This is a genomic window from Paenibacillus sp. Marseille-Q9583 (assembly GCF_976954365.1).
Genome location: NZ_CDRJTB010000022.1, coordinates 1 through 57,671, shown reverse-complemented (window position 1 = coordinate 57,671; position 57,671 = coordinate 1). Strand labels below are relative to the sequence as shown.

Here is a 57,671-nt window from a genome sequence, read left to right as displayed (position 1 = left end):
TTACCGAAAGCAAAAGCCCCTCCGCCGTTTTGGCGGAAGGGGCCAGTCGTACATGCTATTTGGTATTTTTAATAATATTAGGTTTATTTATTCAACATTATCTTTAGATGTTCTATTTCTCTCTTATAAAAATCAATGGTCTTACCCTCTGTGACTTACCAGGCCCTTTCTAGTAACTCAATTATTTCGTGATGCTTTTCAATAGACTTATCATATTCCCCTTTTATTATATATATATGAGAAATGGCTTCAAATGCATCTGTATACTTTGGACTTGGCTGTAGTTCGTAACCTTTGGAATAGTATTCTATGGCTTCGTCGTACCTGCAAAGTTTAGCCATACAGTCTCCTCTGGAGGACCATGCAAGCCAATCCTCAGGATACAAATCAGTCATTTGCTCCCAGAGAGCCAGCGCTTGAGAAAGGTTGCCTTCTTCCTTGCAAATCAGCCCTCCATATTTTTGATATAAATGACCAGGATGGATTTGGTTCAATTGTTCCAGAATTTCTTTTGCTTCAATACATCTGCCATCTGCGATTAAGTAGTTCATGAGCCATACATAAGCCTGCCAGTAATCCGGGTGATTCGGCACGAAATTCTTATAATACTCAATGAGTTTATGGTGATTTGAAAAGTTCCAATCAAAAATGATTCCATTCTCCGCATCTCGCAAAGCATTATGATTACTTTTGCTGTCCGGAGCTAGTAGCAGTGCTTCCTTGGCATAATGGGAAGCCAATTCACGGTGCTCATCTGAACGATGAATGTGTAACTGAGCTAGCAGGGTGAAACATGAGGACTTTTTTTGCACATCATTTAGTTTTCCTTTTAAAAATTGTTCAGCATAGTTAAAGTCGTCTTCAGATATAAAATGTTCAGTACTAATCATATTTCCAATTCGTTCTAAATGGGTATCATCGGTTAATGCAAATAATTCATCAATTGTAACACCAAAAATCACGGATAAATCAGGGAGAATTTGAATATCAGGCATGGTTACATTGTTTTCCCACTTAGATACTGCTTGGGATGACAGATTCAGTTTTGCTGCTAGTTCTTCCTGAGTCATTTCTTTTTGTAAACGAAGTGTTTTTATTTTTTTTCCTATCTCAACATTCATTTGGATAACCTCCAATTTGTATCATTTCGACTAGTCATTTGCAGTATAACTTTTTGTATAAAATATCCACAATGACCGCTTGGTTAAGCGGATTAACCTATCAGTTACATTAGTAGTCTATGCTTCATTGTTTTGGCTTAAAAAATATCGATATAGCGTCAAGATTACACTTGCACCTTACGTAACGTAATGTTTTACAATTGAGCTACCGGTATATAGCTAGCGCCAAAGAGGGGAGAGGGTTCATGAAGAGAAATTGGAAGGTCGGGGAACTTGCCAAGCTGACAGGGCTTACCATTCGAACTTTACGATTTTATGATCAAATCGGGTTGTTTTCTCCGTCAGGACAAACGGAATCCGGCCACAGGTTGTACAATGAATCGGACTTGTCACGATTACAGCAGATATTATCACTTAAGGAGCTGGGGTTATCGCTCGAGGAGATTAAAACAGCCTTAACTAGCGGACAAATCAGTCCGTTTGAGATCGTTGACCTGCAGATTAACCAAATCAAAGAACAGATCAAACTGCAGCAAAAACTATTGGAGCAGCTTAGACATGTATCCAAGCTTATGCAGGGTAAGTCGGAATTAACGGTTGAGGATTTTACAAACCTTCTGCAAGCGATGAAGATGGATTTTGAGAAACCGGTCATTGAAAGGCAAACGAGTTGGGAGCGACATTTGGATCTGCTGGGAGACTTTCTTACCGAGGAAAGCGGAATTCCGAACCATAAGGAGGAAAATCAATGAATGAACGATTCGTCAAACATGGAACCTTCGTCGTCGAACGGACCTATGCCGCTTCACCGGAGCGGGTTTATCGCGCATGGGCTGATCCGATTGCCAAAGCCAAATGGTTCTCGAAGCCGGAAATCTTCGATTTCCAGGTTGGTGGACGTGAGTACAGCAGCGGCGGGCCACCGGAAGGTCCAATTTTCACCTTCGATGCAAGCTACCAGGAGCTTGTTCCAGAGCAGCGTATTGTCTATACGTATACCCTTGATTCAGGTGAAACACGTATCTCCGTATCAGTCACAACAGTCGAGCTTATCAAAGTGGATGGTGGTACAAAGCTGATCTTCACGGAGCAAGGCGCGTTCTTTGACGGACATGATACACCCGAAATACGTGAACACGGTACAAACGTCATGTTGGACACACTGGGTAAGGTAGTAGAAGTTGAGGTAGAATCATGACTATAGGTGAAAATGAACTTATTGCTACGCGCGTGTACGATGTCTCGCGGGAACTCGTGTTTCGAGCCTGGACAACTCCCGACTTGTTAGCTCGATGGTGGGGGCCGCAAGGCTTTACGAATACGGTTCATGAGTGCGATATGAGACCCGGAGGTGCGTGGTGGTTCACCATGCACGGACCAGATGGTGTGGATTATCCTAACCATAATGTCTTTGTTGAAATTGTACCCTCGGAGCGGATTGTGCTTGATCACCTATCTGGCCACCAATTTCGGATAACGGCTACCTTCGAAAGCATCGAGGGCCGCACTAGGGTAACCTTCCGTCAGCTTTTCAAGAATCAAGAGGAGTTTGAAGAAGCTAAGCCAATCTGCATAGAAGCTAATGAACAAAACCTTGACCGACTTGGCAAGGTGCTGGAGGAACTTTCTTAATAGTTTTGCAAAGGAATCTCAGCTTTGAACTGCCAATTATAGAATAACTCAAAAATTATCGCCGTTCATGTTCCCTGTTGGGATTCGGACGGCGATTTTTCATAAGCCAATCAACCAATGCGGTAAGCTTATTTTCCATTACTAGGTGATTATGATGTGTTGGCAGAGATCCATGCGGCGAGTATTAATCCTATCGATTTCAAGGTGCGGGATGGCAAAACTCGTATGTTGTTGACAGAACCTTCGCAGAATATATATCCATACATGAGGACGATATAGCCTTAAAGCCTCAAGACCTTTCCTTTGAGGAAGCGGCATCAATCCCATTAGTCGGGCTTACATCCTATCAAGCATTACATGATATATTACAGCTATCGGCAGGGCAAAAGGTATTGATTCAAGCTGGTTCGGGCGGCGTTGGGACCTTTGCTATCCAGATTGCCAAAGCGATGGGAGTTTATGTGGCTACAACTACTAGCAATGCTGGAGCTAATCTGGTCAAATCTCTTGGAGCCGATCAAATAATCAATTATAAAACAGAACAATTTGATAAGGTCTTACAAAATTATGATGGCGTATTCGATACCATTGGCGGAGAGACATTAGAGAAATCTTTTAGAATAGTCAAACCAGGCGGACAAGTTGTATCGGTTTCTGGGCTGCCCAATGCACGCTTTGGAGAAGAATATGGGTCTGGCTTTATAAAAACGAGCCTTTTTCGATGGGTTACCCGTAAGCTAACAAATTTAGAAAAGCAATATAATGTCAAATACAGCTTCTTGTTCATGAAATCTAGCGGCAGACAACAGGAGATCATTTCGGAGCTTATAGAAGCAGGGAAAATAAAGCCTGTAATTGATCAAAGATTCTCTTTCGAAGAAGCTCAGAAGGCGATGGAGTATTCTGAATTGGGCAGGGCAAAAGGAAAGATCGTATTAAAGATAAAGTGACAGGGAATTTAACCCAACTCATAGAATATAACTACTTGTGTCAAGAAAGGAGAATTTCTATGTGTTTTCACTGTTATAGGAAGATAAGAATCCGCCACCTCCCTGAAACCAACCTGTTAAAGTAAGATATTACACAAATCATATGGGGTGTATCGGATGAAGATTAATAATAATTATTTGAAGGAACAATTAAAACATATTTACTGGCTTAATGGGGGGCCTTGTGCTGGGAAGACTACCATGACCAAGAAATTTGTAGAGGAGCTAGGCTTTCAAACATTGGGGGATGATGTCTTAAAATACAGACCATTCACTAGTCCTGTTGAATACCCTGCCCTTCAATTTCCTAATCCTGATTTGGATTGGAATAAGTGGTTCAATAAACCGGTAGATGAGCACTGCCAGTGGCTATTTCAAATCGTCGAAGAGATGATGGACTTCTTTATTATTGACTTGTTGAAAATGCCTAATGATAAACCAATTATAATAGATTTAGGAATAATGCCTGAGCGTATACTACCGTTTATCCCGGAAGAGAGAATGATTTGTTTTTATACGTCCGACGAAGAGATAGAAAGATTATATTACTTCAGAGAAGATCATAAGATGATTTTAGATTGTATTAACGCCTACACGATAAATCCAGAAGAAACGATTAAACACGGTAACAAATCTATGGTTAAGTTCTCCAATGAGATTAAGAAAGCTTGTACTAAAATGGGGATCAAAACCGTTGAAAGAATACCAAGTATGAGCGTGGAAGAACAATTTAGGTTAGTTAGAGAACATTTTGGATTGTAGAGATGACCAAAAGGCAGATCTATTACAAAGACCCCTTCCTTGTTTAGGAGGGGGTTGTCTTTATATATTGGTGTATTGGTGTAAATTTTAATATAAGTGCAACCCATCCTAGGAATTCTCTACTATATAGATAAGAGTGTTTAAAAGGAGAAAAACGAATGGAAGACCAAGGAATAATCCACCTATACTTACAGCGTTCACAGCAAGCAATTTTAGAGACTAAAAATAAATATGGGGCTTACTGCAGAGTGATTGCAAGAAACATTATTTCAAATTTCTCGGATATTGAAGAATGTGAGAACGATACATACTTAGCAGCATGGAATGCAATACCGCCTAATCTGCCTAGGAATTTTTCGGTATTTTTAGGGAGGATCACCCGTAATATTGCGCTTGATAAGTATGGTTATAATACAGCGAAAAAGCGTAATCGTGAGTTTGAAGTCATTCTAACGGAACTAGAAGAATGTCTAGCTTCGCCTGATACTGTAGAAACAGAGTATGAAGAAGGTGAGATCGCAAACTTAATAAATCAATTTTTATATGGCATAGATGAGCAAGCGAGAAACATATTTATTGGAAGGTACTGGTATTCCTATTCAATAGATGAGCTTTCTATGAGATTTAATATGAGTAGTAGCAAAGTGAAATCTATCTTATTTAGGACAAGAAATAAACTTCGAGTTCATCTAGACAAAGAGGGGGTTAATCTATGAAAAAAGAAGATTTATTTAAGGAGATCGGACTCATTGATGAAAACTTAATTGCAGCGGCTGGGCACAATGGAACAGAGAAAAGGAAAAAAAGAATTTCTAAAAAGTGGGTTATTTTGGTTGCCTGTCTTGCCCTATATAGTTCAACCGCTTCAGCTTTATTAGCAACAGAATATTATAAAAATCAAAACTCAGAGCCGTACATACGCTATTTAAACGCTGAAGACATGGAGTTGGAGCCAGCTACTCAATATGATGCAGAAAAATTTCTACATGCTTTAAAAAGTGATAATAATGAATATGTATATATTGCTATAAATAGGCTGGTAGAAAGTTTTAATGATCCAACGTTGAGAGTAGAAGCTTTAAAAGAACTTCAGCCATTTTTAAAAAATGAGAATCAAAAAATCGCCGATGCGGCTGCTTTTGCCGTAGATATTCTCTCGAAAAGTTATCGGAGCCCATATATTGTTAAGTTAGCGGACGGAAGTATGATATTTACGTTGTTCAACAATTATTCGGATTATGGAAGTCAAAATGTCATTTGGAGAATCAAAGACAATGTGCTTAGTGAGTATTTAAGGTTTTCTACACCTTCTATGTATGTAAAAAAAATCATTCCTTCACCTAATCAGAAGTTAATTGCGATCGTTACATGCTCAAATAAAAGTGATTTCGTTCAAATTAGCAATATTGAAGAGGGAATGACTAGTCCAGAGTTAATAGAATCTGCAAGAGTCAAATATGGTGCACAAAAAGAATTAGATACATGGATTCGCACCGATCATGAGAATTATAGCTATGCTGATAACCTGGTGTGGAAAGATAATGATACTTTAGCATTTGAGGGTTCGCTTGCCTACCAGAATACTGAGATTATTGAGAATGTTATTGTGAAATATCAGTTTAGTAAAAAGATAATGGAAGTAAAAGAGCTTAATAAATCTAATTGAGAGCATGGTCCGGCGGCTCCTGTTATAGTTTTCACCCTACTCATGATACGGTTCACTGTATCATAAGTAGGGGTATTTTTGCGTTGGAATTTCTTGAAATAAGAGTGATTAATTATAAAAAAACTTCAAATATTCAGATGGAACATGAAGTCATTTTTGAATAAACAAGGTCATTTGCAAGAGAGATTTCGTTTCAACTCCTCTACTATAATGAATCCATCCAGATTAAGTAGAGTGAGGTTCGAACTTATGACAAACCCTGCAACGAAAGCTGTAACCAAGCCGTTCAATACGCAGTCAAGGGGCCGCATTGACCGGCTGCTGCGCAATATCGTGAAATACCGGGTGCTGCTGCTCATGCTGCTGCCCACCTCCATTATCTTCTTCATCAACTGCTACATCCCAATGTTCGGATTATTCATTGCGTTCAAGAACATCAACTACGTGGATGGTATTATGGGCAGTCCATGGGCGGGGCTAGACAACTTCCGCTTCCTATTCGCTACCTCCGATGCCTTGCGGGTGACCATCAACACCGTTGCCTACAACGTGGTCTTCATTATCTCAGGGCTCATTCTCTCCGTCTCCCTGGCGATTGCGATCAATGAGGTCAACAGCAAGCTGTCGTCCCGTTTCTTCCAGACCGTTATGATTATGCCGAATTTTCTGTCCATGGTGGTCGTCAGCTTCATCGTCTATGCCTTCCTGCACCCGGAGTATGGCTTCCTGGTCAAGCATATTCTGCCGATGTTTGGCTACTCCTCAGTCAATGCTTACATGCACCCCAATGCATGGCCCTATATTCTGTGGGTGACCAAAATGTGGCATTCCATCGGTATAGGGAGCGTCATCTATCTCGCCGCCATCACGGGCATCAGTGAGGAGCTGTACGAGGCTGCTGTCATGGACGGCGCCAGTAAGTGGCAGCAGATCACCCGGATTACCCTGCCGTTGCTCACGCCGATCATGGTCATTCTTACCATTCTCAACCTGGGCGGCATTTTTCGCTCGGATTTCGGGCTGTTCTACCACGTTACACTCGACTCCGGTGCGCTGCGTTCGACAACGGATGTCATCGACACCTATGTGTACCGGGGCTTGATCCAGCTCAATGACCTAGGCATGTCCTCAGCGGCGAACTTCTATCAATCTGTCATCGGCTTCTTCCTTGTCATCGGAGCGAACAGTCTGGCCCGTAAGCTGAACCGCGATACGGCACTTTTCTAGAACGGAGGATCATAATGAATACTGCATCCCATATCAGTTCTTACTCCAAGGGGCCCAAGACCGCCCAGATTATTCTTCACCTGTTCTTCATTGCTTTCAGCCTGGCCTGCATCCTGCCCATTGTGCTGATTGTGGCCATTTCCTTAACCAATGAGAAAACGTTAACTCTACAGGGGTATAAATTCTGGCCCGACAAGGTTGATTTATCCGCTTACCAGTATTTGTTCAACCATTCGGAGACTCTGATTAAAGCTTATGGAATCAGTCTGAGCGTTACGCTGATCGGAACCCTTCTGGCCGTACTGCTGATTGCACTATATGCATACCCCCTTTACCGGAAGGACTTTCCCTTTAAAAAGGTGTTTAACTTCTATCTTCTGATTACGATGCTATTCTCGGGAGGGCTTGTTCCGTTCTACCTGCTATACGTTAACTATCTGAATCTGAAGGACTCGCTGATCGCGCTCATTCTTCCCGGCCTGTCTAACGCATTCTATATTTTTATTACGCGAACCTTCTTCCAACAGACGGTGCCGGAAGAGATGATAGAATCCGGTAAATTGGATGGGGCATCAGAATGGAGGATTTTCTTCCAGCTTGTGCTTCCGATCTCGCTGCCCGTGCTCGCTACCATCGGTCTGTTCACCACGCTGATGTATTGGAATGACTGGTTCAATTCGATGCTCTTTATTAATGACACTGACAAGTACTCTCTGCAGTACGTCATGATTCAAATGATCCGTCAGGCGGAGTTCTTCAAGAACCAGTTGGCGGGAAGCGGTGTGGCCCTGCTTGTACACGAGTCGGTTCCGACCGAAAGCTTGCGGATGGCCATGGTCGTTGTATCGATAGGTCCCATTCTGTTTATCTATCCGTTTTTTCAGAAGTATTTCACCAAAGGCCTTACAATAGGGGCGATCAAAGGTTAAGCTGTCTAACTCTGGCTAAAATGCCGGTTAGAATATATGATCTGAATTATCATTGAGGAGGTTCAAACAAATGAGAACAAAAAGAGGCTCAGGCGCGGTGCTTGCTGCTCTAACCGCCGTTATACTGGGCATTACCGGGTGCAGCGGAGGGAATTCCAACGCTTCCGATTCGTCCGAGGCAGAGACTAGTGCCACAGCTACAGCAGCCGGAGGCGCGGGGAGCGGAAATCTCGATATTTCGACTTACCGGAAGTTAACCGTTTACACGGTCGGGAATTTTCCACAGAATGATACCAAAGCGGTTGTGGAGGAGATCAATAAATATCTTAAGCTAAAGATCAACGCCGAAATTGACTTCCAGGGGCTTCCTTGGTCCTCCTGGGCCGAAAAGATGGCTCTGGCGTATCAATCCGGGGAACAGGTCGATTTAACGTTTGCCCCTAACTGGGCCGATTTCGCCAACAACGTTGCCAAGGGCGCGTTCCTACCGCTTGACGATTTGTTGAACAAATACGGGCAAGGAATCAAGGAGACGTTGGATCCCCGTTTTCTTGACGGCGGAACGGTGGACGGTAAAATCTATGCCATTCCAACCAATAAGGAAATCGGCGAGAGCCACACCATTATGTTCCGTAAAGACCTCGTGGATAAATATGGATTTGATGTAGACTCGATTCAGACTCTGGAGGATCTGGAGCCATGGCTTCAGACGATCAAGGAGAAGGAGCCTGCTATTGCGCCAATCTGGCTCTCCGGAAGCGGTTCAGACACACTTGGCTATTTCGACAAAACCAGGGAGAGCACCAAAGAAAACTTCCGTTACGAGCTGGTTGCAGGCGCTCCCGCCGGCATCGTCCTGGATACCAAGACCGATAAGATGATTATCAGCTCAATGGAATCCGACACTGCAATCTACCGGATGAAGCTCTACAGTGATTGGTTCAGCAAAGGCTTTATCAATAAGGATGCCGCAACGACCAAGACCAGTACTGAAGATGCTTTCAAAGCGGGCAAGACCTGGATGAAATTCGGCTCAGATAAACCGGACTCCGACAAGGAAGATTCCATCGCCACCGGAATTGAGCTGGTGAAGCTGAAGGGCAATGATCCCGAGATCAGCACAGCCAGCGTCAGCAACTCCATGATGGCCATTGGACGCACCTCCGTTGATCCGGAGCGGACGATGATGCTGCTGAACCTGCTGCATACAGACCCGCATCTGGTTAATCTGATTGATTTCGGTGTGGAAGGCCGGCAATACGTCAAGGTGGACGGCAAGGAGAACTTCATCAAGCTGCCGGACGGCGTGGCGACCCGGGCCGATACCGGCTGGGCGCCGGGGATTGAATGGATGTTTGGCAACCAGACCTTGACATACCTGTGGGAAGGCGAAAGCGCTGACAAGTGGGAGAAGTTCAAGGCTTACAACGATAAGGCCCATAAGGTGAAGTCTTTCGGCTTTAACTTCAATACGGACTCTGTCAAAACGCAGGTATCTGTCGTTAGCAACATCATCAAGGAATTCCGTCCGCTGCTTGAAACGGGTAGCCTGAGTGTAGACAAAGTGCTGACAGAATACAATAATAAGTTGAAAGCCAACGGAATCGAAGATATCCGCGCCGAGGTTCAGAAGCAATACGATGCCTGGAGGGCAAAACAATCCTAAATAAATAGGCTGAGGGGAAGGACGGCTAACGTCCTTCCCTTTCCTGCAGCCGAGGCGCAAATGTACCTAAGGGGTGGGAATGTGAAATTATCCTTGCGATTCAAAGTAAGTGCCCTAGTCTTGCTGTTGGTTACTCCGCTGTTTTTCTTTCTCTATTACACCAATATCTATGCAACCAACATCGTCCGGGAGAAAGTCGCAAAATCCGCTTCCGATACACTGACCCTTCACTTAGGTACGCTCGACGAGTTGCTGGAGCAGACCAGCCATTATCTACTGCGTACCGCCAATGAGAACATGCTGCTGGAGCTCTATTCGGACAGTGGTCCGGATAGTGTCAATTACTATCTGTCCATCCGTAAGCTAATGGACCAGTGGTACAGCGATGTCAGCTATTACACGATTATCCGTAGCGTGTTCGTATACCATCAGGACCGGGATGAGTTATTCCTCAGTAGCCAAAAAGAAAATTATCAGGAGAAAGAGATGATTTCCACTGGACTGTCCTCGCGCTTGAATGCTTCCAGTCTTCCAGCTTCCCTGAAGTGGGAGACCGTCAACATCGGAGGAGAGCCGGTGTTATTTAAGGTGCTGCCGGACAAGAGCGGGCGGCTCCTGATGGGTGTTCTGATCAGCATTGACGCTTTGGCACAGCCCCTGACCCAACTGGAGTCTACAGGAGGTAGCGAGCAGATCGGCATGATTAGCAATGACGGTAAGCTGTTATGGGGCCAATTCGCTGGGGAGGATCTCACACATATCCGTAGACAGCTCAACAATCCTGCCCATCCCGTGGATGCATCGATTCGTCTCAGCAACGGCAATAATTATCTGCTGATTGACAAGCCTTCGCAATACTCCAATCTGAATGTCTTTATTCTATTGGACGAGAAATCTATTCTGGATGAGCTGCCGATCTTCCAGAGGATCATCAAGACCATTCCCATTGCCATTATTATCATTATGGCTATCCTTCTGGCTCTGCTCAGTCGGCTTGTGTTCAAGCCGATCCAGCATTTAACCAGCGGGATGCGTATTCTGGGGAAGGGGCATCTGGAGCACCGGCTGAAGGAAGGCAACAGCAGGGAGTTCCAGATCATCACCCGGCAATTCAACCAGATGGCCGAGCAGATTGGCAATCTCAAGATTGATGTGTATGAAGAGCAAATGAAGGTGCAGCAAGCGGAGCTCAAGCATCTTCAGGCGCAGATCAACCCGCATTTTTTCATGAATTCCTTGAATATCGTCTTTCATCTGGTGGAGCTGCAGAAGTATTCGCTGATCAAAAAAATGATAAGCCATCTGGTCTCCCATTTCAGATTCATTATGAATACCAATGGCAGCTGGATTCCGCTCCTTAGCGAGCTAAAACATATTCAAAACTACATTGAAATTCAGATGGTCATGTATCCGGACAAGCTGTCCTATCAAGTCCATCTGCCGAAGGAGCTTGAATCCAACCTCATTCCGCCGCTGCTGATTCAGCCATTCGTCGAGAACGCGATCAAGCATGGATTCGTCAACAACGCCAAGCCATTCGAGGTCGTGATCACGGTCCGGGAAGAAGCCGGGGAGAACAGCGAAGCCTGTATTGCCATTCAGGTCCGGGATTCCGGGCCGGGCTTCACCGCACTTCAATTGGAGATGCTCAATCTTGGTTTGTATGAGCAGAAGCCTACAGACCACCATCTGGGAATATGGAATGTATACAGACGCATGCTGATGTTTTACAACAACCGGGCAAGGCTTACCTTCCATAATACTCCTGACGGGGGGGCGGTGGTGGAGATAAGACTACCCGCTCAAAGGGAGCTGTGAAGTTCATATGTACAGAGTTCTAATCGTTGATGACCAATATTTCGCCTTGCTAGGTCTGAAGCAGGGCGTGAATTGGAGCGCGCTGCAGGTAGAGGAGGTCCGGCTGGCGGAGAATGTGGATCAGGCGGTTGCCTGCCTGAAGCAGCAAGCCATAGATTTGCTTATCTGCGATATTGAGATGCCCGGAAGAAGTGGGCTGGAGCTGCTCGCCTGGGTGAAGCAGTATTCTCCCGGCACGCTGACAATTATGCTGACTTGCCATGCCGATTTCGAGTATGCACAGCGCGCTCTTTACCATGGAGCATTCCATTATTTGCTCAAGCCGGTGGACTATGAGGAATTAATGAAGATATCTCATGAGGCGCTCTCAGAAATCAGCAAGCACAGGGAGCAGCAGCAATTCGAGGCGCTCATCCGGGAGTACCGGCGAAAGTGGGAGCATCAGCTTCCCCTGCTGGTAGAGAGGTTCTGGCAGGATATTCTCAGCCAGCGGGCCGCGCCCGTTCTGGAATCGCTCACTATTCCGGCGAATACCTACAATCTGGATCTGCAGCCAGGTGACCGCTACTTTCTCGCTCTGCTCGGCCTGGAGCAATGGAAGGAGAATCTGAGCGCACGGGATGAGACCATCATGGAGTATGCGCTACGAAATCTGGCGGAAGAACTGCTGCTGAGCGGGCTGGGAGGGGCTGTGCTGCAAGATCAGGTAGGCTATAACCTGGCAATTGTCTATGTGAGGGGCGACATGAATGCGGTTCGACACACACTGGAGCAGAACTGCCAGACCTTCTTGAACACCTGCGAGCAGCTCCTGCATTGCTCTTTGTCTGTCTATATCAGTCCGGGCGTATTGCTGCACGAGATGATCAGCGCCTACACTTACGTCACTGAACGGGAACAGCGGAATCTGAAGCGTTCCCGCCAGGTGTTCGGCCCGAATGATCCGGCTTATGATCAACCGCTTGACGCCATACCTCTGGCCGCTCCAATGCATATCTTCGGGGAGTGGGCGACCATCCTGGAACTGGGCGAGCTGGAGGAGCTGGAGCGCCGCGTGAAGCTGTGGTTCGTGAGTATCGGTGCAGACCGCTGGACCCGTGAGCTGCACCTGCAGCTTATCCACGGCATTCTTTTCATTCTGCATACTGTACTGGCCAAAAAAGGCTTATCCGCCCACGCCTCTTCCGAGCTGAAATCGCTGATGGACAAGGAGAATTACCCGAAGCATTCCTCCACTTTGCAGAACTGGGCAATAGATTGCCTCAAAGCCGCAATGCAGTTATTGCAGAAAAGCCATAATATGTCCTCGGCCGTGGTCACCAAGATCAGACAATATATCCGCTCTCGGCTGAGTGAAGAGATTACTCGTGATGAATTGGCCGCCTATGTTTATCTGAACCCGGCTTATCTGTCCCGGCTGTTCAAGAAAGAGACTGGACTGTCGATCTCGGATGTCATTATTCAGGAACGTCTGCAGAAGGCCAAGCAATTACTGGAGGAAACCGAGCTTAAGATTACCGACATTGCCGAGCAGGTGGGATACACCAGTCTGGGCAGCTTCTCCAACCTGTTCAAGCGGGTAGTCGGCGTAACGCCGCAGCAATACCGCGCCCGTAAAAAAAAATAAAAACTCCTGCTTGCATTTTTGTGCCCGGTTGCACTTGGCATTGAGAGCCTTAATCGAGATCGCCATGGGCAACCTGATTAAGGGTTGATGAAATTCTTATCTATGGATGCCTAACCAAGAGCATTTAACCCCTATGGTGAAACACACCGCAAGTAGCAGAAATTTGACAGTATGTAAGGGGTTGACCCAAAAATGGATTTTCTACAAGTAGAGATAGACTATTTCATGCTCAAAACCATAAAAGTTAAACAGGGCAGCGATTCTCACGTGATTGAGAATCGCTGCTCTAATTTTTTGGTCATTATTAACTTATTTAAATAAGTATTTATGGGCGAGTGAAAGTCAACCGACGTCGTGCGTCGCTTATTATTTACCGTGAAACAGAAGATGCTGGAAGTTCCGGTTATTCTTTAGGTTTCTAGCCGTGGAGTCTGTTTGGTGACTAGAAATCACTGCAACGGTTAGAACGCCGAGTTGAAATATTCAAGCGGAACCGTATACGTCTTCTGACACTTCTTACAGCCAATTTGCAATTATACAGGTAAGGGTAAATAAGTTCCAAGTGACGCGTGTTGTAAATGCCAAAAGACGCAAGTGAAATTGCAAGTGGGGCATTACCAAGGATAGGCATTAGAATCACAGCCCTTTTCAATCTTTTACGGTAATTCTAAGTCAAGATAGGGATCAGCATAAGTGGATATTCGTCCATATTTATGAGCCAAAGCAGGTAAAAAAAGGCTTTTTGGCGGATTAATTTCATTACTGTTCAGCTTCGGCTGGGCGCGGATTATTTATTGGCGTTCGCCCAAACACTCTTTCCGCGAATGCATATGATGATTGTGCCTACTCATTGAAAGGAGTGATCACATATGGGATTTTTTCCAACGCCGGGAAGCGGCCAATTCCCAGGGTTTCCAGGTGGACCAGGAGGACCAGGAGGACCGGGTGGACCAGGTGGACCAGGTGGATTTCCTGGGACTCCGGGATCTCCAGGAGCTGCACCGGGAGGTGTTCAAGCGCCGACGGCACCTCCACCGCAATTCGTACCGCAAATGTCGGCCACTGCATTTGCCATCGATCCCGGTGCGATCAGAGGCTGTTTGTTCCGCAACACATACATTTGGCTGAACAACGGCGAGCAATTCTGGTTCTTCCCGGTATTCGTCGGGCGTAATTCTGTTGCAGGGTTCAGATGGTTCGGTCTCTTCTGGGGGTACTTCGGTATTGATTTGAATCGGATTCGCTCGTTCACCTGCTTCTAAGGCAGACAGCGAAAGAGAACAGTCTGGGGGCTGTTCTCTTTGGGGGTCTTTTATGGATTTATATCCTGGTATTTGTCGATATACATACTCCCGTCCAATTGGAGCTCTGCGTAAAATACTTGATCTAAAGAATGAATGTTGGCTTTCTTTAATTGTTGGTTGAGCCAGACAACGGAGACATCTATTTTATTAAGATTCTTTTCTATGATTTTACCATCAACGATAAGCTCAGTTGGGATATTGTGAATAGGTGCAACGTTTACTTTTATATCTTTTTTTGTTGCAGGCAGCAGTTCTTCTTTTATCAACACGCTAAGTTTACCGTCAGGTTCCAGAATTGCAAATTCAACTTCTTCGGGTGAGAAGACATCCTTATTCCGAAGCAACATGCTTAAATCGTCGATGTTGAGGTGCTGCTTAGCTAATGCCTCTTCCAGAATCTTGCCTTGTTTGACGAGAATCGTAGGTTGGCCGTCGAGAATCTCACGTGCTTTGACAGAGCGCAGTCCGATCAATGCAACGCTGAACGCCAAGAGCGACCATAAGACCAAGCTAGATATTCCTTGCAGCAGCGTGATTTGTCTGTTGACGATAATTTCCGCAGTAGTGGAGCCGAAGGTGATCCCTGTTACATAATTGAAAAACGTTAGATGTCCGACTTGTTTTTTACCGAGAAGACGCGTCAATACGAGTAGAGCAACGAAAGACGTTGCCGTACGAAATAGAATTTCTCCATATGTCATATGCTGAGCCCCTTGTTACATAACAGATAGTCTTAAAGTGACCCCCATTTTCCTCGCTTATACTTGATAAGTGAAAGAAATCGAATGAACATGAACGGCTGGACGAACGTTTAGATAGGACATACCGTTGTATTTTTAGTTAGAAACTGACAAAAAAGTATCCTGACTTTATAATTGTTTTATATATCCAAGTAGGGTCGCTGATCAGGAGGACGGAATGCAATTTCAACCAATGTATTATGACGGGAAATTATTTCTACCGAAGATTGAATTAAATATGACATTGAACCAATCGGTTGCTATTATAACGGACTTGAAGCGAAAGCAGCTTTTAATGAATCAATTAGTGGACCATTCTCAATATTATTTATTTCGGGCTGGGCAAAGCGAGTATATGCGTTTAACGGTGGAAGAGCTAATTACTTTTCTTATCCAAGTAACGGAGAGGAATGAGCGTGTCGCTTTGTTAATGGATTATTTTGTTCTAAAAGAAGAACGGAAGGTGAGGATCAAGGATCTAAGCTCATCGAAAAGGATGTATGTGACCTTACTGCGTGTTTTTTTTGCGCATCAGCCTACACTTGTACTGGAGGAACCCTATTTTTACTTGGAAGAGCAGGATCGTCGTCAATTCAAACGGATTCTGGATGATCTTTCGCAAGAAAAGCAGATATTAATTTTAACTTCGAATTTAGAGGATGCCCTTATTTCCTGTGATACCATTTATCGCTTGAACGAGTCCGGATTTCATCCATTGGATATTCGGGACTTCGAAGAGGATAAGCAGGAATTACGGAAACAAGACGAGACGAATATAACCTTGCAGAAGATCTCAACCAAAAGAAATGACAAAGTGATTTTATTTAATCCGCCTGAAATCGATTTTATAGAAAGTGTAGAGGGTTCGATCCTTGTTCATGTGGATGGTGAAAATTATGATTGTGCTTTGACTTTGACCGAACTCGAGCAAAGATTGTTAAATTTCGGTTTTTTTAGGTGTCATCGGTCCTACATCGTTAATCTGCAAAAAGTAAGAGAGATTATTACATGGACGAAGAATAGCTACAGCTTGCGGTTAAATACAGGTAAAGATGCTGTGGTTCCGTTATCCCGTTCAAAATTGTCTGAATTAAAAGCACTTCTGAACATTTAATTTCCTGGGTAATGTCGAGCCAATCAAGCACTCTGTGGTACTATTCAGGCGAAAATAGCTACATTTCGGCGGGTTTTGATGGCTGGAAGCATGCAATCTTTATATGCTTAAGGCATCAACGCTAAGGAAGTGGTGTTAATGGATGTTATCCAAGTAGAACGTGTCCGTAAGAGATTTGGAAATAAAGATGCGTTGGCAGATGTGTCTTTTTCGATTCCGAAAGGGGAAATTTTTGGTTTCCTCGGTCCGAGCGGTTCAGGAAAAACGACATTAATCAAGATTTTAACTGCGCAGTTAAATCCAACAAGTGGACAGGCAAGTGTATTTAACCAGCCAGCAGAGATGATGCAGCAGTCTGTACAGAAGATGCGCTTCGGCATTTTGACAGATAACAGCGGTCTATATGAGAGATTATCGATTGAGGAAAATTTGGAGCTGTATCGTAAGTTATATGATCTTCCCAGATCTGCGGTCGATAAGGTGCTGCAGTTTGTAAACTTAAGCGGAGAGCGCAAAAAGAAAGTCAATCTCTTATCGAAAGGGATGCGTCAGCGTGTCATGTTGGCCTGCGCGATTATCCATGAGCCCGAATTATTATTTCTAGATGAACCAACTTCGGCTTTAGATCCGGTAAACTCAACACATATTTATAAAGGCTTACGCTACTTAAATGACAAAGGGACAACGATTTTTTTAACTACGCATGATATGGCTGAGGCAGAATTAATGTGTAACCGTGTAGCGATTCTGTATCAGGGACAAATCCAAACCATCGGTTCGCCGAGGGAACTTAAACGACAGCACCGGGAAAACGTAGTTTGTGTTGAATTAATCAATGGGGAAGCTTACGAGCTCCCGATCGATGAGGGAACGGCTGATCAAATCGCGGATTGGATGAGACGCGGGTTAATTGACCGGTTAGAAACGAAAGAGCCAAGTCTAGGCGATATTTTTATTAAAATGACAGGAAGTGAGTTACTATGAGTATCTCATTAAAACGTGCCCGGGCGATATTTGTGAAGGATTACAAAGAGTTTTCACGTAACTACGCGCTGTCCATTATGCTGATTTTTCCTATTATTATCGCTCTGATTTTCAAGAGGGCAGGTGCGTCTTTACCTGGAGCCAGCGGTTTTCTTTTTAATAGTTCGTTTGTATTGCTAACATGTTTCGCACAAGCCTGCTTGATTGCGGAAGAGAAGGAGCGTAACACTTTACGGTCATTAATGATGACACCGGCTACGACCATGGATGTACTAATCGGTAAAAGCAGTTTGGTCTTTGTCATGTCTGCTGTTGTTCTCGCTATTTCTACATTATTATTTGGCTATGTGCCAGCTAATATATGGGCGTTTGTGGTCGTGGTTATTCTTTCGATTATTCTTTACACAGCAGCCGGGACGATCTGCGGCTTATTCTCCAAGACGTTGCTTGAAGCCTCATTATCTATACTGCCTGTGGCTTTCATATTTATGGGGGCACCGTGGGGTGCGCTACTAGAGAAGGATTATCCGGTCTTCAAAGTGCTTGATTACATGCCAAGCAGTCAGCTTGTGCATTTGCTGGGTATAAGCAATACAGGCTATACGACGGGCGATGTATTGAAACCTCTCCTCATTAATTTTGCATGGACGTTTGTGCTAACAGTAGTGTCTGTCATTTTGTATCAGCGGCGGTTGAAGGACGAGTAAGGGAGCCCAAATGGGACTATAGCCAGCCTTCGATGGGTCTTTGGTAGGGTCGAAACAAGCGGCCGACTGAGACTATACGACGATTATTCACCAATTGAGGCTGTGATGTTGTCATGACGGGGCCTGCCGGGTAATAAAGATGATTAGAACTTTCAAATTTGGCTGAATTTGGATTGGGAGCCGAGGAAAGGGAGGGAAAGATCATGGCGGCACAGACAGTATCAGGCATCAGCTCCGTACAGACCATTGCGGCCTACGGCGGTACACAGAGTGATGTCAGTTCCCTGGAGAAACAGCGGAATCGGCTGATGATGGAACTGGATAAAGTGAATGCGGCACAAGGGAGTGAGCTGCAGACGCCTTATCGCCGGGAGCAGCTGCAGCGGCAAATCCGGCTGCTGGAGTCCCAACTCGTACAGAAAAGCGGGAGTAGCGCCGCCGTAAATTTTGTACCGGCTTCTCCGCTTCAAGATCATCTCCCCCTCTCGCGGATGGAGTGGAAGGGAGGCCTCAAGGGCATCGGTCTGACCGATCCCCGAACGGCGACGGTGAACTCGGAGGGCCATTTCGACGCGTTAATTTAGGCAAGAGAGCGAAGGTGCGAAAAGCGTCCGGTGATGAACCGGCTTTTCGCACCTCTTTTTTGAATGCGCGGTGAACCGTATCTTAAGTATCGGCAAGTTTCTCCTAGGTACCCAGCAAAACTGTGCATGAGATGTCGGATGGATGCCGACGACAATTGCTATATTGTTAGTGAAGGGAGGTCATTCGAATGGATTTGCTTGCAAATCTGAACGGGGCTCTACAATACATTGATGAGAATCTTGCTGATGATATAGACCTGAAGGAAGCGGCTAGGTTGGCTTGTTGTTCCGAATATCATTTTTCTAGAATGTTCTCATTCCTTGCAGGCATCACGCTATCAGAATACATCCGTCGGAGACGCCTGACATCTGCGGCATTTGAGCTTCAAGCTGGAGAATTAAGAGTTATGGATGTGGCGGTGAAATACGGATATAGCTCAGCAGACGCATTTTCTAGAGCTTTCCAAGGCTTGCACGGTATTCCGCCCTCTTCGGTAAAGTTGCATGGCTCCTCATTAAAAGCCTATCCGCGCTTGACCTTTCAATTAACCATTCAAGGGGGAAGTGTAATGAACTATCGTATCATTGAAAAAGAGTCATTCTGTATCGTAGGCATTACGAGAAGGGTGCCTATCCAATTTAATGGCGTAAATCTGGAAATCGCATCTATGTGGAAAAGCTTAACTAGCGATGACATCGACCAGCTCAAAAAGCTCTCAAATGTCGAACCTCAGGGACTGATTCAAGCATCGATAAATTTTTCTGAAGAGAGAATGGAAGAAAAGGGAGAGCTTGACCATTATGTTGGCGTTGCTACAACCAAGGAATGCCCCGAAAATTTAACGAAACTAGATGTTCCTGCAGCAACATGGGCTGTATTCGAAGCCGTTGGACCATTTCCCGATACATTGCAAAATGTCTGGGGACGCATCTATTCTGAATGGTTCCCTACCGCTAATTATGAGTTGGCAAGAGGACCGGAGATTTTATGGAATGAGAGTAAGGATATATCTTTACGCACCTTCAGAAGTGAGATTTGGATACCGGTTTTGAAAAAATAATAAAAGGTGATTACTATTGTACTTCTGATTTGTCTGGCCATCCCATAGAAGGATGGCTTTTTTTTGTTGTGGGGGATGGTTTGTAAAGTTGAGATTGACCCTTATTTTTACATATGAGAGAATAATGGAAATTTTAAGATGAAAGGAAAATAATGTATGAGCAATCATTTCCGATTCATTCCTATTAGTCAACTAGCAGATAAATTTCCGGAAGGATCTTGGTGGGCGAAGTTTTACCAGGATTTCAGTGACGAGCAGCTAGCCGCTTATTATAAAGGGGATTTGACGCTGCCTTCTCTTAATCTGGATTGGGAGCAGGCTTTCCCGCAACAAAAAGAGGTAATCATCATTTTTATCGATGGGAATTTTACTGTAGACAATCTCTATAATAAAGAAACAGATGGTGCCATAGGGCTTATGGTAACCGGTAATTTGAATGCGAAAAATATAGCTGTAGGCGGTCAGGAAATCTATGTTTCGGGCAATCTGAGGGTTGAGGAAATATTGTGCGGCACCTACAATCATGGGGAAACAATTGTTATAGGTGATCTTAGCGCTGCGGTTTTAGTTCAGGATGACGAGTACAGCATCAAAGTAGACGGGCAGAAATCTATTGCATGCTTAGTAAATGTATGGGAGGGAGACGGCGTATTTCAGGAGCTTCCGGTGGACATTCATGAGGTGTTGATTGATGAAGTTTTTCTGGATATGGATGAGGAGTACACTGAATTTTCCTTTTGTACGCTGGTAAATGTTATTGTAGAAGGGCGTTCCGCATTGAAAAAAGTAAATGAACCCCTCACTAGAAAGAAACCTGTTCATTTATATTTTACCCATAACACGATCAATGAGGAAAATATATTGAAATTGACTCAGTGTATTTTAATGACGGATGACAAACCATCTTTTGATTTTCAGGAGCAAGGCGTATTTTTCAAAGTTCAACTGGAGCATATTGATGCAGACGGGGATGAGCGGGATCTCAGCGTTTATATGAAAGATGACCGGCATCACTATTATATTTGGCTGGAGCAAGATCATTCCATCGGTTTGTTGAGGAGAACTATAGATGAGGGGTCTGAGTGGGAGCACATTACAGAAGAGTCTCAGGAACAGCTAGCGGAGATTAGCGATTGCTGGACTATGCTGCTGACCTGTATTAATATGGCTGAGCTTTATTTACGAAACATTGAGGTGCGGTATGTGCAAGACATTTTGCAACACGCTGTAATTCAGGAATTATATTCGGAAGAAGAGGAGGATGACGGGTTCTGGGACGGCTCAAAATATTACAGCTTCCGTAAAGCGCATACGGACGAGGACGGAGACTACCTGCATGCTCGGATTGAAATCAAGACTCCAGATGAGGCGTATTATTTTTATACAGTGGATCATGGAACTTATGTTTCCCGGCATTATCAGCCGCCCAATCAATATGGCAAGCAGGACATGTCTTTTTTGGACCTTAGGCGCTGGGAGGCATCAGAGCAGTATTTTACAAGATTTAAGCAATTTATTGATCAGATGATAGAGTCTGGTGTGGGTAGTTAGATCTTGACATGCTTTAGAGGGAAGGATGATAGAAATGCCAAATGATAACCAAGCTTCTCCTTCAGCTGGTTCTGTTATAGAAGTTGGTAGTTATCCTATCAACCTGACAGGTCCACGCAGTCACACTATTGTCCTTAAGCCCGGTGTAGGCAGCTTATCCATGGGTCCGTCGCAATTGGGGAAGAAGGCAGACCTTCATGTCGAGTCTGATGCGAATATCGATTGGACCGTATTCGATGTCTTTGCCACACCGGCTGGCTCTCCCTGGCCGCGATTTCTGCATTATACAGGCAGTGATTCAGGCTTCTTTGACTGGGCACAGAAACGTCCCATTGAAGAGATGACATGGACTCCGATCCTGTCTGAAGACACGGTGGCGGACGCCAGCCAGTCCAATTTGCATGGCTTGCATGTTGAGTTGGCCCCATCTGGGAGGTCTCTTAGCCTAATGCTTCCGAAGCAGCCTTTCCGCCTGAGTGTGTCCGGTGATCTATCACGCTTCTCGGCCACAGGCGATATGCCATCTTCACTGACACTAGCGCCGCGCACCGGCCGACGCAAGAATGATCCTCCTTTCTTGCTGCCCTACATGGGTGAGTTGCACAAGGTAACGATCCTGACGCTACAGAACACACCACTGGGACAACCCATCTCGCTGGAGTGTCTAAACCGGTTCCCAAACCTAACCTCACTGAGTTTGTGGGGAAACTTCTGCGACCTGGACTTATTGGCTCATCATGCCCAGTTAACGAATCTGGAGCTGCGCTTCATGCCTGATCTGGGGGACTTGCCGACCTTGAACGTATGGCCGTTGCTTGACAGATTTATCGCTTACAATGTGGGAGAGATCGCTGGTAAGCGTCTAAAACAGCAAATGAAAACACGCGCAGAAACCCGCCCTTGGACCGACCATGCTTCAGTGAGTCAATTACGAAAGCCTGAGTGGTGGACGACTGAGTTTGGGCGCCCGTTCTCGTCCTGGCCTAAACGTCTGGCTAAGCTGGCTAATGAAGCTTACAACGTTGCACGGGTAACCTTGTCCGAGGCCTGTAGCTTTGCTGAAGCCCAGGCTGCCATAACCACATTCACCATGCGCTTCAACAACGTCAGAGGCATCGAAACCACCGAACGAGAAGATCTTAGTGAAGCGGTATGGCAACTCAGCCAGTCTGATCACCTGATTGGCCAGCCAATAGAAGAGGAGATGGCTCAATGCTGGTTCGATGCAGCGCGTGATTACTGAATGAAATGAAAGTTCAGTCTAAATCTAAAAGGAATCGGGAGGTTCGAGGCGCTGCTGGAAATCGCGTTGCACATTTACAAAAGAAATATTCCGGCTTTACAGGCTGCAATTGCTGCAGGCTCCTACACCATCATTTTCTGACAAGTAATTAGAGTAGTCCTGCTACATTCGTCTGATATAGCTAAACTGATTAATGCTGGGACCCGGATATCGGGTTTCAGTTTTTTTTTTTTGAATGGAGGTAAGAATCCATTATGCAAATTTCGCCTGGGGCCTTCATTTTAGGCCTCATATAAGGCTCTGTCTACAGGTTTGATTCATCGGTTTCTATTAATTTTCCTCCGAAATATAAAAACAGATTGCTTATGAGAATTTTGTGAGTGAGCTTTGATAGGATGATATTTGATGCTTTGTAAGAATCATTGGAAGTACCTGGTAGTAGTAGATCGTAAAAGGCTTACATACAAGCTAAGCTCAAAAAGGAGGAAATTAAAGTAATGAATCGGAGAAGTAGAACTCATTTTGCAGGGAAATTGTTCGTATGGTGCATGGTAATCTTGATGATTGCTACAACTCTATTTGCCTATCCTGCGCTTGCAGCCAAGGGATGGAGTCAATATGGTAAGGCTGGATCAGAAGAAGGCACGAACCCGGGTGAGTTTGGGTACCCCGTCGGTGTGGCAACCGATAGCCTAGGTAATGTTTATGTCGCCGATTACGATAATAATCGCATCCAGAAGCTCGACATATCCACAGGTCTATGGGTGGAGTGGGGGAAAGGTGGCGGAGCAGCAGGCAGTGCCCTTGGAGAGTTTAATAGTCCAACAGGCATTGCTGTAGACAACAGCGGGAACATCTATGTTGCCGATAAATTAAACCATCGGATCCAGAAGTGGGACGCCGTCACAGGAAAATGGAAGAAGTGGGGAAAAGAGTACAATGGTAAATATGTTATAGATAATGGGTGGGGAACTGCACCCGGTGAGTTTCGCATTCCATCTGATGTGGCTGTAGACCAGGACGGAAATGTTTATGTGGCAGATACGACAAATCAGCGCCTCCAAATGCTTGATGCAGCAACTGGGAAATGGATCATTTTTGGGAAAAATGGACAACGGACAGGAAGCCAGCTCGGAGAGTTTAATCAGCCAACCGGTGTGGCAGTGGACAGCAAAGGCAATGTATATGTGGCGGATCGTGATAACCATCGTATTCAGAAGGTAAAGATCGAAAAAAATAGAGTGGAGGATAATGGTGGGAATGTAACGTATGATTATACAACTAAATGGAGCGAGTGGAAGAAGGAAGGCGGCGGTCCAGGAAGTAATTTGGGTGAGTTTGATGAGCCCAACGGTGTTGAGGCAGATAACCAAGGCAATGTATATGTAGCGGATAGCAATAACCATCGCATTCAGAAGCTAAATATAGCATCGAATAAATGGACGAAGTGGGGAAAAGAATACGACGGTCCAGATCTCCCTAATAATGGTTATGGAAGCGAACTCGGAGAGTTTGATTATCCAACAGGTGTGGCGATCGATCGTATGGGAAATGTGTATGTAGCTGATTTCGGAAATCATCGCATCCAGAAATTGGCCAAATATTTGCCGCTCTCAGCTGGTCAATCTCATTCCGTGGCTTTAAAAACAGATGGTACTGTATGGACTTGGGGGGGCAATCAGACTGGTCAGCTTGGATTGGGAGATGCAGGGCTTGAAACCCATCGCAAGACTCCTACGCAAGTAAAGAAAGAGGACGGGACTAATCTGGTAGCATTGCAGGTCGCAGCAGGAGGTTCTCACACTGTGGCATTAGATCCTGATGAACGTGTATGGACCTGGGGAAGTGATAACAACGGCCAATTGGGGGATGGTACTTCTGGATCAAGTCGAAATAAACCCTACATGGTAGATAGTATTACTGATGTAATAGCTATTGCAGCAGGCACATCTCATACTGCAGCTCTAAAGAGAGACGGTACTGTATGGACGTGGGGATGGAATGGAGAGGGTCAATTAGGGCTTATAAACACAGATCCCCAAGTTACCCACCCTAAGCAGGTCATGCTTGCAGATGGAACAACCCCGTTGATCGCCAAATCCATATTCGCGGGATATGACCAAACATTAGCAATCGATATGGATGGTACACTTTGGATGTGGGGTTCACAAGGTGATAATAAGAATAAATTTATACCAGAGAAAGTAAAGCACAGCGATGATTCAGACTTTAAAGCCCTATCTGCTTCAGCAGGTTCTAGATTTACGGTTGCTCTAGATAATGAAGGCAAGGTATGGACATGGGGATACAATAGTACTGAAGGAGCATTGGGAAATGGCAAAAGCGACAATGTTTCAGAACCTTACCCTCTCCAAGTAAGCGGACTTACGAATGTTATGGCGATTGATGCAGGCTCTATGCATACATTGGCTTTAAAGGAAGATGGTACTGTCTGGGCATGGGGATTCAATAAATATGGTCAGATAGGTAATCTGAGCAATGTTAATAGTCCAATTCCCGTATTCGTGCGTAATCAAGACGGGAACATCTTTCATGAAGCTATGGCTATTGCCGCGGGAGGTAATTATGCTGATCATTCTCTAGCAATGAAGGATGACGGTACAATCGTTGCCTGGGGTAATAATGGTGTTGGACAACTAGGAAATGGTAAGAACGTTAATAAAAATTATGCAGAAGATGTTCCAGGTCTTACCTTCACCGTAACCTTTGATTCGCAAAACGGAAGTGAAGTAACACCTCTATCCGATATTGCAAGGGATGCAAAGCTCATAGCACCAGATGCTCCAACAAGATCAGGTTATACATTTGCTGGTTGGTATAAGGACACTGAGTATAATAATCCTTGGGATTTCGAGGCTGATACTGTAACTGCAAATCTGATTCTTTATGCCAAATGGACAGAGAACCAAACCTATACAATTGCACCAATAAGTAACCAGACGTTAACGGAACTAACCGCTGGTTACGCGAATGGAACCCAGAAAGCAAATTCAATTACGATCACTCGCACGGGAACGGGCGACCTTGAGAATCTAACAGCAGCGATCAGTGGAACGAATGCAGGAAGCTTTGAAATTGCTGAGCCCGATGTGACCAAGCTGGATAAAGATACGCCATCTGCGACTTTTACAATAAAGGCTAAGGATGGATTGGAAGCAGGAACCTATACGGCGATGATTGCAGTAAAAGCAACCAACATGACCGATGTAACGTTCACTGTAACACAGGTGGTAAAAGCATCATCAAATCCGGACCCATTGACCTATACAATTGCACCAATAAGTAACCAGACGTTAACGGAATTAACCGCTGGTTACGCGAATGGAACCCAGGAAATCAAGTCAATTACGATCACTCGCACTGGGACGGGTGATCTTGAGAATCTAACAGCAGCGATCAGTGGAACGGATGCAGGAAGCTTTGAAATTGCTGAGCCCGATGTGACCAAGCTGGATAAAGATACGCCATCTGCGACTTTTACAATAAAAGCTAAGGATGGATTGGAAGCAGGAACCTATACGGCAATGATTGCAGTAAAAGCAACCAACATGACCGATGCAGTGTTCACTGTAACGCAAGTGATAAAAGCATCATCAAATCCGGATCCAATACCGACTTATACAATAGCACCAATTCGTAACCAGTCGTTATCTTTATTAACTGCTGGTTATGCAAATGGTACACAAGAAACCAAAACAATCACGATTACTCGTACAGGCACTGGCGATCTAAATAACCTGTACGTAGTGAATAGCGGAACACAAGCAGGTAACTTTGAAATTGCAGGACCTGTTGAAACAAAACTGGACTATGGTACGCCGTCAACGACTTTTACAATAAAATCAAAAGATGGATTGGAAGCAGGTACCTTTACGACGACGATTACAGTTAAAGCATCGAACATGACTGATGTTGCATTTGATGTAACTCAAACAGTAAAAGCACCTTCGAATCCAGAACCATATCCGAATCCTGATCCAACACCACCAGTAGCGCCTTTAACACCAACTAAAGAAGTGATCTTGGTGGATGTACGGGCCGGAGAAGGAGAAGTCATTTCCAAAACGCCGATCACCCGAACAACAAAACCGAACGGTACGGTAAAAGATGAAGTCATATTTACGTCGGAGCGTGCGAAAGAAGCGGTTGAACAGTTAAAGAATAAAACGGACAAAACCGCACGCATCGTCATTCCCGACGAGAAGGACAAAGTATCGCAGGTCGATGTAACGCTTCCTGCCAGTGCGGTAGGTACGTTGTCGGCTGGGCAAGCAAATCTCGAAATCTACACCGACAATGTCCGTATCGTCATTCCAAGCGAAGCCTTGAATGGCTTCGACAAGGACCTCTACTTCCGTCTTGTTCCGATAAAGCAAGCGAGTGAACGGAAAGCGGTGGAGGAACGGGCGAAGAAGGAAGAGCAAATCCGGGAAATCATTAAGGGTCAAGAGATCAAGATCTTAGGTCGTCCGATGACGATCGAAACGAACATGCAGAGCCGTCCCGTGACGCTTGTTCTGCCGCTTAAGGACAGCTTGCCGCAGAATGAAGCCGAACGCCAAGTGATCTTGGACAATCTCGCCATCTTTGTCGAGCATAGCGATGGAACCAAGGAACTGATTCGTGGAGAATTGGTTGCGTACAAGCAAAACGAGATGGGCATCCGATTCAACATCAATAAATTTAGTACGTTCACCATGGTTTATATGAAAGGCTGGAAGGAATACTTTGTGTCGCAGCAGCAAGCTGAAGCGGGAACACATAAGCCGTATATTAAAGGGTTTATTGACGGCACCTTTGGTCCGGAGAAAACCGTAACCCGTTCTCAAATGGCGGCAATGCTGGTACGTAATCTCGAAACAGAGTACAAAGTTAATGGAGCTTCGGTTTCGTCCTTCAAGGATACCGACGCAAAGCATTGGGCATTCCAAGAAATGGAGATCGTAAATCAGGTAGGTATAATGCAGGGATACATGGATGGACGCTTTGGCGCTGAGGATGGTATTACGAGAGCGGAGATGGCTGTCATCGTGGATCGCTGGATAGCGAAACAAGGCAAAACCAAGGTTAGAACAGATCACGAGATGATCTATACTGATCTTTCCGACAAACACTGGGCAAGCAAAGCGATTATGCGCATCCAAGGTTATGGCATTATGGAAGGTTATCAGGGCAATACGTTCAAACCAAATCAAAAGCTTACCCGCGCAGAAGCGGTGAAAATATTAAATCGCCTGTTCGATCGTGGGCCGCTGTATGGAGTCGAATCACCAAGCTTTACTGATGTACCAAGCACCCACTGGGCATTCTATGAAATCGAAGAAGCAGCTAAAGCGCATCAATGGGTGAAGGATAACCAAGGCAGAGAGAGTGAAAAATAGTATGACAGTTAGTGAAACATAGGAAGAGGATAGGATGAAACACAAGGACTCGTCGTATATGGATGATCAAGTTCTCTAACTTCAAAAAAAATGTGAAAGAGCTTCTCCGCTTCGAAAAGCTGGAGAAGCTCTTTCGTGTCACCTTAGAAATGATATGCAAAGCTTTATTTTATGTAGCGACGAGTTTTTTGGGAATAATGAGAGAAAAGAAGAGGTGGAAATGAAGTATATCGTTGATCTCAAAAATTTGCCTGCGGAAATGATTTTATAGGATTATCTCCGCAAGGCAATGTATCCCCTGCTCAATCGATGCTTCATCTACTTTTGCAAACCCCAATACCCATCCCTTTCTTTTGCTATCCAGACAATAGGGTCCAAGAGGGTAAACACGTATTCCATGTTGTAGGGCTAAATTTGTCACAGTTTCTTCGTCGTATGATTCCTCAGCCTCAAGTAACATATGCAATCCTGTTTCTACTCCACTGAGTGTAAAACGCTCCCCTAAACCACTAGCCATAATAGCTTTTGTCATGACTTCGTGTCTTCTTCGATATACATTTCTGACTCTTCTCATATGCCGCATAAAATGACCATTTTTAATGAAATGGGTTAGTGTTAGCTGATCCATAATCGGAAGATGACGGTAAGTCAGCTCCTGTACCTTCGCTAGTTGAGCGATTGCCTCGACTGAACCTATAATAGCTGAAATACGAATGCCAGGAGCAATCATTTTAGAGAAACTCATGAGATACAAAGTATTATTGGATGCCTGACTAAACAACGTTGGTAGCGGCTCCCCACGATACCGGAATTCACTATCATAATCGTCTTCAATGATCCAAAACCGTTCTTGAACCGCTTTATGTAGCAATTGTTGCCGACGGGGCTCCGACATAACGACCCCTACTGCGCACTGGTGAGAAGGGGTGGTAAAGATCAGTTTGGATTGAGGGTGAATATGCTCCACCACTAGACCATACTCATCAATGGGAACAGGTACCACATTCATTCGTCGATATTTCATCGCCATCCAAGCAGCTGGGAAACCGGGATCTTCTACTGAAACTGTGTCCCCATCAGCTAAAAGCGACTGTGCGATTAAGTCGATACTATGTTGAGCTCCTGAGGTCAACAGAATCTGATTGGTTTGGATATGTATGCCCCGTTCAAGGGATAAATAACGCTGTATTTGCTCACGTAATGGTGTGTAACCGTAGCAATTACCGTAAGCCCAGCTTGATAAATCCATTTCAGCAGATGCGTGTAGCAGCGATTGCCGCCAGCTTTTTTGAAATTGTTCATCCAAATAGGGTTCATGAGGACTGAAATCAATATCCACTTCTAGCTGTTCTTTACCTCTGAACCAGTCATGTAAATGATCAACAGCTGAGTCTAACAAGGAGAGTGAAGGAGGGGTGGGACCCCCTGTTTCTATTTCCTTCGTTGAAACATTGAATTGCTTCCATTTACTAACTCGCGTTCCTCCTCGGCGAGAGGTAACGGTATAACCTCGACTTAACAATTCCTCATAGACGATCTGTATAGTTGAGCGTGAGACACCTACGATGTGAGCTAGTTCGCGGGTAGGTATTAGTAATTCTCCTGGCGCCCAGACTCCGCTAGTAATATTATGAATCGCTTGATCAAGCAATTGCTGCCAGATCGGTCTCTTATCATTACGAATTACTTTCATCATCGTACACACCTCCAAATAGAAGCCTATTATAATAATATTAATTATGGATTGCTCTAAACGGTGATTTTTGGATATTTTAATGCAATCCATACATTGATATACTACCGTAACAACGCTGGTATTCGCAATTTGGTCGTTGCCGCACGCTAGAGTTAAAGGAGAGATATCAATATGAATTCGGTTCGTTACAAGAGCAGGGAATGCCTGGATCAAGAGAAGATTGAAAGGTTCCTTAAGCAAGCGAGATTGGGTTATCTTGGGTTGGTTGATGGCAATCTCCCCTATGTTGTACCACTTAATTATGTATGGACTGAAGGGAAACTCTATTTTCACGGGGCTGGAGACGGAAGGCGTAATCAGGTGATGAGTGATAATTCAGAGGTGTGTTTTACGGTATGTGAGGAATACGGAACCATTACGGATCCGGTACCTGCGAAGACGGATACAGCTTATATGAGCGTAATGATATTCGGACAAGCAGAACCGATCACAGATTTGGATGAAGCCACTCATGTACTTCAGGAAATGATGAATAAATATGTACCGGGTTACTATAATCGCCCCTTGTCCAAGCAGCATGTGGAGAAGTATAGGTCAGCTGTATTCGGCGGTCCGGTTCAAGTTTATCGGGTCATTCCGAGCCATATGACGGCAAAAGAGAGTCCTATTGAAGCGGAAAAAATGTATAAAAAGAGCATGGATAATGAACGTCAAGTTTAAACACAAGATATGCCGGCTTCGCTAGAAATTTCATCAAAAAAAAGCCTTTTGGATTAAAATCCAAAGGCTTTTTGTATGCTTGTTTTTTTCAAGACCTTATTCAACATCATAATTGATCAGAAAGAAAAAGTCTATACTTTGGGCTGGATTTTATTTACTATTGTGAAGCCGGCAAAACTTAATAAATGGAGTGTTGTTAATGGACGTTACCTATCATCTCGATCAGGCCGACTTACAGGATTATATTGGACGGATTTTTGGCACCAGTTATTTAGTTGCTCGTGTTTCACGAATGCACGGTGGCGCACAAAAGGTGGTCTACAAGATTGAGTGCAGTAATGGATTTTCCTGCGTTTTGTATGTGTGGGATCTTTCCATGAATTATTTTGAAGAAGAAAAAGCGAATGAAGATATAAATGAACAGTCCTATGGAAGTGATTTGTTTGAATTAAACAATAAGTATTTAACACAACATGGAATTCAGACCCCAGCACTTTATGATCTGAACAAGGAAAGAGATCGTTACCCATTTGATTATGCGCTCGTTGAATATATAGATGGACGTAAGGCAGAAGAATATTTTCATCATGCTGATTTACGTGTTCAAGATAAAGTGTTTCAGCGGCTAGGGGACATGCTTACTACTATGCATACCAACGAAAGGCGTATCTTTGGGAAAGCGAATGCTAACGAGATCATCTCAGAACAATGTCATTTCTTACAAATGGAAAATGCGAAAGTACAGCTAGCTTATGCCTCTCAATATATAGAGAAGATCGCGTCTAATCAAAGTAAACTGCTCGACAAGTTGCATGAGTTAGAATCAAGAATTAAGCCCAGACAGCAGTACGGATTTATACACGGGGAACTGGGCCCTGACCATGTATTGGTTAATGATAAGCTGGAGCCCTTTCTGATCGATATCGAAGGAGCAGCGTTCTTCGATATTGAGCATGAGCATAGTTTTTTGGAGATGCGTTTTGGAGATTTCTATCGGTATCTTAAGAACGATAAGCTTGATCCGGATAGGCTGTTATTTTATCAATTGCATCACCATATATCATTAACTTCAGCGGGTTTAAAGCTACAGCATAGAGGATTTCCAGATCAACAATTCGCAAAAGGTCTAGCTGAATATCAATCTGAACGTGCGCTTAGGTTTATCGAAAAATGAAGAATTGAAAATGAAGCAAGAAGCGGCGCGTCATCTCTTTTCAAATATCGTAGGAGCTGAATATTCGAGTTATTACACGGTAACGTTTCAACGAAGCGAAGGGGGAGTCAACCTAACCCAGGGGAGACTCCCTCTCTCTTGTGCGTTCTAGGGACAAAACTGACGGTAGTCAAGAGGTGTATACGAAAGTAAAGACTAGTATATAGATGGGGGTCATTCCCTTTCCTATACTAGAACTAGGAAGAGAAGCTGCATGAAGTAGATGCACGACCTATTTTGAGACCATGTGGAGGGGTAATATGAAGAAAAAAAGTAGAATACTTCTGATCGTCGCATTGATCCTAAGTTTAACTATCACGGCATGCGGCAAAACCACAAATGAAGGGGAGAAGCAGCCTGAGAAGCAGCCTGAGACACCTGTGGAACAAAAAAATGAAGTGATTGAAGTTTCAACAGTTTCGGCAAGTGATCAGTATCTCAAATTCGACGAGGGCGAAAGCTTTGAGAAGAACTCGGTCTATGATGCGTATGAGAAAGATATCGGCGTGAAGCTCAAGAATAAATGGGTGTCCGCCGATGACGTTCAATTCAAGGAGAAAGTGAAAATGTCCATCGCCTCCAATGATCTTCCGGACTTCATGAAGGTTAATGCTACACAGCTGAAAGAACTGACCGAAGCGGATATGATTATGGATATCACGGACGTATATGACAAGAATGCGACGGATGAGACGAAGAAATTCTTGTCGATGGATGGCGGAATGCAACTGAAGACCGCCACTTTCGACGGTAAACTCATGGGGATTCCAAGTTCTTATAATCCGTTCCAGTATCAGTTCCTCTATGTACGCACGGACTGGCTGAAGAAATTGAACCTGCCGGAACCGAAGACGATGGCGGATCTCTTGACGATCGCAGAAGCGTTCAAAACAAAAGATCCAGGCGGCACTGGGAAACCGTATGGAATTGTAATTAGCAAGGATCCATTTAACAACCAGTCCACAGCTGTTACAGGACTAATAGCATTCTTGAATAGTTACCATGCTTATGAAAATCTTTGGATGGAAGACGGAAATGGCAATTTGGTCAACAGTGACATTCAGCCTCAAGTGAAAGACGCACTTATGGCGCTGCAGGAAATGTTCAAGAAAGGATTAATTGATCCTGAGTTCGTCGTTAAAGATGTGGAGAAAGCAGCAGAGCTCCTCTATAACAACAACGCAGGTATCGTATACGGCCAGTCTTGGGTACCGGCTCAGCTCGCTAAAGGCGCAGTAAAGGATGGTAAAGTCGTACAAGAGTGGGGTGTATTCCCGATTCCATCGGTGGATAGCGAACCTGCACTATCGCAGATAGGTTTGGGTGTTGACGAATATTATGTTATCTCCAAGCAAGCGAAGCATCCGGAAGGCGTTATTAAATTGCTGAACCATTGGATTGTCGTGGATAATCATCCGACGCCAGAACAGAAAGTGTATGAGTATGGTAAAGACCTGAAGGAGAAAGGCAACAACTACTGGCTTCTAAGCCCGCTTCGTGTTGGTAAACAAAAGGATAATAACGGTGAAATATTGCCAAAAGCGATCGAGAACAAAGACGAGAGCATTTTGGAGACGAAAGATCAAAAAACTCGTTACGAGCGTGCCATGAAGTATGTTGACGGTACCGATATCAACATGTGGTGGGAATATCTGATCTCAGGTCCAAAAGGTGCATATTCACTTGTTCCTGAAATTCAGAACAATAAACAGTACCTACAAAACAAATTCTATGGCGCACCGACTCCAACCATGGCAGATCGACAAGAAATCCTGAAGAAGAAGCGGGATGAAGTATACTTCAAGATTATGATGAATCAAGTATCCGTGGATGAATTCGATAAATTCGTAGAAGAGTGGAAAAAGCTTGGCGGCGACGAAATGACCAAAGAAGTCAATGAATGGTACGCGACTCACAAACAATGATAGCAGGAGAATCGAGGGGTTGAACACAAACGACCTCTCTTTTCTTTAACCTAGTTCTTCATTTTTAGTCCTATAGCGAGGTGGATGGCATGAATGTATTAACGCGTATGTGGAAAAGGGAGTGGCCGCTTCACTTGATGTTGGTTCCTGGGATCGTATTGGTGCTCATCTTCAGTTATATCCCGATGGCCGGCATTATGATGGCCTTTCAGAAATACGTACCGAATAAAGGGTTGTTCGGCTCACCATTTATTGGTCTTAAAAACCTTCAGTTACTGATGGATTACCCCGATATCGGTCGGATATTCTTCAATACAGTATACATTGCGGTGATGAAAATTGTAGCAGGTATGATCGTTCCGGTCACCATAGCGATACTTCTGAATGAGCTGCGGAAAGAATGGGTCAAACGGACCTTTCAGACGCTCGTGTACTTGCCGCATTTTCTATCATGGGTCTTGTTAAGCGGTATTTTAATCGATGTATTGTCTCCATCTTCCGGTATTCTCAATCAAGTGCTTGGCTTGTTTGGTATCGACCCTGTTTTTTTCCTGGGAGACAATAAATGGTTCCCTTATGTCATGGTCATATCGGATGTATGGAAAGAGTTCGGATTTGGTACGATTGTCTATCTGGCTGCGCTTACCGGTATTAATCCGTCACTGTACGAGGCAGCGGAGATCGACGGCGCAGGACGCTTTAAGCAGACGTTACATGTGACGCTGCCGGGGATGCTTCCTATTATCGTTCTCATGTTTACGCTTAGTATCGGGAATGTGCTGAATGCCGGATTTGATCAAATCTTCAACCTGTACAGTCCTCCGGTCTATGAGAGCGCGGATATTATCGACACCTTCGTATATCGTATGGGGATTGAGCAAGCACAGTTCGGTTTCGCTACGGCCGTAGGACTGCTGAAATCCGTCATCTCTTTCATATTCGTATCTATGTCCTATATCTTAGCCTATCGTGTAGCGAATTACCGCATTTTCTAATGCAATTGTCGGTAATTCAGAAGGGAGACACATCGTGCGTACTAACAGATCATTCGGAAGGAAATTGTTTTTGATATGTAATTTCATTTTTCTGGCATCCGTATCTTTGTTATGCCTCATGCCTATTATTCATATTTTGGCGCTCTCGTTTAGCTCCGGGCAGGCAGCATCCGCCGGAAAAGTCATCCTGTGGCCAGTTGAATTCACAACGGCTGCTTATGCTAACGTATTTGGAAAGCCTGAATATTTACGCGCATTCTGGGTATCGATTCAGCGGGTCCTTATGGGAACGACAATCAGCATGTTCCTGACGATAATCACGGCCTATCCATTATCCAAAGATTCTCGCCAATTTCGGCTGCGGACCTTCTATTCATGGTTCTTCGTATTCACGATTTTATTCAGTGGCGGGCTTATTCCAAACTATTTAACCGTGAAGAACCTTGGGATGCTCGATACAATCTGGGCTTTGGTGCTGCCGGGAGCGGTCACGGTGTTCAACGTTATTCTACTGCTGAATTTCTATCGCAGTCTGCCCAAAGAACTTGAGGAATCTTCGCTGCTCGATGGGGCGGGTCAATTTACTACCTTATGGAAAATATATGTGCCGCTATCGTTGCCGGCATTGGCAACGACAGGTCTTTTCACCATGGTGGGACATTGGAATAGCTGGTTTGACGGTATGATTTACATGAATCATCCCGAGAATTATCCGCTGCAGACCTTCCTACAGACGATCATTATCAAAATGGATTTCCGCTTTATTAAACCTGAGAGGGCAGAATTAATGATCAAATTGTCCGATCGTACGAGCAGAGCCGCTCAAATTTTCGTAGCAGCATTTCCGATTCTAATCGTGTATCCGTTCTTGCAGCGATTCTTCATTAAAGGAATTGTGATGGGGAGTGTCAAAGAATAAAATAGGGCACTCAAACTAAGACATTGCATTGCAGGAGAACAAACGATGAAAATCCGATTCTTGATTAAAGATTCCTCTATATTTCAGAAAATAATGGCTGCCTTTCTGGCAGCCTTGTTTCCGCTCATGGCGATTACCTGGTTGATTAATGAGAAGGGTTCGGACAATATTCGGAGTGAAATTTCCGAGTCTATTCTAAATACGACTCGATTCTATCTGGATTCACTCGACAAGGAAGCAGACCGGATCAGCCGTTATTTGCCGAACTATGTGATGGACAAAGACTTGATGGAAATTGCAACTACAGGCAATTACATGAGTTATTACGATCGTGCGCAAAAAATATTAGATATCCAAAGACGTCTTGAATTGATGAAGAACTCAAGTCCATTTATTCAAGAAGCAAGGGCGTATATCCCTCTTATCGACCGAACGATTCTTAGCAATAAATTTGAAACTTCGATGAATAAGCAGGAATATGCTTCTATGCAGCAAAACAAGAGATTATACGAAGAACCTTTCATTTACTGGAACGATCGATTATTTATTTCCATGCAATACCCCATTAATACCGTTAAAAATCCGATTTATATCGTAGCGGTTGAATTATCGACTACCAAAATCAGAGAAACGTTATCTCAAATCGGCAGCTCGCGTGGCGGACAGAGCGTATTGCTCAATCTGGAACGTGGTTGGGAGATCGAGAGTGACATGGATCCGGAACTGCTGGAACAAATGAAATCCTTCGCTGCGGATAAGCGGGGATTGCAAAAAGACGAAGGATACGAAACGATTATGTATAATGGTAAGCGGTTTCTTACGGTATATAAATACTCCAGTCTCTGGAATTCCTATTCGATTATGTGCATTCCCGAAGAGACGATTTTGGGTTCTCTTGAGATCTATCGAACATTGTTCTGGTGGGCTTGCGCGCTAGCTGTGGGTATTGTCGTTTTCTTCTCCTACTTTCTATTACGATTTATCTATCGGCCATTAATGAAACTTGTGCATTCCTTTCGGCGCGTTCAGCAGAATAGGCTGGAACCGATCGTGATCGATCGTGGAGCCGATGAGTTCGGGTATTTGTACCAAGCTTTTAATACTACGATCCGATCCTTGAAAACACTAATCGAGGAAAATTACGAGCAGCAAATCAGGAACCAGCGTTCCGAACTGAAACGATTGCAATCGCAAATTAATCCTCATTTTTTATATAATTGTTTTTTTGTATTGTGCCGGTTAATTAAATCCGAGAATCAGAAGGAAAAGGCTTATCAATTCTGCCTGTACATCGGACAATATTTTCAGTTCATTACTCGTGATGACGAGGATGATATTCCGCTGGGGCTGGAGGTCAATCATTCTCGCACGTATGTAGACATGCAAACCATATGTTACGGAGACCGTATTCAAGTCAAGTTCGAAGGTGATGTTCCCGATCTCTTCGTGCCGAGGCTGATTCTGCAGCCGATCATCGAAAATGCTTATAAGCATGCCTTGGGCAATATGATTCAGCAGGGTGAGCTATGGGTTCATTGTGAGCGGGTGGGTGATGTATTCTCCATCTATGTCGAAGATAACGGCCGAAGCATCTCCGATGCGGAGATCGAACAACTTCAGAAACGGCTGCGTCAATCCACCACTCGGATGGAGGAAACAACCGGAATCATAAATGTGCATCGCAGAATACAACTGCGGTACGGTGAGGAATATGGCATTACAGTGTCACGTTCTGCTCTTGGTGGACTTCAAGTAAGAATCAATCTGAGCGCGAACTAGAGGAGGAATCAGCATGTACCGACTGCTAATCGTCGATGACCTTCCCATTATTGTCGATGGTCTTCTGGAGCTATTCAATGAGACCGATCATTTACAACTCGAGGTTATGAAGGCATATTCAGGTGAAGAAGCACTGGAGGTACTGTCTCATCATCGTATTGATATCGTGATTTCCGACATTAAGATGCCTGGACTGGAAGGGATTGAGCTGCTTCGGGAAATCAAATCCCAGTGGCCGGCCTGCAAAGTTATTTTCTTAACAGGATACAATGATTTTCATTATGCAAAGAGCGCAATTACGTACGGTGGGTTCGATTATATTCTGAAGGTCGAAAGTGATGAGAAAATTATTCAGTCCGTAGAACGGGCGATTGAGAAAATTGAAGAAGAAAATAACCAAGAACAGATGATCGCTAGAGCGCAATCCAAAATGAGACTGGCATTGCCCTCCCTGCAAAAAGAATATGTGTGGGAGCTCTTTCAAGGCAAGCATGTATCGGATAGCCAATTAAAGCAGGCGTTCAAAGAAATCGATATCCCGCTTGATGCAACATTGCCGGTTTACTTGCTCATAGGCAGGGTAGACGCATGGAAAGAAATGTTCACGACGCCGGATAAAGCGTTATTGACTTACGCCGTACAGAACATTTGCGATGAGTATTTGTCCACGCAGGTCAGATGCTATTCCGTTGTATTCGAGTTATCCAAAATCATCTGGATGATTCAACCGAAAATCCCGGATGGATCGTCTATCGAATACGGGGATCAGGATTGGATCAGAGCTCATCGGTATACGAGCGGTATTCTGGAGACTGTGCAGGGAAATTGCAAGAGATTGCTGAGTTTATCGGTTTCTTTCCTTCTTGGAAGTGAAGCAACGACATGGGATAACATATCTGATCGGTTTCACTCGATCAAATACGGCCTGGTACAAGGACATGGATTATTTAATGAGGTCATATTGACCGATAAAGACATTCAAAGAGAAGTAAACGGTGATCTGAGTGGGAACTACCACGATGCCTTCTATCACGCCCGTGTTCAATTGCTGATGTCTTGTCTCGAGAATAATCATCGGGAGCAATTCAACAAGCTGTATGCCGAACTAACGTCCATTTGGAATGATGAGGAGTCGCCGAATGAGCGGAAGATCGAACTGTATCATTCGCTTTCAGCTATTTTTCTGTTCTATATCCATAAGAATCGGGAAATTCGGGATTACATCAATACGCTGATGGATCTGGATAAGTTATATCGCTATGGAGATTCCGCATCATGGTCGGAGCTGATTCAATACTTCTCACAAATGGCGGATTGCTTCTTCGAATGGAATGCGCTGCGGGGTACGCAATTGCCGACAGAGGTCGTGAATAAAGTACATCGATATATTGAAGAACATATTTCCACTGATATCTCCTTAAATGCGCTGGCCGATTACGTGAGCTTGAACCCATCTTATTTGTCCCGACTTTATAAGCAAATCACTGGAATGGGATTATCTAAATATGTGAACGACTATCGTAACCTGATCGCCAAAGATATGCTGCTCAACACATCGATGAAAGTGAACGAAATTGCTGCTGCCCTGGGGTACAACTCAGCGCTTGCGTTTATTCGCTTCTTCAAGAAGCAGAACGAAACGACGCCGCAAGATTTCCGTATGGCAAGGATCCATATACAGAATCAAGGTCAATAAATGTATATGAAATGTCAGAAACGATCTCTTTTGCCTCTGTTCCTACCGCCTTACAATGGAAGTACACTAGGTGCGCAAGAGGAGGAGTAGTCTTGAGAACATTAACAGCTGTATTACTTGGCGCTGGCAGTCGAGGAAGATATATTTATGGGCCCTACGCGGAGAAGTTCCCGAATGAATTAAAGATTGTTGCCGTAGCTGAGCCGGATAATGAACGTAGAAATCGATTTGCAGAGATTCATAGAATTGCCCCAGAACATGTCTACGATTCTTGGGAGAAAGTATTCGATCAGGGTAAAATTGCGGACGTGATGATAATTGCTACGCTCGATCGGATGCATTATATACCAGCGATGAAAGCGATGGAGCTAGGCTATCATGTCATGCTAGAGAAGCCGATGTCTCCTTCCATGGAAGAATGCATCGAATTGGAGCAAGCTTCGCTTCGGTATAAGCGAATGCTCGTCGTAACCCATGTCCTGCGATATTCCCCGTTCTGGTCTGGGATCAAAAAATGCATCGAAGACGGTGAACTCGGAACGATAGGTACGATTCAATTAACCGAAAATGTGGGCTACATGCATATGACACACAGCTATGTCCGCGGGAATTGGCGCAATTCGGAGGAGACGAGTCCCATGATCCTGGCCAAATCATGCCATGATCTGGATCTCATCTCATGGCTTATGAATCAACCGTGTACAAGCGTGAGCTCGTACGGATCATTACTGCATTTCAGGGCGGAGAACGCTCCGGAAGGCTCCGCGGATCGCTGTATCAACGGCTGTGAGGTTGAGAAGGAATGCGCCTTCTCGGCGATGAAAATATATATTCAGCCCCCGGAACACCCTTGGGCACGCTATATGACGAATGATTTATCGCAAGAGGGGATCTTGAAGGCGCTAAAGGAAGGACCGTGGGGTCGCTGTGTGTATCGCTGCGATAATAATGTCGTAGATCACCAGGTAGTCAACATGGAGTTCGAGAACGGAGCGAATGCATCATTCATCATGTCAGGGCTGACACAGAGCGGCGCGCGTCGGGTTCAAATTATGGGAACACAAGGCGAGATCATCGGGGATATGGACAAAGGATCTTTCACGCTGTACCGCTATGTATCGGGCGAGAAGGTTGAGATTGGCTGCAATGTGGAAGGCGATGGTCATGGAGGCGGCGATGACCGTATGGTAAGCTCATTCCTGCGGAATGTGCGTCAATTCGACAGCAATCCATCGCAAGGTTTGACCTCGGCGACGGCATCCCTGCAGAGTCATTTGATCGCATTCGCGTCGGAACATTCGAGATTGAACGCAGGTCAGGCGGTCAAGCTTTCGGACTTGCAGAAGAAAGGAGAAATGTCTGTATAAGATCAAATGATACTAGGAAGCCTCTTTCGAAGTGATGGGATGCCGTCATGGAGAGGGAGGTTTTTTTGGTACATAATCTCAAGGCATAATAAAAGACCGCTCTACTGGAATGACTTCCGGATCTGCGGCCTTAGGACAAAATTCTATTATAGGGTCAATCTGTATCTAAAGGTGGTGAGATTAATGGAATTTAACAGTCTTGATACGAGCTTCTTCTTCATAGGTGAGTGGTTTTGGGGATCTTGGAGTGTGCAAGTGGCGTTGCACAGAATATTCCATTTTTTGATAATCCTCATTACCTGAATTCATCGTTGGATTCCAATTTTCCGTTACCCAATTTTTAAGTTCTTTAAGACCTGCTAGCATTTCCTCCAGCCTCCTTTGGCGAAGAAACAATATATTTTGTATTGTTCTGGTTACGCTTTCATTATATCATAGGAATTAGTTTTTTAAAGCTGTGTCCACGTGAAAAACACAGTTTTTAAGTGAACATTGTGTGTTAATTAGGGTTTGTTCTTCCTGTGGAGAAAAGTGTCTCCTTGTAGGAGACACTTATATTAGATTTAAATGGATAATCTATTGCCCCTAAGAGATGCAAATAGATTTCTAGTAATTACCAATCCGGCGGATGACTTTAAGGTCGTAGATAGTGTTACTCTGATAATAACTAGAGCTGCATATATCGTCCGATATTCTATTTTTAATTGGAAAATAAGGTCTTATTTTATGGGCGTTTACTTAAATGAAACTATTTTTCTAGTATGATCGTTCTTCTGGTGGAAATAAATTTTATTTTTAAAAAAATAGAGAAAATAATTTACAGAATCGAATTTAAGTGATATCTTGAATATGTAGAAAAGAAACCGCTCACATCTTAAGGGGGATTATCAATGACACTCAACAAGTTCCACGGAATTATACCTGCCTTCTATGCTTGCTATGACGATCAAGGAAATATTTCTGAATCCCGGACACATGCCTTATGTGATTACTTATTTGAAAAAGGAGTTCAAGGTGTTTATGTGGGAGGCAGTTCTGGAGAATGTATTTACCAGAGTCTGGACGAACGCAAAGCGGTACTTAGCTATGTAGCTAGTAACCTGAAAGGTAAAATGACACTGATTGCTCATGTAGGAGCCCCTTCCACTAGAGATAGTATCGAATTAGCAAAACATGCGGCGAGCTTAGGATATGATGCACTATCCGCAATCCCACCTATATATTTCAAATTACCTGATAGTGCAGTAACTAAATATTGGAGCGATATTATGGAGGCAACTCCTCTACCGTTCATTATCTACAACATTCCTCAGACTACGGGATATACACTAACTCCAGCTTTATTCGAGAAACTGCTTACTAATAAAAAAGTTATCGGCGTTAAGAATTCTTCTATGCCACCTATGGATATTGAACGCTTCAAAAGAGTGGGTGGAAAAGATGTAGTGGTCTTTAATGGACCGGATGAACAGTATGTTGCGGGAAGAATCATGGGAGCCGATGCTGGCATTGGTGGTACTTATGCAGTTATGCCAGAGCTGTTCTTGCAAGCTAATGCATTTGTACTTGCCGGCAAGTTTGAGGAAGCAGGACAACTTCAAAGTGATATCAACGATATCATCATCGCGCTTTGTTCCCTCAAGGGTTCTATGTATGCGGAAATTAAAGAGGTTCTGAGATTAAGAGGCGTAAACATTGGTAGTGTAAGAGCACCGCTTGAAGGGGTAGCCGCTGAAGATGCGGGTCCAATCGCAGACATTATGAATTTGATTGATCAAGCGATCGAAAAATATTGTGGTTAATGCAATGAAGAGAACCATCGTATGCTTTGGTGATTCTAATACTTGGGGCTACGACGCAGAGACAGACCATAGGTTTAATGATGAAATACGTTGGACCGGACTTCTACAATCAGAAGTGTGCAACACTTACCGAATCATAGAGGAAGGGCTTCCTGGTAGAACCAGTGTTAGTGACGATCCGCTATTTGAAGGGTTAGCCGGAATATCTTATCTCTATCCATGTCTCATGTCACATGCACCACTTGATTTGGTGGTGATCATGCTTGGGACGAATGATACGAAAGAAAGATTTGCACTAACTTCTTATAACATCGCACAAGGTATTGTTAGACTCGCTCATAAAGCTAGAGGGAGCGGGGCAGGTCCAGCCGGGAAAGCTCCAAAAGTGCTTGTGATCGCTCCTCCCCCCATTGGGGCAGAGTATTTGAATACGCCTATTGGTAAGCCAATGGGAAGTAATTGTAGCGAGAAATCTTTGGAGCTCTCTCAGCATCTTGCAGCTTTGCTTTCGGGGACAGATATCCACTTTATTGATTCCAGAGAATATGTATCGATGAATGAAATAGATTACATGCATCTTGATATACAAGGACATCGGAACATGGCTGATTTAGTGAAATATCATGTCAAACGGATACTAGAATAGGGGAGGATTTAAAATGAAGAAGAAACGTTTACTTTCGACAATGGTTGCATTAATGGTAATTATTTCACTGATTTCAGGATGCTCTGGTAACAACGCAGCAAGCTCTAATACATCCGATAATACTGCTAAATCTGGCAAGGAAAAAGTGGCGATTAAAGTATGGCTGACCCCTCAGTGGAAGGGTATTGTGGATGCAACGGAACAAGGTGCTGACTATGATAGCTTCCTTAAGGCTGCTGCTGAGAAATTCAAGGCACAATATGATAAATATGATGCTGACATTCAGGTCGAAGTCATTGCCGGAGATCAGCGCGACCAACTCCTAAATGTTAACTTGAGCGGAGGAACGCCACCAAATGTCTTCTTTGAAAGCGTATTCCCAATGGGCGATTATGTTCACCGTGGAGCTTTGGAGCCTTTGACTGACATCATCGATGAGGACGCAAAAAGCGATATCGCACAAAATTACTGGGATGCAGTAACGTTCGGAAAAGATGTGTACTTCTACCCATTCCAACACAATCCAGGCACTTTGGTCTACAACGCAGACATGTTTAAAGCCGCTGGTTTAGAAAAGTTCGTCGGTGGAGAGTCCGAAATTAAGACTTGGAACTTGGATGAATATCAACAAATCTTGGATGGTCTGAAAAATGATCTTCCGAAGGATAAATATTCTAATGCTTATCCAATGGCACTGTACGCTGTGAATAACCAAGGAGATACTTGGAACCTTGCATACTTAAGAATGTTCGGCAATAAGTTCTTTGACGATCAAGGAAACATTATTCTGAATGATGCGAATGGTGTTAAAGCTGCTACATGGTTGAAAAAACTATATGACGGCGGATATACAAATCCAGGTGCAGAATCTGTGTCTTCCAATGACGCCAATGCTATGTTTCAGAATCAGCAGCTAGCGATCAGTTTCACCAATCCAATCTTGTTCAATGGCTCAAAAGCAAATATGGAATCCGGCACGTCTCCTAAGTTTGATATGCGTCTTGCTAATATTCCGTCTGAAAGCGGAGATCCTCTATCCTTTACTTATGTAGTGGGTGCTAGTGTATTCAAGTCTAAAGATGCGAAGAAGACTGAAGTCGCTAAAGATTTCGTGAAGTTCTTTTCAAGTGATCCTGAATTAGTTAAATCCTCTAAGAATGGTATTCCTGTGAGAAGCTCCGTGGCAGAAGAACTTAAGTCGGAGAATCCTCTCTTTGCTGCTTATGATGCCAACTCAAAATATTTGTTTAACTTCACGGGCAACGTTCCAGGGTATAGCCAATTAAGAGAAGTTTTGTACCCTGATCTACAGGCGCTTTACATGGGAGCAAAGACACCAGAACAGTTTGTACAAGATTATCAGACCAATGGTAATAAAGTGATTGATACGAATAAAGCTAGCTCTGTCATTTTCCAATAATCTAAGAACAGGTAAACAATAAACGATTAACAGCCTTTAGAGTCTGAAGAGGCTCGAAGGGCTGTTAATTAGAAAGGTAAACGATATGAAACTACGTAGTAATTACCTAAAAGAGAATATTACAGGTTATCTGTTTATTTTACCTCAGATGATAGTATTCTTAGCCTTTCTTGTCTATCCGATCTTAGAAGGGATGCGCCTGAGTTTATACCAAATTAATTATGATAGTGAGAAGTTTGTGGGTCTGGCTAATTACACCACATTGTTTAATGATCCGGTATTCTTCAAGGCGATCTTCAATACGATTATATTCGTAGTCTTTATCGTCCTACTTACAGTGGGCTTTGCATTATTTGTAGCCTCGGCTGTATTTGATAAGAACGCTAAGTACGTTTCCTTTATAAGAGGGAGCTATTATATTCCGGTCATGGTATCTATGGTTGTTATGAGTATGGTGTGGAGCTTCCTGCTGAATCCTGCTAACGGACTTATTTCTTTTATCTATAAAGATATGGGTCTTGGGACGATCAATCTTCTGGGAAATCCAAAGACAGTTTTGCCAGTGGTGATCTTTGTGACCTTCGCGACTAACGTGGGCCAAGCCATTATTCTATATATTGCTTCGATGATTGGTGTATCTAAAGAGCTTTTTGAAGCAGCAGAAATCGACGGTGCAAGCAGATGGCAAGTCATTTCGAAGATCCTCATTCCTTCTGTAGGACCCACAACGACCTATATTACGATTATCAATATTATTGCTGTTCTAAAAATATTTGTAGTCATTCAGCTATTAACTGGCGGCGGACCGAACAACTCATCGGTAACCTTGATGTACTACCTTTACAATAATGCATTTAAGTACAATCAACTCGGCGTAGCTTCTGCGGTAGGCGTTATTATGTTCGTGATTACATTGTTATTATCTGTGCCTCAGTTGCGAAGCATGATTAAGGTGAAGTGAGGGGGAATACAACATGTCGAAAATTAAAAATAAGAAGAAGAGAGAGAAGTTTGATGTGATATCGAATGTGATCATTGTCCTCTTCGCGCTCCTTAATCTTTTTCCATTGTATTGGTTATTCACGAGTTCGCTCAAGAACAGTTCAGATGTTGTGAAGATGCCTCCAGACTGGTGGCCTAAGTCAATTACATTCTCCAACTATGTGGATGTATTTCAGAACCAACCGGCTTTGAGATGGACGTTTAATAGTATTTATGTGTCAGGCGTATCTACGATTATCGTTATTATTGTAGGCGCTATGGCTGCCTATGCATTTTCAAAGATCAATTTTAAAGGTAAGGATATCATCTTCATTATCTTCATATCGAGCTTGATGATCCCTAAAGAAATTATGATCGTACCTTTATTCCGGATCACACAGCAATTTGGAATGTTGAATTCCTATAATGGTATGATTTGGCCGAACGTCGCGGGTGCATTTGGAGTGTTCCTGCTAAAAGGATTCTTCGATTTAACGCCTAACGCTTTAAGAGAAGCTGGGAGAATAGATGGTGCAAATGAATGGAGAATCTTCACTCGCATCATGGTGCCTATTATTAAACCTGGTATTGGAGCCTTATTTATTCTGAATTTCGTGCAAGTCTGGAATGATTATTTGTGGCAGCTGGTTATAGGCCAAGAGAACAAAATGAAAACATTAATGGTTGGTACTGCGACCTTAATGCAGGATTTGAATCCTAATTTCGCATATAAAATGGCCGGAGCCACCATCGCTGCAATTCCGATGTTGCTAGTGTTCGTGTTATTCCAACGTTTCTTCACCAATGGAATTACAGCAGGAGCAGTTAAAGAATAAATAAAAATGTGGAGTGGGTTACTGATGAATACTGAAAATAATGTACTAAAAAAGATAAAACATAAATTAGTCGTCTCCAGTCAAGCCTTACCCGAAGAACCGCTGCATAGTCCGTTTATTATGGGAAGAATGGCTTATGCAGCCTACTTGGGCGGTGCCTCCGGCATTCGGGCCAATAGTGTAGCGGATATTCAAGAAATCAAGAAAACAGTGGATCTTCCTATCATTGGGATCATCAAAAGGGTATATGAAGGTTCTGAAGTGTTTATTACACCAACCCTGAAGGAAGTAGATGAGCTTTACCGCGAAGGGGTAGATATCATTGCTATGGATGCGACGGACCGGATTAGACCAGATGGATCTAATATCTCAGAACTATTTCCTAACATTAGAGAGACGTACAAAGATCAGTTGTTTATGGCAGATTGCTCTACATTTGAGGAGGCTGCAAAGGCTGTTGAACTGGGATTTGATCTTGTGGGAACCACTTTAAGCGGATATACAGAGTATACAAAAGAGCGGTCACTTCCAGATTTCGAGCTAGTTAAACAAATCGTAAGCAATTTCTCTGTGCCTGTGATAGCTGAAGGCGGTGTTTCTACTCCTGCAGAACTGAAGACAATGTTCGATCTGGGTGTTTATTCAGCAGTTGTCGGCTCAGCAATTACAAGACCAATGGAGATTACCAAAAGGTTTGTAGACGCTATTGCCGGAGAGGGTAGATAAGAATGAGAATTCTCGCTGTAGATATTGGCGGTACCAATACCAAGATGTGTATATGCGATAAACTTGGGAATGTTCATAATTTTAAGGAGTATGCAACTGAGAGCCACTTGGGAGGGCCGCATGTAATCTCAAGATTGCTTGATAAAATTGCAGAAAATGATGATTTTGATGCCATTGCTATAAGTACGGCCGGTCAAGTCAATGCTGAAGAAGGAATTATAGTCTATGCTAACGAAAATATACCTAGATATACAGGGATGAAGATTAAGGAAATTGTAACTAATCATTTTCATAAACCTGTTATGGTAGAGAACGATGTGAATTCAGCTGCATTAGGCGAGGCTCATTATGGTGCTGCCCAGAACTTTAACAATTTCTTATGCTTGACGTTTGGCACGGGCATTGGTGGTGCCATTGTATTGAACCGCCAAATCTATAAAGGAGCAGATGGGGTGGCGGCCGAATTTGGTCATATCCTGACACATCCATTGTCAGATGCGGTGGAGGGACTGCCTTTTTATGAGAAGTATGCTTCAACTACTGCTTTAGTCAAGATGGCTCAGCAGGCAGATCCCGAATGTACAGACGGAAAAGTCCTTTTTGATAAAATTCACAAAGGGGACGAAGCTCTGAAACAGATCTTGGATTCATGGGTAACTGAGGTGTCCGTGGGTTTAGCCTCAATTATTCATATTTTCAATCCATCCGCTATAATTATTGGGGGCGGTGTTATGGAGCAAGAAGATTTAGTACAAAGGGTAGAGGAACGGACGAAGTCTTTAATTATGGAGAGTTTTGCGGGTGTAAGAATTGTTAAGGCCTCACTTGGGAATAAGGCAGGCTTGCTTGGCGCTTCCTCTTTATTCGCACATTAAATCATTGTAAAGGAGGGGCTTATTTGCGAACAATCAGTATTTTTTCTTCTATTCATTCCAAGTACAATAATTTGACGAATACGGAGAAGAAGGTAGCGGACTACGTCCTGGAGAACACTAGAAGTGTTGTCTATATGTCGATTACTGATCTTGCAGATGCGTGCGATGTAGGTGAATCAAGTATTTTTCGATTTTGCAAATCTTTAAGTTATAAAGGGTATCAAGAGTTCAAGATTGCACTCGCTCATAGTATCACTGTGGAGAATGAAATCCCGCAGCTTACGGATCAAATTCTAATGGATGACACTACTGAAGCCGTAGCTTCCAAAGTGCTGACCACAAATGTAAGTGCACTGAACGAGACCTATAATTTAATTGATATACAGAAGATCAATGAAGCTATTGATTATATGATAAATGCGGAACGAGTATCATTTTTCGGCGTAGGCTCTTCATTAATCACGGCGATGGAAGCTAAAATTAAATTTATGCGCATTACAAACAAAACGGAATGTTTGATGGATTCACATCTTCAGATGATGTCTGCGGCGCTAATGTCTAACCGAGATGTAGCTGTAATCATTTCTTACTCAGGTTCAACGAAAGATAGTATCGAGGTTGCAAGAAAGGCGAAGGAACGAGGCGCTAAGGTGGTGTCCATTACGAGATTTGAAAAGTCACCTTTAACATCGTATTCGGACCTTACCTTACTTTGTGGTGCTAATGAGGGTCCTCTGCAGGGCGGTTCATTATCTGCTAAGATCTCACAACTCTATCTGCTGGATATTTTATATGTGGAATATTTCAAAAAGACTAGTGAGCAGTCCATTATCAATAAAGAAACAACAGCTGCAGCAGTTAGTGAGAAGCTCCTATAAGTGCGAGTTCAAAAAGTATGGTTTTCAACACCGAGAAGATTGGATGAAGGTAGAAACTGAGGAGCGGAGCGTAGTGGAAGCTACGTGAGCACCGGAAGTTTCGCCTGAATTCAATATTCGATGTCGAGTAAGCTTCTTGGGCTACTTCGTGCTCAAAAGCGGACTTTTTGAACAACCTCTTTAAGATAATTGAGATGTGAGGAGAATGAGATAGTATGATCTTAGGTTCATTGTCATCTTGGGAAGAGCATAGCAGATACGAGAATTCAGTCATTGTAGAGGCTATTGAGGAATTGAGAGTCATCATACAACACGAACCTGATCTCGGGCGAATCGAGATCCGCGGTAACGAGATATACGTTTCGATTATGGCTCTTGAAGCGAAGTCGCTGGAGGAACAGGTTGCTGAAAAGCATGAGGCTTATATTGATGTGCATTATCTGATCGAAGGTGAAGAAACAATCGGTTGGTCCCCTCTGCAAGAAGGGATCGAGGCTACTAAGCCTTACGATGCCGAAGCAGATTATGCACTTTATCCTCCGTCATCCGATGAAATATTGTTAACTTTGAAGCCGGGGATGTTCGCTGTCTTTTTCCCGCATGATGTACACAGACCTGGTATGGGTCAACCGGACATGAAGATTAAGAAGGCTGTTATTAAGATACATGTAGGCTTACTAAATTCATAGAATCTGAGCAGATGACTTCTGAAATCATAAGGAGTCATCTTTTTTATTGCATAGGAAATTATATCCAATGAAAAAGGATCACTTTCATGGATTCGTGGAAATGCACGGTCATCGTCTGCCCGGGGAAGTACAGCTTTCTATTTCTCTACATCAGGGTCAAAACACTAGAATTATAGGGAAAAACTCCTTGTAATTCTATAATATATGGTCATATCGGTAGAATATATGGAATTGTTCCCTATAATTCAGCTAAATTGGCTGTTTTTAATTGAAATTGACAAATATACAGGGAGAAATTCCGTATAACCTGTTCAGATAACAGCTGTGACCTAATTTATAGGGAGGTTGTCCCTATAACACGTTGTACCTAAGCAAAATCCTCCACCAACACTAGAGTTCTTACTCGCCAAACCACTGAAAATTCCTGTGGAGAGTACAATAAGTGCTCCGTAAGCTATAAATTCAAACTAACAAATGCCTTTTAACCCTATTTACCAGACACGATGATTTAATTTTATGTATAAACATTATAACGTTATATTTACTTAATGCGCTATTCGTGTTATTTTAAACATTATAATGTTATATGGAAAAAGGTGAGAACAATGGATGAAAGATACGTGCTCCGTCAGGTGAAACGAGTAAGCGGAGAAGAGATCGACATTGTAATCGAAAATGGCAAGATCGCTGAGATCACCCCGGCAGGTGCGGCGCATGGGGAGCAGGAGTGGGAAGGTTCAGGCGCGTACGTATCCAGTGGCTGGATCGATATGCATGTGCATGCCTTTCGCGAATTTGATCCGTATGGTGACGAGATCGATGAGATCGGTGTCCGGCAAGGGGTGACCACTCTAGTCGATGCTGGTAGCTGCGGGGCGGATCGGATAGGTGATCTGGCTCTGGACGCGTCTCAGGCTAAGACAAATGTGCTGGCTTTCTTAAATATCTCGCGGATCGGACTGCTAAGAATTGATGAATTGTCTAACTTGGAATGGATTGATAAGGAGAAGATCCTGCAATCCGTCCGAACCTACGGGGAGATAATCGTGGGATTAAAGGCTAGGATCAGCAAGAGTGTTGTCGGCGCGAGCGGGATTGAACCGCTGCATATTGCACGAAGCCTTTCAATGGAGACTGGCCTGCCGTTAATGGTACATATCGGTTCAGCACCGCCAGATATCAGAGAGGTTATGCCCCTTTTGCAGCGGAAGGATATCGTGACCCATTATCTCAACGGAAAAGAGAATAATTTGTTTGCTGCGGATGGTCAGCCGCTTCAGGTACTGAATGAGGCCATTGAACGGGGAGTTCATCTGGATGTGGGGCATGGAACAGCAAGCTTCTCTTTTAAGGTAGCTGAGGCTGCTAAACGTAATGGTATTGGACTGAATACGATTAGCACGGATATCTATCGAGTGAACCGATTGAAGGGACCTGTCTTTAGCATGTCTAATGTACTTTCCAAGTTTCTATGTTTGGGCTATGCTCTGGATGAGATTGTGGCAGCGGTTACTTCCAATGCGGCGGAATGGCTGGGCAGGCCGGAGCTGGGCCGAATTCAGGTGGGAGATCCTGCAAACTTGACTCTCTTCACCCTACAGCATAAGTCTGCTGTACTTGTTGATTCTGAAGGAGAAGAAAGAATGACGGATAAAGTAATCCATGCAAAGGGAGTGGTTATAGGTGGGGAATTCATTAAATGCGAAATACGGGCTTAAACGCGTAATCAATGCAAGCGGCAGAATGAGTATCTTGGGGGTGTCAGCTCCGTCTGACACAGTGATGGACGCGATGAAGCAAGGCGGACAGAGTTATGTGGAAATAGCGGATCTGGTGGATAAAGCCGGAGATTACACGGCACGAATTCTCGGCGCTGAAGCAGCGCTTATCGTTAACTCAGCCTCCAGCGGTATTGCATTGTCCGTTGCGGCGCTATTGACCCAAGGCAATCGGCGCCGCAGTGAACGTTTGCACCAAGAAGCCATTCCACGCAATGAAATCATCATTCTGAAGGGGCATAATGTACAGTATGGAGCTCCTGTGGAAACGATGGTCTATCTAGGTGGTGGGAAACTAATTGAGGTCGGTTATGCGAATGAAGGCCGGGCCGAGCATATAGAGGATGCCATTTGTGACCAGACGGCTGCCATTCTGTACGTGAAGTCCCACCATGCAGTGCAGAAAAATATGTTATCCGTCGAAGAAGCATGGGAGATCGCAAACCGTAGGGGCATTCCACTAATCGTAGATGCCGCAGCGGAAGAAGACCTCTGTAAATATGTGAAATACTCTGACCTGGCGATTTATAGTGGTTCTAAAGCTATTGAAGGGCCTACATCTGGTATTATCGCCGGCAAACGTAATTATGTGGAATGGGTTAAGGTCCAATTGTATGGAATAGGACGCAGTATGAAGGTTGGTAAAGAAACTTCCTTTGGTCTGCTGCAAGCACTAGAGGAATACATGGTCAAGGAAGACAAGAGTGACACCGAGAAAGCGTTTTTGCAGGGATTGATGGTGTTGAATGATCTTCCGGGAATTCGTGTAACCATTGTGCAGGACGAGGCGGGCCGTGCCATCTATCGCGGCCGGGTTCAGGTTGATCCACAGCAGGCTGGAATTACGGCGAAAGAATTGGTGGAGGGGTTACAGAAGGGCGAGATTGCGATCTACACCCGCGATTATGGAGTGAAGCAGGGATATTTCGATATTGATCCACGGCCGCTTCTGGGGGATGATCTGCACGTGATTGTAGACAGCATTCATAAATTAATAGGGGGACAATAAGATGACGATTTCACAACATTTTTATAAGGGCCGCACCGCATTAAATGTACTCGCTAAAGATATCGCTAATGCTAAAGAGATTTATGAAGCGGCGGAAGGATATGTGCTGGTCGGTGTGCTCTCTAAAGATTATAAGTCGGTAGAAGAAGCCGTAACAGCCATGAAGCAATATGGTCAAGAGATTGAAGATGCGGTATCCATTGGCTTAGGTGCAGGAGATAATCGCCAAGCGGCAATTGTGGCAGAGATTGCTAAGCATTATCCGGGTAGTCATATTAACCAGGCATTCCCGGTGGTTGGAGCTACACGCGCTAATCTTGGTGGGAAAGACAGTTGGATCAACAGCATGATCGCCCCTTCTGGTCACGCTGGTTATGTCAATATATCTACAGGAGTCTTCAGCGCTGCGCAGAGTGAAGCGGCGATTGTACCTATAGCATCGGCAATTGCGCTTGTTCGGGATATGGGTGGTAATGCACTGAAGTATTTCCCGATGGAGGGATTAAGCCGTGAAGAGGAATACCGCTCTGTCGCTAAGGCCTGTGCTGAGGCAGAGTTCGCACTCGAACCAACCGGTGGAATTGATATGGACAATTTCGAGGCTATTCTGGAGATTGCGCTTGAAGCAGGGGTGCCACAAGTGATTCCGCATGTCTACTCATCCATTATCGATAAAGAATCGGGCCAGACCCGGACCCAGGATGTGCGTGATTTGCTTGGAATTATGAAGAGGCTGACAGATAAATATGCCTAAACGAATCGGGGCATTCGGAGAAGTGATGATGCGTCTGCAGGTGCCGGGCGTTCAGCTGCTATCACAGGGAAACACCTTAAACTATTCATTCTCTGGTACCGGAGTTAATGTCAGCGCTGCACTGGCACGCTTCGGGCATGAAGGTGCTTTGATTTCACGTTTGCCGAATACTTCTTTGGGAGAGGCTGCCGCGGCGTATTTGCGAAAGCTGGGAATTTCTTCTAGGCTGGTTATACGAGGAGGAGAATATCTAGGCTTGTATTTCTTGGAGAATGGATTTGGTGCACGTCCAAGCAAGGTGACTTATAGTAATCGTCTGGAGAGTAGCTTCAATACGGCTCCTGAGGAAACTTATAATTATGAAGAGATTGCGCGAAGTCTGGATGTGATCCATTTCTGCGGCATCACGCTGGCTATGAACGATAGTGTACGTCATCATATGAAATCCTTGGCTAGAGCTGTCAAGCAGCAGGGTGGGACTGTGATCTTTGATTGCAACTATCGTCCGTCCTTGTGGGGACCGGAAGGCTATTCACAAGCGAAGCCACATTACGAGGAGATGCTGCAGCTGGCCGATATCGTAATGATGAATGAGAAGGACGCGATCTTTATCTTGGGGATCAGCACTGAACAAGCTGAACGCGAAGAGCAACTGATCGAACTGATTCCAGCAGTTGCGAAGCAATACAATATCTCGGTGATTGCAGGCACCCATCGCAGTATTCATGGCGACAACACACATTCACTGCGTGGGTTTCTTTATAAGAATCAGAGCTTCTTCTTTTCGGATACGCTGAGATTTCTCGTCTATGATAGAATAGGGGCTGGAGATGCCTATACGAGCGGAATTGTGCATGGCGAGCTAACAGGATTTACACCTGAGCAGACAGTACGGTTTGCCGCTGCCGCTAGTATGTTAGCCCACACTGTCGAGGGCGACACTCCCATGGCTTCAGAAGCGGATATACTTCGAGCTATGACTCTATCCGTAGGCGATGTAGAAAGGTAGTGAACCTCTTGAGTTTGTCCCGAAAAGATAAGCCCTTATATATGCAAATTGCAAATATTATAAAGGATCGGATTCTACACGGAGTCTATCCTATTGGATTGAATATTCCTTCCGAGCCTCAGCTAGAGCAGGAATTCAATGTCAGCAAGATCACTGTACGCGGTGCCATTCAGGAGCTCGTCCAAGAAGGATTTCTGGAGAAGGGGAGCGGCAAGGGGACGAAGGTGATCCGTAATACCTCATCATCCAAGCTGTCCAAGTGGAAAAAATTTACGGAAATTCTAGTGGATGAAGGGCACCAAATTCGGAAGCAATGGCTGAAGGCGGAACGAGTATATAATGAAATTGAAAGCGAAGCCTTTCGTTTATTCGGCGAACGTTGTATACGCTTGGAACGCATATATAGTCTGGGTGATATTCCTTATGTTCATTACACGCATTATTTAGTAAATGGTATGGATGATTTGGATCTACTAGACTTAAATGCCCAGTCCTTGTATGAACTGCTTGAAGAGCGGAGCGTTTCCTTAGAGAAACTGCGTGATGAATTTTCCGTTGCCGTTCCTCCGCCTGATGTAGAGGAGATATTGCTCCTTGATAAGAAGTGTCCCTTGCTGAAGCGAACTCGTTATTCTTATGATGAACTAGGCAAGGTAACTGAGTATAGTGTAGGCTTTTACAATACAGAGCTGCAGAATTATGTAGTGAACTATGAGGTGTAGTTAGCGAAAATCCGGAGCAATTTGCAGGGGAGATTCCTTGCAGGATGGTTCGGATTTTTTGCATCTTAGTATGTGATAAATATAACTATTTAAATTTATGAATATACAAGCTGTGATGACTGATGTAAAATTACAATACCTGAAGCGTCCTGGAACAGCTTAAGGGCTTTTTGCATGCTCTTTTGCAGATTGCAAAGAATAGGGGCATGTCTACTATAGAAAGATTAATGGAGGTAGGAGAGTTTTATGAAGAAAAAAGCATTAAAAAGAATGTTGATGTTGTCGATGATGGTCGTTGTCGTCGCTGTACTTGCAGTAGGTTGTGGTTCAAAGAATAACACGAATACAGCATCGACAGAGGGAAACGCAGCAGAGGCCTCAAAAGAAGCTGTTACTTTGTCGCTTGGCTTACTGCCTTCGATTGATGCGATTCCTTTTGTGATTGCTCATGAGCAAGGTTTTGATAAGAAGCATGGAGTGAACCTGGATATCCAAACATTCAAGAGTGCAAAAGACCGTGATGTCGCCTTTCAAGCAGGCAAGTTAGAGGGGATCAGTGCTGATTTGGTTGCGATTTCTATCTACAATGAAGCCGGGCTGGATGTGAAGATCACTAGCACAACTTTTGGTGAATTCGATCTATTGACTGGGAATGACGCCATCCAAGATGTGAAGGATCTGAAAGGCAAAACCGTGATTTTGTCCAAAAATACTTCCACACAATATACTGTGGCGATGATGCTGAAACAAGCGGGTTTGACAGAAGATGATATTACGGTAACTGAGGTTCCACAAATCCCTACCCGTTTAGAATTGCTTAAGAACAATAAGGCAGATGCAGCTATTTTGCCGGAACCATTTGTAACTATGGGTAAAGCTTCAGGCTTGCGCGTGCTTAGCTCCACGCATACAGCGGGAGTGAATCCATTTGTATTGGCTTTCCCACAAACGGCTATTGATGCTAAGGCAGATGCGATTCGAAATATGTATGCTGCTTATGACGAGGCTGTAGCGTATATGAAATCTCATGATCAATCCGAATATATCGATCTTGTGATCAAAGAAGTTGGTTATCCAGAAACGTTGAAAGATGAGATCAAGGTGCCTGATTATGTCCCTGCCAATCAAGTGGATGTGAAAGAAGTAGAAGCCGCATTTGCATGGGCACGGGAAAAAGGTTTGCTTAGCAAAAATATCTCGGCTGAAGATGTGATTTCTGATGTCCAATTCAAGAAATAAAGGACTCGTCATTAAGGACCTTAAAGTAGAGTATAAGACAGGTCAACTGGCCTTAGGAAAGATGGATCTATCTTTACCGGAGCATGGGATTTACACGATCATCGGACCCTCTGGCAGCGGAAAATCAACTTTATTACGGGCGATTGCGGGCTTGCTGCCAAGCTATATGGGGCAAATTCTTTTTAATGAAAAATCCGTGCATGATAAAGAAACTCTGATCGGCCTGGTACCGCAAAACTACGGGCTTCTTCCATGGAAGACTGTACATGATAATATTCAAATCGCGATGAAAATCTCGCATACTGCGAGTACATCCAAGCAAGAACGGGAGAATCAGATTAAACAGTGGCTGTCATCGATGGGAATCTCTGATTTAGCTGATCGTTTTCCTCTGTCACTCAGTGGAGGGCAGCAGCAAAGAGTGGCAATTGCCAGAGCGTTCGCCATTTTGCCCACTATTTTACTGCTGGACGAGCCTTTCTCCGCACTTGATGCGATTACGCGGGAAACGCTACAGATTCTGTTTTTGGATAACTGGTTAGCGCATCCGGCGACTACCTTATTTGTTACCCATGATGTGGAAGAAGCTATTCTGCTGGGGCAGAAAATTATTGTAATGCCATCTAATAAAGAAGAAGCTCCGGAAATGATCGACAATCAATTGGTATTTCAGATGAAGCATGAAGATAAGCGGGACAGTGTAGATTTCTTTGAGCAGACTAAGCGAATCAGAAAGGTAATGCAGGAGATATGGTGAGAAAAAATCGGATTCATCACATAATAAGACTGTTGTTTGTGTTCTTTTGTATGAATGTGGTTTGGTATATTGCCTATTTGCTTATGAATCATTCGATTTTGCCGAGTCCATTCGCTGTATATAACGCTATGTTTCACTTAGGTGGTCAGGAGATTGCTTTAAATGTGGGGTATAGCTTGTTCAGGATTTTTGCCGGGGTAGTGCTGGCGTTAATCATTGGACTGCTCATTGGTCTTCTGATGGGACGTTCGCTGACTTGGAATAAGCTGCTTGACCCTGTGGTCTACTTGACCTATCCTGTTCCCAAAATCGCCCTGCTTCCCGTTGTGATGCTATTCTTCGGACTTGGTGAAACGTCTAAAATCTTAATGATCATGCTAATTCTCTTGTTCCAGATTATCATTTCCGTTAGGGATGGTGTGAAGGCTATTCCTGAGAATACCTATGATGTCTTAACCAGTATAGGGGCAAGTACAGTGCAGAAATTCTGGCATGTGACATTGCCGGGTGCACTGTCGGTCATTCTGAGTACGATTCGTATTTCACTTGGAACAGCGATATCTGTACTCTTTTTCACGGAGATTTATGGAACTGAGCATGGCATGGGCTTTTTCATTATGGATGCTTGGTTAAGACTGGATTATCCGGAGATGTATGCGGGAATTATGCTGTTCAGCTTGGTGGGATTTGTCCTCTTCTTACTTGTTGATTATCTTGATTACAAGTTTATGAAGTGGCGGAATTAAATATAGTTGAAGATATAACTATAGCTTTCCTTTGTCGATTTTAGGCAAGGGGAGCTTTTTTTGTGTGATTTTAGAGTGGAAACAAAGGGGCTTCAAATTAGTATATCAATTCGGTTAAGATGGATAAGTATTCGATAAACTGTATTGGATACACATCCAAACTAAGGGAGTAAAACGATGAATAAGCGCATATCGGGATTTGAGCACGGCACAGCATCCTTTGCTGAGAAGAAAGTTACCTGGCTGGAACTATTTTATGATCTGCTTTTTGTAGCTGCAGTTTCAAAAGCGAGTCATGTCTTGTTGCATGTAGAGGCGGGAAGCATCTCACATGAATATTTTTTTTAAATTTTTTTTATATTTATTC

General features: G+C 44.0%; 49 protein-coding genes and 2 pseudogenes. 47 read left to right on the top strand and 4 right to left on the bottom strand.

Annotated features, from left to right (window positions below; genetic code table 11):
• Window positions 1-155: 155 nt before the first annotated feature.
• Window positions 156-1,121 (bottom strand): helix-turn-helix domain-containing protein, encoded by a 966-nt coding sequence (locus ACWNM1_RS12755; protein ID WP_449601203.1) that lies wholly within the window; start codon window positions 1,119-1,121, stop codon window positions 156-158.
• Window positions 1,122-1,366: 245 nt separating this feature from the next.
• Between ACWNM1_RS12755 and ACWNM1_RS12750 the strand changes: the two genes are divergently transcribed.
• From ACWNM1_RS12750 to ACWNM1_RS12690, 13 genes and pseudogenes are all read left to right on the top strand, one after another.
• Window positions 1,367-1,873 carry a MerR family transcriptional regulator gene (locus ACWNM1_RS12750; protein WP_449601202.1) on the top strand — a complete coding sequence of 169 codons (507 nt, stop codon included), beginning with the start codon at window positions 1,367-1,369 and terminating at the stop codon, window positions 1,871-1,873.
• Complete coding sequence (locus ACWNM1_RS12745) at window positions 1,870-2,319, top strand: SRPBCC family protein (protein WP_449601201.1); 450 nt, start codon at window positions 1,870-1,872, stop codon at window positions 2,317-2,319. The genes ACWNM1_RS12750 and ACWNM1_RS12745 overlap by 4 nt, the downstream gene beginning before the upstream one ends.
• Entirely contained in the window at window positions 2,316-2,753 is a 438-nt protein-coding gene (locus ACWNM1_RS12740; RefSeq protein WP_449601200.1) for an SRPBCC family protein, read from the top strand. The genes ACWNM1_RS12745 and ACWNM1_RS12740 overlap by 4 nt, the downstream gene beginning before the upstream one ends.
• Window positions 2,754-2,909: 156 nt before the next feature.
• Window positions 2,910-3,703: pseudogene (locus ACWNM1_RS12735) on the top strand (NADP-dependent oxidoreductase).
• Between the two features lie 156 nt (window positions 3,704-3,859).
• On the top strand, window positions 3,860-4,504 hold the full coding sequence (locus ACWNM1_RS12730) for a hypothetical protein (RefSeq protein ID WP_449601199.1): 645 nt from the start codon (window positions 3,860-3,862) through the stop codon (window positions 4,502-4,504).
• Between the two features lie 158 nt (window positions 4,505-4,662).
• The gene (locus ACWNM1_RS12725; protein ID WP_449601198.1) at window positions 4,663-5,220 is read left to right on the top strand and encodes an RNA polymerase sigma factor; all 558 of its coding nucleotides are present in this window, start codon (window positions 4,663-4,665) and stop codon (window positions 5,218-5,220) included.
• Entirely contained in the window at window positions 5,217-6,170 is a 954-nt protein-coding gene (locus tag ACWNM1_RS12720; RefSeq protein WP_449601197.1) for a hypothetical protein, read from the top strand. Before ACWNM1_RS12725 ends, ACWNM1_RS12720 begins: the two co-directional genes overlap by 4 nt.
• Window positions 6,171-6,419: 249 nt before the next feature.
• A complete protein-coding gene (locus ACWNM1_RS12715; RefSeq protein WP_449601196.1) occupies window positions 6,420-7,397 on the top strand; it encodes an ABC transporter permease in 978 nt (325 codons plus the stop codon).
• A gap of 14 nt (window positions 7,398-7,411) precedes the next feature.
• Window positions 7,412-8,326, top strand: coding sequence for a carbohydrate ABC transporter permease (locus ACWNM1_RS12710; protein WP_449601195.1), 915 nt, complete (start codon window positions 7,412-7,414; stop codon window positions 8,324-8,326).
• 70 nt (window positions 8,327-8,396) lie between these two features.
• Window positions 8,397-9,992 (top strand): ABC transporter substrate-binding protein, encoded by a 1,596-nt coding sequence (locus tag ACWNM1_RS12705; RefSeq protein WP_449601194.1) that lies wholly within the window; start codon window positions 8,397-8,399, stop codon window positions 9,990-9,992.
• A gap of 81 nt (window positions 9,993-10,073) precedes the next feature.
• On the top strand, window positions 10,074-11,810 hold the full coding sequence (locus ACWNM1_RS12700; protein WP_449601193.1) for a sensor histidine kinase: 1,737 nt from the start codon (window positions 10,074-10,076) through the stop codon (window positions 11,808-11,810).
• A 7-nt stretch (window positions 11,811-11,817) separates the two neighbouring features.
• Window positions 11,818-13,437, top strand: coding sequence for a response regulator transcription factor (locus ACWNM1_RS12695; protein WP_449601192.1), 1,620 nt, complete (start codon window positions 11,818-11,820; stop codon window positions 13,435-13,437).
• Between the two features lie 869 nt (window positions 13,438-14,306).
• The gene (locus tag ACWNM1_RS12690; protein ID WP_449601191.1) at window positions 14,307-14,699 is read left to right on the top strand and encodes a collagen-like protein; all 393 of its coding nucleotides are present in this window, start codon (window positions 14,307-14,309) and stop codon (window positions 14,697-14,699) included.
• A gap of 50 nt (window positions 14,700-14,749) precedes the next feature.
• Here the strand turns inward: ACWNM1_RS12690 and ACWNM1_RS12685 are convergent, their stop codons facing one another.
• The gene (locus ACWNM1_RS12685; protein WP_449601190.1) at window positions 14,750-15,442 is read right to left on the bottom strand and encodes a YetF domain-containing protein; all 693 of its coding nucleotides are present in this window, start codon (window positions 15,440-15,442) and stop codon (window positions 14,750-14,752) included.
• Window positions 15,443-15,659: 217 nt separating this feature from the next.
• On the opposite strand from ACWNM1_RS12685, the gene ACWNM1_RS12680 reads away from it, so the two are divergent.
• The 8 genes from ACWNM1_RS12680 (at window position 15,660) to ACWNM1_RS12645 (ending at window position 28,127) form a co-directional block, all read left to right on the top strand.
• On the top strand, window positions 15,660-16,595 hold the full coding sequence (locus tag ACWNM1_RS12680; protein ID WP_449601189.1) for a LytTR family transcriptional regulator DNA-binding domain-containing protein: 936 nt from the start codon (window positions 15,660-15,662) through the stop codon (window positions 16,593-16,595).
• A gap of 138 nt (window positions 16,596-16,733) precedes the next feature.
• Complete coding sequence (locus ACWNM1_RS12675; RefSeq protein ID WP_449601188.1) at window positions 16,734-17,579, top strand: ABC transporter ATP-binding protein; 846 nt, start codon at window positions 16,734-16,736, stop codon at window positions 17,577-17,579.
• Window positions 17,576-18,286, top strand: a complete 711-nt coding sequence (locus tag ACWNM1_RS12670) for an ABC transporter permease (RefSeq protein ID WP_449601187.1) — start codon at window positions 17,576-17,578, stop codon at window positions 18,284-18,286. The genes ACWNM1_RS12675 and ACWNM1_RS12670 overlap by 4 nt, the downstream gene beginning before the upstream one ends.
• Window positions 18,287-18,489: 203 nt before the next feature.
• On the top strand, window positions 18,490-18,870 hold the full coding sequence (locus ACWNM1_RS12665; RefSeq protein WP_449601186.1) for a hypothetical protein: 381 nt from the start codon (window positions 18,490-18,492) through the stop codon (window positions 18,868-18,870).
• Window positions 18,871-19,058: 188 nt separating this feature from the next.
• Window positions 19,059-19,931 carry an AraC family transcriptional regulator gene (locus ACWNM1_RS12660; RefSeq protein ID WP_449601185.1) on the top strand — a complete coding sequence of 291 codons (873 nt, stop codon included), beginning with the start codon at window positions 19,059-19,061 and terminating at the stop codon, window positions 19,929-19,931.
• Between the two features lie 156 nt (window positions 19,932-20,087).
• The gene (locus ACWNM1_RS12655) at window positions 20,088-21,482 is read left to right on the top strand and encodes a hypothetical protein (protein ID WP_449601184.1); all 1,395 of its coding nucleotides are present in this window, start codon (window positions 20,088-20,090) and stop codon (window positions 21,480-21,482) included.
• A 34-nt stretch (window positions 21,483-21,516) separates the two neighbouring features.
• Entirely contained in the window at window positions 21,517-22,725 is a 1,209-nt protein-coding gene (locus tag ACWNM1_RS12650) for a hypothetical protein (RefSeq protein ID WP_449601223.1), read from the top strand.
• Window positions 22,726-23,222: 497 nt separating this feature from the next.
• Entirely contained in the window at window positions 23,223-28,127 is a 4,905-nt protein-coding gene (locus ACWNM1_RS12645; RefSeq protein WP_449601183.1) for an RCC1 domain-containing protein, read from the top strand.
• A 265-nt stretch (window positions 28,128-28,392) separates the two neighbouring features.
• On the opposite strand, the gene pdxR is transcribed toward ACWNM1_RS12645, so the two are convergent.
• Window positions 28,393-29,823, bottom strand: a complete 1,431-nt coding sequence (gene pdxR / locus ACWNM1_RS12640) for a MocR-like pyridoxine biosynthesis transcription factor PdxR (protein ID WP_449601182.1) — start codon at window positions 29,821-29,823, stop codon at window positions 28,393-28,395.
• A gap of 171 nt (window positions 29,824-29,994) precedes the next feature.
• On the opposite strand from pdxR, the gene ACWNM1_RS12635 reads away from it, so the two are divergent.
• The 8 genes from ACWNM1_RS12635 to ACWNM1_RS12600 all read left to right on the top strand — a co-directional run bounded on the left by ACWNM1_RS12635 (window position 29,995) and on the right by ACWNM1_RS12600 (window position 40,437).
• Window positions 29,995-30,543: a pyridoxamine 5'-phosphate oxidase family protein gene (locus ACWNM1_RS12635; RefSeq protein ID WP_419885122.1), complete on the top strand. Its 549-nt coding sequence runs from the start codon at window positions 29,995-29,997 to the stop codon at window positions 30,541-30,543.
• 244 nt (window positions 30,544-30,787) lie between these two features.
• Window positions 30,788-31,717 (top strand): phosphotransferase family protein, encoded by a 930-nt coding sequence (locus ACWNM1_RS12630; RefSeq protein WP_449601222.1) that lies wholly within the window; start codon window positions 30,788-30,790, stop codon window positions 31,715-31,717.
• A gap of 299 nt (window positions 31,718-32,016) precedes the next feature.
• Window positions 32,017-33,681, top strand: a complete 1,665-nt coding sequence (locus ACWNM1_RS12625; RefSeq protein WP_449601181.1) for an extracellular solute-binding protein — start codon at window positions 32,017-32,019, stop codon at window positions 33,679-33,681.
• An 89-nt stretch (window positions 33,682-33,770) separates the two neighbouring features.
• Window positions 33,771-34,676 carry an ABC transporter permease gene (locus ACWNM1_RS12620; protein ID WP_449601180.1) on the top strand — a complete coding sequence of 302 codons (906 nt, stop codon included), beginning with the start codon at window positions 33,771-33,773 and terminating at the stop codon, window positions 34,674-34,676.
• A 34-nt stretch (window positions 34,677-34,710) separates the two neighbouring features.
• Entirely contained in the window at window positions 34,711-35,595 is an 885-nt protein-coding gene (locus ACWNM1_RS12615) for a carbohydrate ABC transporter permease (RefSeq protein WP_042191389.1), read from the top strand.
• A gap of 45 nt (window positions 35,596-35,640) precedes the next feature.
• Entirely contained in the window at window positions 35,641-37,374 is a 1,734-nt protein-coding gene (locus tag ACWNM1_RS12610) for a sensor histidine kinase (protein ID WP_449601179.1), read from the top strand.
• A 13-nt stretch (window positions 37,375-37,387) separates the two neighbouring features.
• Window positions 37,388-39,070: a response regulator transcription factor gene (locus ACWNM1_RS12605; RefSeq protein WP_449601178.1), complete on the top strand. Its 1,683-nt coding sequence runs from the start codon at window positions 37,388-37,390 to the stop codon at window positions 39,068-39,070.
• A 92-nt stretch (window positions 39,071-39,162) separates the two neighbouring features.
• The gene (locus ACWNM1_RS12600) at window positions 39,163-40,437 is read left to right on the top strand and encodes a Gfo/Idh/MocA family protein (protein ID WP_449601177.1); all 1,275 of its coding nucleotides are present in this window, start codon (window positions 39,163-39,165) and stop codon (window positions 40,435-40,437) included.
• A 180-nt stretch (window positions 40,438-40,617) separates the two neighbouring features.
• On the opposite strand, the gene ACWNM1_RS12595 is transcribed toward ACWNM1_RS12600, so the two are convergent.
• Entirely contained in the window at window positions 40,618-40,803 is a 186-nt protein-coding gene (locus ACWNM1_RS12595) for a hypothetical protein (RefSeq protein WP_042130754.1), read from the bottom strand.
• A gap of 524 nt (window positions 40,804-41,327) precedes the next feature.
• Here ACWNM1_RS12595 and ACWNM1_RS12590 point away from each other — a divergent pair.
• From ACWNM1_RS12590 to ACWNM1_RS12505, 18 genes and pseudogenes are all read left to right on the top strand, one after another.
• Entirely contained in the window at window positions 41,328-42,239 is a 912-nt protein-coding gene (locus ACWNM1_RS12590; protein WP_449601176.1) for a dihydrodipicolinate synthase family protein, read from the top strand.
• A gap of 4 nt (window positions 42,240-42,243) precedes the next feature.
• Window positions 42,244-42,885 carry an SGNH/GDSL hydrolase family protein gene (locus tag ACWNM1_RS12585; protein WP_449601175.1) on the top strand — a complete coding sequence of 214 codons (642 nt, stop codon included), beginning with the start codon at window positions 42,244-42,246 and terminating at the stop codon, window positions 42,883-42,885.
• 13 nt (window positions 42,886-42,898) lie between these two features.
• Window positions 42,899-44,305 (top strand): ABC transporter substrate-binding protein, encoded by a 1,407-nt coding sequence (locus ACWNM1_RS12580; RefSeq protein WP_449601174.1) that lies wholly within the window; start codon window positions 42,899-42,901, stop codon window positions 44,303-44,305.
• 85 nt (window positions 44,306-44,390) lie between these two features.
• Window positions 44,391-45,266, top strand: coding sequence for a carbohydrate ABC transporter permease (locus ACWNM1_RS12575; RefSeq protein WP_042191374.1), 876 nt, complete (start codon window positions 44,391-44,393; stop codon window positions 45,264-45,266).
• Window positions 45,267-45,279: 13 nt separating this feature from the next.
• The gene (locus ACWNM1_RS12570; RefSeq protein ID WP_449601173.1) at window positions 45,280-46,122 is read left to right on the top strand and encodes a carbohydrate ABC transporter permease; all 843 of its coding nucleotides are present in this window, start codon (window positions 45,280-45,282) and stop codon (window positions 46,120-46,122) included.
• A 24-nt stretch (window positions 46,123-46,146) separates the two neighbouring features.
• Window positions 46,147-46,848: an N-acetylmannosamine-6-phosphate 2-epimerase gene (locus tag ACWNM1_RS12565; protein ID WP_449601172.1), complete on the top strand. Its 702-nt coding sequence runs from the start codon at window positions 46,147-46,149 to the stop codon at window positions 46,846-46,848.
• Window positions 46,849-46,850: 2 nt separating this feature from the next.
• Window positions 46,851-47,723, top strand: coding sequence for an ROK family protein (locus ACWNM1_RS12560; protein WP_449601171.1), 873 nt, complete (start codon window positions 46,851-46,853; stop codon window positions 47,721-47,723).
• A gap of 23 nt (window positions 47,724-47,746) precedes the next feature.
• A complete protein-coding gene (locus ACWNM1_RS12555) occupies window positions 47,747-48,601 on the top strand; it encodes a MurR/RpiR family transcriptional regulator (RefSeq protein ID WP_076300453.1) in 855 nt (284 codons plus the stop codon).
• Window positions 48,602-48,816: 215 nt separating this feature from the next.
• Window positions 48,817-49,290 carry a YhcH/YjgK/YiaL family protein gene (locus ACWNM1_RS12550; protein ID WP_449601170.1) on the top strand — a complete coding sequence of 158 codons (474 nt, stop codon included), beginning with the start codon at window positions 48,817-48,819 and terminating at the stop codon, window positions 49,288-49,290.
• 605 nt (window positions 49,291-49,895) lie between these two features.
• Entirely contained in the window at window positions 49,896-51,008 is a 1,113-nt protein-coding gene (locus ACWNM1_RS12545) for an amidohydrolase/deacetylase family metallohydrolase (protein WP_449601169.1), read from the top strand.
• A complete protein-coding gene (locus ACWNM1_RS12540) occupies window positions 50,974-52,077 on the top strand; it encodes a DgaE family pyridoxal phosphate-dependent ammonia lyase (RefSeq protein WP_449601168.1) in 1,104 nt (367 codons plus the stop codon). The genes ACWNM1_RS12545 and ACWNM1_RS12540 overlap by 35 nt, the downstream gene beginning before the upstream one ends.
• Window position 52,078: 1 nt before the next feature.
• Window positions 52,079-52,831 carry a 2-dehydro-3-deoxy-phosphogluconate aldolase gene (gene dagF / locus ACWNM1_RS12535; RefSeq protein WP_449601167.1) on the top strand — a complete coding sequence of 251 codons (753 nt, stop codon included), beginning with the start codon at window positions 52,079-52,081 and terminating at the stop codon, window positions 52,829-52,831.
• Window positions 52,824-53,840: a sugar kinase gene (locus tag ACWNM1_RS12530; RefSeq protein ID WP_449601166.1), complete on the top strand. Its 1,017-nt coding sequence runs from the start codon at window positions 52,824-52,826 to the stop codon at window positions 53,838-53,840. Before dagF ends, ACWNM1_RS12530 begins: the two co-directional genes overlap by 8 nt.
• Window positions 53,841-53,848: 8 nt before the next feature.
• Complete coding sequence (locus ACWNM1_RS12525; protein WP_449601165.1) at window positions 53,849-54,562, top strand: GntR family transcriptional regulator; 714 nt, start codon at window positions 53,849-53,851, stop codon at window positions 54,560-54,562.
• Window positions 54,563-54,808: 246 nt separating this feature from the next.
• Window positions 54,809-55,801, top strand: coding sequence for an ABC transporter substrate-binding protein (locus ACWNM1_RS12520; protein WP_339243355.1), 993 nt, complete (start codon window positions 54,809-54,811; stop codon window positions 55,799-55,801).
• Window positions 55,782-56,558 (top strand): ABC transporter ATP-binding protein, encoded by a 777-nt coding sequence (locus ACWNM1_RS12515; RefSeq protein WP_449601164.1) that lies wholly within the window; start codon window positions 55,782-55,784, stop codon window positions 56,556-56,558. The genes ACWNM1_RS12520 and ACWNM1_RS12515 overlap by 20 nt, the downstream gene beginning before the upstream one ends.
• Window positions 56,552-57,304 (top strand): ABC transporter permease, encoded by a 753-nt coding sequence (locus ACWNM1_RS12510; RefSeq protein WP_042191349.1) that lies wholly within the window; start codon window positions 56,552-56,554, stop codon window positions 57,302-57,304. Before ACWNM1_RS12515 ends, ACWNM1_RS12510 begins: the two co-directional genes overlap by 7 nt.
• A 177-nt stretch (window positions 57,305-57,481) precedes the next feature.
• Window positions 57,482-57,643, top strand: a pseudogene (locus tag ACWNM1_RS12505) (low temperature requirement protein A); the annotation flags it as partial.
• Window positions 57,644-57,671 lie beyond the last annotated feature (28 nt).

Excerpts from the sequence above, each read along its gene's own strand:
- ACWNM1_RS12755 (WP_449601203.1), bottom strand. The coding sequence starts at position 1,121 with ATGAATGTTGAGATAGGAAAAAAAATAAAAACACTTCGTTTACAAAAA.
- ACWNM1_RS12750 (WP_449601202.1), top strand. The coding sequence starts at position 1,367 with ATGAAGAGAAATTGGAAGGTCGGGGAACTTGCCAAGCTGACAGGGCTT.
- ACWNM1_RS12745 (WP_449601201.1), top strand. The coding sequence starts at position 1,870 with ATGAATGAACGATTCGTCAAACATGGAACCTTCGTCGTCGAACGGACC.
- ACWNM1_RS12740 (WP_449601200.1), top strand. The coding sequence starts at position 2,316 with ATGACTATAGGTGAAAATGAACTTATTGCTACGCGCGTGTACGATGTC.
- ACWNM1_RS12730 (WP_449601199.1), top strand. The coding sequence starts at position 3,860 with ATGAAGATTAATAATAATTATTTGAAGGAACAATTAAAACATATTTAC.
- ACWNM1_RS12725 (WP_449601198.1), top strand. The coding sequence starts at position 4,663 with ATGGAAGACCAAGGAATAATCCACCTATACTTACAGCGTTCACAGCAA.
- ACWNM1_RS12720 (WP_449601197.1), top strand. The coding sequence starts at position 5,217 with ATGAAAAAAGAAGATTTATTTAAGGAGATCGGACTCATTGATGAAAAC.
- ACWNM1_RS12715 (WP_449601196.1), top strand. The coding sequence starts at position 6,420 with ATGACAAACCCTGCAACGAAAGCTGTAACCAAGCCGTTCAATACGCAG.
- ACWNM1_RS12710 (WP_449601195.1), top strand. The coding sequence starts at position 7,412 with ATGAATACTGCATCCCATATCAGTTCTTACTCCAAGGGGCCCAAGACC.
- ACWNM1_RS12705 (WP_449601194.1), top strand. The coding sequence starts at position 8,397 with ATGAGAACAAAAAGAGGCTCAGGCGCGGTGCTTGCTGCTCTAACCGCC.
- ACWNM1_RS12695 (WP_449601192.1), top strand. The coding sequence starts at position 11,818 with ATGTACAGAGTTCTAATCGTTGATGACCAATATTTCGCCTTGCTAGGT.
- ACWNM1_RS12690 (WP_449601191.1), top strand. The coding sequence starts at position 14,307 with ATGGGATTTTTTCCAACGCCGGGAAGCGGCCAATTCCCAGGGTTTCCA.
- ACWNM1_RS12685 (WP_449601190.1), bottom strand. The coding sequence starts at position 15,442 with ATGACATATGGAGAAATTCTATTTCGTACGGCAACGTCTTTCGTTGCT.
- ACWNM1_RS12680 (WP_449601189.1), top strand. The coding sequence starts at position 15,660 with ATGCAATTTCAACCAATGTATTATGACGGGAAATTATTTCTACCGAAG.
- ACWNM1_RS12675 (WP_449601188.1), top strand. The coding sequence starts at position 16,734 with ATGGATGTTATCCAAGTAGAACGTGTCCGTAAGAGATTTGGAAATAAA.
- ACWNM1_RS12670 (WP_449601187.1), top strand. The coding sequence starts at position 17,576 with ATGAGTATCTCATTAAAACGTGCCCGGGCGATATTTGTGAAGGATTAC.
- ACWNM1_RS12665 (WP_449601186.1), top strand. The coding sequence starts at position 18,490 with ATGGCGGCACAGACAGTATCAGGCATCAGCTCCGTACAGACCATTGCG.
- ACWNM1_RS12660 (WP_449601185.1), top strand. The coding sequence starts at position 19,059 with ATGGATTTGCTTGCAAATCTGAACGGGGCTCTACAATACATTGATGAG.
- ACWNM1_RS12655 (WP_449601184.1), top strand. The coding sequence starts at position 20,088 with ATGAGCAATCATTTCCGATTCATTCCTATTAGTCAACTAGCAGATAAA.
- ACWNM1_RS12650 (WP_449601223.1), top strand. The coding sequence starts at position 21,517 with ATGCCAAATGATAACCAAGCTTCTCCTTCAGCTGGTTCTGTTATAGAA.
- ACWNM1_RS12645 (WP_449601183.1), top strand. The coding sequence starts at position 23,223 with ATGAATCGGAGAAGTAGAACTCATTTTGCAGGGAAATTGTTCGTATGG.
- pdxR (WP_449601182.1), bottom strand. The coding sequence starts at position 29,823 with ATGATGAAAGTAATTCGTAATGATAAGAGACCGATCTGGCAGCAATTG.
- ACWNM1_RS12635 (WP_419885122.1), top strand. The coding sequence starts at position 29,995 with ATGAATTCGGTTCGTTACAAGAGCAGGGAATGCCTGGATCAAGAGAAG.
- ACWNM1_RS12625 (WP_449601181.1), top strand. The coding sequence starts at position 32,017 with ATGAAGAAAAAAAGTAGAATACTTCTGATCGTCGCATTGATCCTAAGT.
- ACWNM1_RS12620 (WP_449601180.1), top strand. The coding sequence starts at position 33,771 with ATGAATGTATTAACGCGTATGTGGAAAAGGGAGTGGCCGCTTCACTTG.
- ACWNM1_RS12610 (WP_449601179.1), top strand. The coding sequence starts at position 35,641 with ATGAAAATCCGATTCTTGATTAAAGATTCCTCTATATTTCAGAAAATA.
- ACWNM1_RS12605 (WP_449601178.1), top strand. The coding sequence starts at position 37,388 with ATGTACCGACTGCTAATCGTCGATGACCTTCCCATTATTGTCGATGGT.
- ACWNM1_RS12595 (WP_042130754.1), bottom strand. The coding sequence starts at position 40,803 with ATGCTAGCAGGTCTTAAAGAACTTAAAAATTGGGTAACGGAAAATTGG.
- ACWNM1_RS12590 (WP_449601176.1), top strand. The coding sequence starts at position 41,328 with ATGACACTCAACAAGTTCCACGGAATTATACCTGCCTTCTATGCTTGC.
- ACWNM1_RS12585 (WP_449601175.1), top strand. The coding sequence starts at position 42,244 with ATGAAGAGAACCATCGTATGCTTTGGTGATTCTAATACTTGGGGCTAC.
- ACWNM1_RS12580 (WP_449601174.1), top strand. The coding sequence starts at position 42,899 with ATGAAGAAGAAACGTTTACTTTCGACAATGGTTGCATTAATGGTAATT.
- ACWNM1_RS12575 (WP_042191374.1), top strand. The coding sequence starts at position 44,391 with ATGAAACTACGTAGTAATTACCTAAAAGAGAATATTACAGGTTATCTG.
- ACWNM1_RS12570 (WP_449601173.1), top strand. The coding sequence starts at position 45,280 with ATGTCGAAAATTAAAAATAAGAAGAAGAGAGAGAAGTTTGATGTGATA.
- ACWNM1_RS12565 (WP_449601172.1), top strand. The coding sequence starts at position 46,147 with ATGAATACTGAAAATAATGTACTAAAAAAGATAAAACATAAATTAGTC.
- ACWNM1_RS12560 (WP_449601171.1), top strand. The coding sequence starts at position 46,851 with ATGAGAATTCTCGCTGTAGATATTGGCGGTACCAATACCAAGATGTGT.
- ACWNM1_RS12550 (WP_449601170.1), top strand. The coding sequence starts at position 48,817 with ATGATCTTAGGTTCATTGTCATCTTGGGAAGAGCATAGCAGATACGAG.
- ACWNM1_RS12545 (WP_449601169.1), top strand. The coding sequence starts at position 49,896 with ATGGATGAAAGATACGTGCTCCGTCAGGTGAAACGAGTAAGCGGAGAA.
- dagF (WP_449601167.1), top strand. The coding sequence starts at position 52,079 with ATGACGATTTCACAACATTTTTATAAGGGCCGCACCGCATTAAATGTA.
- ACWNM1_RS12530 (WP_449601166.1), top strand. The coding sequence starts at position 52,824 with ATGCCTAAACGAATCGGGGCATTCGGAGAAGTGATGATGCGTCTGCAG.
- ACWNM1_RS12520 (WP_339243355.1), top strand. The coding sequence starts at position 54,809 with ATGAAGAAAAAAGCATTAAAAAGAATGTTGATGTTGTCGATGATGGTC.
- ACWNM1_RS12515 (WP_449601164.1), top strand. The coding sequence starts at position 55,782 with ATGTCCAATTCAAGAAATAAAGGACTCGTCATTAAGGACCTTAAAGTA.
- ACWNM1_RS12510 (WP_042191349.1), top strand. The coding sequence starts at position 56,552 with ATGGTGAGAAAAAATCGGATTCATCACATAATAAGACTGTTGTTTGTG.